The sequence below is a fragment of the Pseudomonas sp. FSL R10-2964 genome, assembly GCF_009600035.1.
Taxonomy (GTDB): Bacteria; Pseudomonadota; Gammaproteobacteria; order Pseudomonadales; family Pseudomonadaceae; genus Aquipseudomonas; species Aquipseudomonas bubulae.
In genome coordinates this window covers 1-55,960 of sequence record NZ_WIWH01000009.1, presented here as the reverse complement: position 1 = coordinate 55,960, position 55,960 = coordinate 1, and the positions used below count along the sequence as shown (strand labels likewise).

The window sequence follows — 55,960 nt, the reverse complement described above, 5'->3', positions numbered from 1 at the left end:
ATCACGCCTCTGACCATGCAGGCGTTGTCCGGGCACCCCGTTCATCTGGATTTGCTCGACCCTGCGGCTGAAGCGGCCATGGGGCATATCGAGCTGGCCAAGTGGGCCGACCTGGTACTGATTGCACCTGCAACCGCTGACCTGATTGCCCGCCTTGCCCAAGGCCTGGCCAATGACCTGCTGACCACCCTGGTGCTCGCCACGGATGCCACGGTTGCCATCGCTCCGGCGATGAACCAGGCCATGTGGCGCGACCCGGCCACCCAGGCCAATACCCGGTTGCTCGAAAGCCGCGGCCTGCGCGTGTTTGGCCCGGCCTCCGGAAGCCAGGCCTGTGGCGACGTGGGCTTTGGCCGCATGCTCGAGGCGGATGATCTGGTGAGCTGCGCCGCCGAGTGTTTTCAGCGTCAGGTGCTAACCGGCAAGCACGTGCTGATCACCGCAGGCCCTACCCAGGAAAACATCGACCCGGTGCGCTACATCACCAACCACAGCTCCGGAAAAATGGGCTTCGCCCTGGCTGAAGCAGCAGTGGAAGCCGGCGCCCGTGTGACCCTGATTACCGGCCCGGTACACCTGCCGACCCCGGATCGCGTGACCCGTATCGACGTGGTCAGTGCCCGTGACATGCTCGCAGCCTGTGAGGCGGCGATCCCCTGCGACGTGTTTATAGCGTCTGCTGCTGTTGCAGACTACCGCCCGGAAGTCATTGCCCCGCAAAAACTAAAGAAAGACCCTACCAAGGGTGACGGCCTGTTGCTGCAAATGGTGCGCAATCCAGACATTCTGGCCACTATCGCTTCACGCCCTGATCGCCCTTTCAGTGTCGGCTTTGCCGCAGAAACCGAGAACTTGCTCGATTACGCTGCGCGCAAGCTCAAAGACAAAAACCTCGACCTGATTGTCGCCAATGATGTGGCCAACCCCAGCATCGGTTTCAACAGCGAAGAGAACGCCTGCAGCGTGATCGATCGCAAACTGCACGCCACCGTATTTGCCCAGACCAGCAAGGGCAAGATTGCCCGCCAGCTGGTCACTTTTATCGCCGAACGTCTGAACCAGGTTTAACTCGTATGCACGCTTTGCAAGCCAAAATCCTCGACCCTCGCATTGGTAACGAATTCCCGCTGCCGCAGTACGCCACTCCTGGCTCTGCCGGCCTGGACCTGCGCGCCATGCTTAAAGAAGACACCGTTCTGGAGCCGGGCCAGACCCTGCTGATCCCCACCGGCCTGTCGGTGTACATCGGCGACCCGGGCCTTGCCGCCCTGATCCTGCCGCGCTCGGGCCTGGGCCATAAGCACGGTATCGTACTGGGGAACCTGGTCGGCCTTATCGACTCTGACTATCAAGGCGAACTGATGGTGTCGTGCTGGAACCGTGGCCAGACCGCCTTCAACATCACCATCGGCGAGCGTATCGCTCAACTGGTGCTGGTGCCGGTAGTGCAGGCGCACTTTGAGCTGGTCGAAGAGTTCGACGAAAGCCAGCGTGGCGCTGGCGGTTTTGGCCACTCCGGCAAGCTCTGATTTGTATTTCAAGGCCAGGCGTCCTGCCTGGCCTTTCACGCATCCCCGAACCCCTCTGAACATGGAGTCTCCCCCTACAATGAGTAGCTCAGCTTCGGTCGCACCGAAATTCCCTGACAGCATTTTTCGCGCCTACGATATTCGTGGCGTGGTGCCGGAAACCTTGACGGCTGAAACCGCGTACTGGATAGGCCGCGCCATTGGCGCCGAGAGCCTGGCCAAGGGTGAGCCCCATGTGTCGGTAGGTCGGGATGGGCGCTTGTCGGGCCCTGAGCTGGTCGAACGCCTGATCCAGGGTGTGGCGGACAGTGGCTGCCAGGTCAGTGATGTGGGGCTGGTGCCGACACCCGCCCTGTATTACGCGGCTAACGTATTGGCAGGCAAGTCGGGGGTCATGCTCACAGGCAGCCACAACCCGTCCAACTACAACGGTTTTAAAATCGTGATCGCGGGCGATACGCTGGCCAACGAACAAATTCAGGCATTGCATACACGCCTGAAAACCAACGATTTGACCTGGGGCGAAGGCAGCATTGAACGCGTTGACATCTTGTCGCGCTACGCCGAAGTGATTACCCGTGACATCAAGCTGGCCAAGCCCTTGAAGGTAGTGGTCGATTGCGGCAACGGCGCTGCTGGCGTGATTGCACCGCAACTGATTGAAGCGTTGGGTTGTGAAGTGATCCCGTTGTTCTGTGAGGTGGATGGCAACTTCCCCAACCATCACCCTGACCCGGGCAAGCCGGAAAACCTCGTGGACCTGATTGCCAAGGTCAAGGAAAGCAATGCCGATGTAGGCCTGGCCTTCGATGGTGATGGCGATCGCGTGGGCGTGGTGACCAACACCGGCACCATGGTGTTCCCGGACCGTTTGCTGATGTTGTTTGCCCAGGATGTCCTGGAGCGTAACCCGACAGCCGAGGTCATTTTCGACGTGAAGTGCACACGTCGACTGGCACCCTGGATTGAAGCCTGTGGCGGCCGCCCGCTGATGTGGAAAACCGGTCACTCCCTGATCAAAAAGAAAATGAAAGAAACCGGCGCCCTGCTGGCTGGCGAAATGAGCGGGCATATCTTTTTCAAAGAGCGCTGGTTCGGTTTTGACGACGGTATCTACAGCGCTGCGCGCCTGCTGGAGATCCTCAGCAAGCGTCAGGCAACCGCTGAAGAGCTGTTTGAGACCTTCCCGAACGATATTTCTACGCCTGAAATCAATATCGATGTGACGGACGAGAGCAAATTCAGCATCATTGAGGCTCTGCACGATGCTCAATGGGGCGAGGCCGCCGAGTTGACGTCCATTGATGGTGTGCGGGTTGACTACCCTCATGGCTGGGGCCTGGTTCGCGCCTCCAACACCACGCCGGTGCTGGTGCTGCGATTCGAGGCCGAAACAGAGGCCGAACTGCAACGCATCAAGGATGTCTTTCACGCTCAATTGAAGCGTGTGGCACCTGATCTCCAACTACCGTTTTGATCGACTTGTTCTACCGGAGCCCTGAATGACCCTCGAACGTGATGCCGCCTCCAACGTCGCCAAGGTTTTGTCCGAAGCGCTGCCCTACATTCGCCGTTACGTCGGCAAGACGCTGGTGATCAAGTACGGCGGCAACGCTATGGAGAACGATGACCTGAAAACCGGCTTTGCCCGTGACATCGTGCTGATGAAGGCCGTGGGTATCAACCCGGTCGTAGTCCACGGTGGCGGCCCGCAAATCGGTGATCTGCTCAAGCGTTTATCCATCGAGAGCCATTTTATCGACGGCATGCGCGTGACCGACTCGCAAACCATGGATGTGGTGGAAATGGTGCTGGGCGGCCATGTGAACAAGGAAATCGTCAACCTTATCAACCGCCACGGCGGCAGTGCCATCGGCCTGACCGGTAAGGACGCGACGCTGATTCGCGCCAAAAAGATGGTCGTGACCCGTCAGACGCCGGAAATGACCAAGCCGGAAATCATCGACTTCGGTCATGTGGGCGAGGTCATCGACATCAATACCGACCTGCTGCACATGCTGACCAAGGGTGATTTCATCCCGGTTATCGCGCCAATCGGTGTGGGCGCCAATGGCGAATCCTACAACATCAACGCCGACCTGGTGGCGGGCAAGGTTGCCGAAGCCCTCAAGGCCGAGAAACTGATGCTGCTGACCAACATCGCCGGCTTGATGGACAAGGAAGGCAAGGTGCTGACCGGCCTGACTACCGCTCAGGTGGATGACCTGATCGCCGACGGCACCATTTATGGTGGCATGCTGCCAAAAATCCGCTGCGCGCTGGAAGCCGTGCAAGGTGGCGTGACCACGGCGCATATCGTCGACGGTCGCGTGCCGAATGCCGTACTGCTGGAAATCTTCACCGATACCGGTGTGGGTACGCTGATTACCAACAGCAAACCGGCTTAAGCAGAACCAAAAAAAGCCCCGCCCGGAGTGATCCGGGCGGGGCTTTTTGATGGGCGAGGGGATTAAATCCCGTACTGCGCCCGGTACGCTTCAACGGCTGGCAGGTATTGCTTGAGGGTTTCGTCTTCGGCCAGGAACTGCAAAACCTGGTTCAACGAAACGATGCTGATCACCGGAATACCGAAGTCGCGCTCGACTTCCTGGATCGCCGACAGCTCGCCATTGCCGCGCTCCTGACGGTTGAGGGCAATCATCACGCCGGCCGCCTTGGCGCCCTGGGCCTGGATGATTTGCATCACTTCACGGATAGCGGTACCGGCCGTGATCACGTCGTCGATGATCAGGATATCGCCTTCAAGCGGCGAGCCAACCAGGCTACCGCCTTCGCCATGAGCCTTGGCTTCCTTGCGGTTGAAGCACCACGGCAGATCACGGTCGTGGTGCTCGGCAAGCGCTACGGCAGTGGTCGCCGCCAGGGGGATGCCCTTATAGGCCGGACCAAACAGCACGTCGAAGGAAATACCGCTGTCAACGATGGCGGCAGCATAGAAGCGCCCCAGCTGGGCCAGTGCAGAGCCGGTGTTGAACAGCCCGGCATTGAAGAAGTAAGGGCTGGTACGGCCCGACTTCAGGGTGAACTCACCGAAGCGCAAAACGCCACGATCGATGGCAAAGCGGATGAAATCGCGCTGATACGCTTGCATGAAAAAAGTCCCCAGATACCACGGATTTAGCTAATTAGTAAGACGGCGTGTATCATACACGCACGTGATTTTTGGGGCCATTTATGCGGATCATCAGTGTGAACGTCAATGGTATTCAGACGGCAGTCGAGCGCGGTTTGCTCAGTTGGCTGCAAGCTCAGAATGCCGACGTTATCTGCCTGCAGGACACCCGTGCCTCCGCCTTTGAACTGGACGATCCAGCCTACCAGCTCGATGGCTACTTTCTTTATGCCTGTGACGCCGAAGTCCCCGCCCAAGGTGGCGTGGCTTTGTACTCGCGGTTACAGCCGAAAGCAGTCATCACCGGGCTTGGCTTCGAGACGGCCGATCGCTACGGGCGCTACCTGCAAGCCGATTTCGATAAGGTCAGCATCGCGACCTTGCTGCTCCCTTCGGGGCAGAACGGCGATGAAGACTTGAATCAAAAATTCAAGCTAATGGACGACTTTGCCCGCTACCTTGATAAGCAGCGTCGCAAGCGTCGTGAGTACATCTACTGCGGCTCGCTGTATGTGGCGCAGCAGAAACTCGACATTAAAAACTGGCGCGACAGCCAGCAATCGCCCGGCTTCCTGGCGCCTGAACGGGCCTGGATGGATGAGATTGTCGGCAACATGGGATATGTCGATGCCCTGCGTGAAGTCAGTCGGGAAGGTGACCAGTACAGCTGGTGGCCGGATAACGAACAGGCCGAGATGCTGAATCTGGGCTGGCGTTTTGACTACCAGCTGCTGACACCGGGCTTGCGCCGCTTTGTACGAAGCGCTCGCATGCCGCGTCAGCCACGCTTCTCGCAGCACGCGCCATTGATCGTGGACTACGACTGGACACTGACTATCTAAGTGTTGATCGCAGATCCAGAAAAAGGCTCCCGCTCTGTTATCAAGGGCGGGGGCCTTTTTTGTATCCGAGGCACTTTCAGGCGAAACTGGGCGTTCGTTTATGCAAGGTGCGTATCCGGTACTGCAAAAGCACAGCGGCAATAAAAGTGACAACAGCCTGCAGTACGATGAATAGATAGATTGAAGGGCTATTAAAGTCATACAGGTAAATGACCGGGATAAACCCTGCAAGCATAAAGGTATTGATCAGTACTTGAGGGATCAGGGTGTCTCGCATTGCCCGCAAGTGGCTTGCCGTGAGCGAGAAGTAAAGCGAGCTCAATACCGACATGCATATCGCCACAAATCCTTCACTGGTAAACGTCAGCGAGCGGTCGCCAAAGATAAAAAACAAACCGCTTCCCAGCGCATAAAAACCCCCTGCAATCACGGCCATGAGCACGGCGGCGGCTAGTTGTCCGCGCGGGTAGATCTTGTCCGCATCCACGATATGCTGGCTGGTATAGACGCTATGAAGCTGAGCGAACGCTATGACCGGAATGCTGAGAAATCCGATAATAGACATACAGATCGAAAGATCGGCAACCAGGCTTTCATTCAGCGACAGCAGTTTTCCGTTAAGCAGGTAAAAGTACAATTTTTGCCCCGCTACCCCGGCGGCAATAGGAAAGCCCATTGAAACGACGTCTGCCAGTATTTTTGGCTTGACGAGGATGTGCCGGTATCCGAGCCGCATAGAGAGGCAGGCCAGGGAGATGAAGAGGGCTGTTTCGACAATCAAGAAGTAGCCAACAGCCAAGAAAACAAAGTCGTGCTTGCTGCAAAAAACAAAACAAAACATCAGGAATGCGCAGCCTGCACACGTGCACCACTTCTTTACGGTTGCACACGGCAAGGAGTGTCCAGAGGCTTCGTGGAAAAGATGGGTGAAGGTATTGATTACCAGCAAAGGGATGGCCGGAATATAAATAAGAGACAGGTAAAAAAGTTTATCCCTGTCAAGGCTGTCCAAAAAACGGATGGAGGGGAGGTAAGCGAATACGGCAAGGGCTGCGGCAAACGCAATGGCAGCGAATAAAACCGCTATCGACAGTCCGCTCTCAAAGATTGCCTGGGGAGTGAGCGCATTTTTTTGATGATGAACGATATTGCCAATGGCCGCCAGCGGCATGTAGAAAAGGGTAGATATAACTGAAAAGATCGCCAGGACATAGGCGAACACAGGAAGATCGGCAATATTCTTGTGCGCGAGCAGCGCCGCAGCGATGGAAATGCCAAAAAATGGAAAGAGTCGACTGACAATAAAATTCCATAAGTTTTCCTTTAGATTTTGCTCATAGGTCAACTTCACGCTCGACGTTCCCATAGGGTTATCATGTAATGCCCAAATATAGGCTAACAGGCATCCCTATAAGTTCGCATATCCAAGATAAGATGATGCCAGATTTCATCCACTTCCAGCGCGGGTGGCAGGACGGGATACATTGCCTGGTATTTTTATTGAGAAACAAAAGTTTTTATAATACTGGATCGCTATCTCAGCTTCTATCGGTGTCCACTGCCGGCAGAGCAATGGGGTGCAGCACCTTTTTGAGAATTCATCACGGCAGTTTTCATAATATCTTTATCCTTAAAGATAGTGGCGAAGACTGATCAAGCAGTCGACATAAAAACTAGACGAGTAAAAACAAATAGTCAACAGCATATTTTCAAGTGCCACTTGGCCTTTCTTTAAATTCGGTATTCACAGATGGCCATTGCACTAACATGGCGCGATAAATAACGGTGCGCTTTAAAATGAGGCTCTCTTAAAGGCATGGTTTATTTAGCGCGCATAAGTAAGTAGTTGTCGTTAAACGAATGCCTGGATAAACAAAGCATCGTACTGACGTCCACTCACCTGTTGTTTTGGCTCCCGCAATCAGCAAGCGTAGAAAAGCCCACCGAGGTGGGCTTTTCTACAAGGTGCCTGAGTTGCTGACTGAAACGTTACTTGATCGGCCGCCAGGTGAAGGGATAACGGTACACCACCCCGTCATTGGCCTTGACCCCTGCAATCACCACCAGCACTACCGCGCCAATCAGTACCAGGCCCAGCAGCGCAAAGCCGATCAGCACGAACATCAGCACATAGCAAATGGCCGAAGCAATCGCCACGGTGATCTGGAAGTTCAGTGCTTCCTTGCCCTGGTCGTCAATAAACGGGTCGCTCTCGCGCTTTACCTGCCACAGGATCAGCGGGCCGATCAGGCTGCCAAACGGAAACCACATCCCGAGGAACGCCGAAAAATGACAGAACATCGCCCATTTCCGGGCGTCGCGGCCCGGTTTGGGTGTTGAAAGATCCAGCTCACTCATCACGTTCTCCGGTTGGTCGTTTGAAGGCTTTGACAGTCAATCCGGCAATTTAGTCGGCCAATGCCGCTTGTTGCAGGGCAAAAATTTCATTCATGCCTTTTTGTGCCAGTGCCAGCATGGCGTTCAGCTCTTCAGGCTGGAACGGTGCGCCTTCGGCGGTGCCCTGAACTTCGATGAAACCGCCGCTGCTGGTCATCACCACGTTGAGGTCGGTTTCGGCTGCCGAATCTTCAGGATAGTCCAGGTCAAGTACCGGTACGCCCTGGTACATGCCCACCGATACCGCCGCGATCATCTGCTTGATCGGGTCACCGCCTTTGAGGCCGCCACGCTTCTTGATGATCTTCAGGGCGTCGACCAGAGCAACCATGGCGCCGGTGATCGAGGCAGTGCGGGTGCCGCCGTCAGCCTGGATTACGTCGCAGTCGACGTACAAAGTGATATCGCCCAGTTTGGACATATCCAGTGCAGCACGCAGGGAGCGGCCGATCAGGCGCTGGATTTCCAGGGTGCGCCCGCCTTGCTTGCCGCGGCTGGCTTCGCGCTGGTTACGGTCGCCGGTGGCGCGTGGCAGCATGCCGTATTCGGCAGTCAGCCAGCCCTGGCCCTGGCCTTTGAGGAACCGCGGTACGCCATTCTCGACGCTGACGGTGCAGATGACTTTGGTGTCACCGAACTCGACCAGTACAGAACCCTCTGCGTGTTTGGTGTAGTTGCGGGTGATGCGGATCGGGCGGAGCTGATCGGCAACGCGACCACTTGGACGTTTCATGTGGGATACCTGTACGGGACGGAAAACTGCCGAGCATTATAAAGGAAAGGCCATGGCTGCGCAGGGCGCGTCTGTGAACCCTGGCGGGGAACGAAGATTGGATGTATTTACGACCGACGCCATTTGGGGCAGTTGCCCGCACTGCGTTACAATCTGTCGTCTAACCTGCCGCCAGGCTTAACTCATCCAATCGCGAGGTACCGTCCATGGTGCACAGCATGACCGCCTTTGCCCGCGTCGAAAGCGCCGGCACTCAGGGCACCCTGAGTTGGGAGCTGCGTTCGGTCAACAGCCGCTACCTGGAGCCGCACCTGCGTCTGCCTGAATCTTTCCGTGACCTCGAGGGCGCGGTGCGTGAAGCGCTGCGCCAGGGCATCTCCCGGGGCAAGCTGGAATGCACTTTGCGTTTCACTGAAGAAACCACCGGCAAGCCGCTGCAGGTTGACCGCGAGCGTGCCGCCCAGCTGGTGGCCGCCGCCGAGACCATCGCCAGCCTGATCAAGCAGCCTGCCGCGCTCAACCCGCTGGAAGTCCTGGCCTGGCCCGGTGTTCTGGTAGCCGATGCCAGCGACCCGCAAGCCTTGAACACCCAGGCCCTGGCGCTGTTCAAGCAAGGCCTGCAAGAACTGAAAAACGGCCGTGAGCGCGAAGGCGCGGAACTGGCCCGCCTGATCAGCGATCGCTTGACCGCCATCGAAAGCGATGTCGAAACGCTGCGCGAGCTGGTACCGCAAATGCTCGCCACCCAGCGTCAAAAGGTCCTCGATCGCTTTGCCGACATGAAGGCCGAGCTTGACCCCCAGCGCCTTGAACAGGAAATGGTTCTGCTCGCGCAAAAAAGCGACGTGGCCGAAGAGCTGGACCGCCTGAGCACCCATATTCTTGAAGTACGCCGCGTACTCAAGTCGGGGGGTGCTGCCGGGCGACGCCTGGACTTCCTGATGCAAGAACTGAATCGCGAGGCCAATACCCTGGGCTCCAAGGCATTCGATCCACGCAGTACCCAAGCGGCGGTCAACCTCAAGGTGTTGATCGAGCAGATGCGTGAACAAGTACAGAATATTGAGTAAGGCACACCCTGACATGACCCACAGCACTGGCACCCTTTATATCGTTTCTGCTCCTTCGGGCGCAGGCAAGACCAGCCTGGTCAAGGCATTGATCGACGTTGAGCCGCAGATCCGGGTATCGGTCTCGCACACCACCCGTGCCATGCGCCCAGGTGAAGTGAATGGCGTGAACTATCATTTTGTCGAGCGCGAAGAGTTCGTGAAAATGATTGAGCACGGTGACTTCCTGGAACGTGCCGAAGTGTTCGGCAACCTTTACGGCACTTCGCAAAGCCACCTGCAGCAGACCCTGGATGAAGGCCACGACCTGATTCTGGAAATCGACTGGCAAGGTGCAGAGCAGGTGCGCAAGCTGATGCCGCAGGCGCGCTCGATCTTTATCCTGCCGCCAAGCCAGGAAGCCTTGCGTCAGCGTCTGGACAACCGCGGCCAGGACAGCGACGAAATCATTGACGCACGCATGCGCGAAGCCGTGAGTGAAATGAGCCACTATGTGGACTATGACTACCTGATCATCAACGACGATTTTGCCCTGGCACTTGAAGACTTGAAGGCCATTTTCCGTGCCAATCGCCTTCAGCAAAAACGCCAGCAACAGCGTTTTGGCAAATTACTGGCCGAACTGCTCGGTTAATGAACACTTCCCAAAACCCCTGTAAGGGCTTTACATTGGCGCTTACAGAGGTTTTAGGAGCAGTGACGGAAAAATCAGCGCTTCCCTAATGGCTGGTGATTTTTTAAACTGTTCAGTCCGCTCGCCCATCCGGGCAGCGCGCATATTGCATTTGCTACGAGGAAGACCATGGCCCGCGTAACCGTTGAAGACTGTCTAGAACACGTGGATAACCGCTTTGAGCTGGTCATGCTCTCTACCAAGCGTGCCCGTCAACTGGCCACCGGCGGTAAAGAGCCTCTGGTGCAGTGGGAAAACGACAAGCCTACCGTTGTTGCCCTGCGCGAAATCGCAGAAGGCCTGATGAGCTACGAGTTTATCGCCAACGCTGAAATCGTCGAAGACGAACCGCTGTTCGCAGCGTTCGAGGACGAGTCCAACGAGGCGAACTAAGCCTATGCCCGGTCGACGTAGCACGGCGAAGGGTAAAAAGTTTTGGCAGGAGGTTTCCTCATGCCGAGCATAGACGCCCTCGCCGATCGCTTGTCGGCGTACCTCGGCCCGGACCAGGTCAATCTGGTCCGCCGGGCGTACTTCTACGCAGAACAAGCCCACGACGGCCAACGCCGACGCAGCGGCGAGCCTTATGTCACGCACCCGCTGGCAGTGGCAAATATCCTTGCCGACATGCATATGGACCATCAGAGCCTGATGGCGGCCATGCTGCATGACGTGATTGAAGACACCGGTATTGCCAAGGAAGCGCTGGTAGCGCAGTTCGGCGAAACCGTGGCCGACCTGGTCGATGGAGTCAGCAAGCTGACTCAGATGAACTTCGAAACCAAGGCCGAAGCCCAGGCTGAAAACTTCCAGAAGATGGCCATGGCCATGGCACGCGATATCCGCGTGATCCTGGTGAAGCTGGCTGACCGTCTGCACAACATGCGCACCCTCGAAGTGCTGTCCGGCGAAAAACGCCGACGGATTGCCAAGGAAACCCTGGAAATCTACGCACCCATCGCCAATCGGCTGGGCATGCACAGCATTCGTATCGAATTCGAAGACCTCGGTTTCAAGGCGATGTACCCGATGCGCTCCGCGCGCATTTATCAGGCGGTCAAACGCGCCCGGGGCAATCGCAAGGAAATCGTCAACAAAATTGAAGAATCGCTCAGCCACTGCCTGGCCATCGATGGCATTCAGGGCGAAGTCAGCGGTCGTCAAAAGCATATCTACGGCATCTACAAGAAGATGCGCGGCAAACGCCGGGCCTTTAACGAGATCATGGATGTTTACGCATTCCGGATCATCGTCGACAAGGTCGACACCTGCTACCGCGTGCTGGGCGCTGTACATAATTTGTACAAGCCCCTGCCGGGCCGGTTCAAGGACTACATCGCCATTCCCAAGGCCAACGGCTACCAGTCGTTGCATACCACGCTGTTTGGCATGCATGGCGTACCGATCGAGATCCAGATCCGTACCCGTGAAATGGAAGAAATGGCCAACAACGGCATCGCCGCCCACTGGCTTTACAAGTCCAGTGGCGACGAGCAGCACACGGGCACCCACGCCCGGGCGCGGCAATGGGTCAAGGGCGTGCTGGAAATGCAGCAACGCGCCGGCAACTCCCTCGAATTTATCGAAAGCGTGAAGATCGACCTGTTCCCGGACGAGGTCTACGTGTTTACGCCCAAAGGACGGATCATGGAGCTGCCCAAAGGCTCCACGGCCGTCGACTTTGCCTACGCGGTGCACACCGATGTGGGCAATAGCTGCATCGCCTGTCGCATCAACCGGCGTCTCGCACCGCTGTCCGAGCCGCTGCAAAGCGGCTCCACGGTCGAGATCGTCAGCGCTCCCGGCGCCCGACCCAACCCGGCCTGGCTTAACTTTGTGGTCACCGGCAAGGCGCGTACCCATATTCGCCATGCGCTCAAGCTGCAACGTCGTTCCGAGTCGGTCAACCTGGGCGAACGCCTGCTCAACAAGGTGCTTAACGGCTTCAACAGCGCGCTGGACAAGATCCCGGCCGAGCGCGTTCAGGCCATGCTCCAGGAGTACCGCCTGGAGCAGATCGAAGACCTGCTGGAAGATATCGGCCTCGGCAATCGCATGGCCTATGTAGTGGCCCGACGCCTGCTGGGCGAAGGCGAAGCATTGCCGAGCCCGGAAGGCCCGCTGGCGATTCGCGGCACCGAAGGCCTGGTGCTCAGCTACGCCAAATGCTGTACGCCGATCCCGGGGGATCCGATCGTTGGCCATTTGTCCGCAGGCAAAGGCATGGTCGTGCACCTGGACAACTGCCGCAATATCAGTGAAATCCGCCACAACCCCGAAAAGTGCATTCAGCTGTCGTGGGCCAAGGACGTTACCGGCGAGTTCAACGTTGAATTGCGCGTCGAACTGGAACACCAGCGCGGCCTGATTGCGCTGCTGGCCAGCAGCGTCAACGCTGCCGACGGCAATATCGAAAAGATCAGCATGGACGAACGCGATGGTCGCATCAGCGTGGTCCAACTGGTGGTCAGCGTACACGACCGTGTACACCTGGCCCGCGTGATCAAAAAACTGCGCGCCCTTACCGGGGTTATCCGCATCACTCGCATGCGTGCGTAGCCATCTAATTACAAGGAGTCACCCATGTCCAAGACTGTTATCACCAGCGACAAGGCACCTGCTGCAATCGGTACTTATTCTCAGGCGATCAAAGCTGGCAATACTGTCTACATGTCCGGTCAAATCCCGCTGGACCCAAAAACCATGGAACTGGTTGAAGGCTTTGAAGCCCAGACCATCCAGGTTTTCGAAAACCTGAAGTCGGTCGCTGAAGCCGCAGGCGGTTCGTTCAAGGACATCGTCAAGCTGAACATCTTCCTGACTGACCTGAGCCACTTCGCCAAGGTCAACGAGATCATGGGCACCTACTTCGAACAACCCTATCCGGCCCGCGCCGCCATTGGCGTTGCTGCACTGCCAAAGGGCTCGCAGGTAGAAATGGACGCTATTCTGGTTATTGAGTAACGCCCTCGGCGCAGCGTCTTCATGCTGCGCCACCCCCCCGCTCTTCCCGGCTTCAAAAGGATTCCACCATGCGCAAAGCGCTAGTGTTGTCACTGCTCTCCATTGTTTTGGGTGGTTGTGCCAGCGAACCCGCCCCCCGTGATATCAGTGGCATCTGGATAAATCAGGCAGCAATAGATGAAGCGGCCAAGGGTGGCGGCCTGCTTGACGCCTTGTCGTCGTCAGGGCCAACCCTGGAATGGAGCATCGACGCCAAAAACGCCAAGGCCACCTGGCGAAGCAGCTTTGAGCGGGACGAGGGTACGCTGGTGCCTGATGGCAGCGCGTCGTGGAAGGTCAATTTCTATGGCGGTGAAAATACTGACCTGAAGCTCGAAGGCTCTGAATTAATACAGGCAGCGACTGAGTTCTTTCCGCGGCAGGCGTTCGTACGTCCAGCTCAAAGTGATGTCGGTGAAGTTTCCCGGGGCACAAATGCAGACTTGTTCAAATCGGTGCATTTTGAGCAGGCACTCAAGTCAGCCTATCTTGGGGGCGAATGGCGCGTACTGAGTGGTGCAGGTCAGGGTGCCAAGGTGACATTCTCGCCCAAGGGGCAAGTCAGTGGATTGCCTGGCATCAATGGCTATGAGCTGTGCCTGGGAGGTGACTGCGCCACTATGAGCGGCGGTTTGGACAGCCTCTGGCTTCAGCAGGGGGAAATGGGCGCAGCGCATATTTTTGTGCGCAAAGGCCGCACACTTGAAATCTTCGAGGCGGTGGACGTCTCAGCGCCCGACGAAATGCCCCAGTTCTACCCGGGCAAGCGTGAGTGGGCGCTGGAGAAGCTGTAAGCCAACCAAACGCCCGCTCCCACAAGATAACTCTCAGGCCTGCTCCCCCAAAATCGCAGCATAGCCCTCGCGATAATTCGAATAGCGCGGCTCCCAGCCCAGCGCCTTGGCGCGGGCATTGCTGCAGCGCTTGCTGCCTGCGCGGCGCACGCTCGCTTCGGCGGCCCATTCGGTAATGCCCAACCGCTCGCGCAACCAGTCCACCACTTCTGCCAGTGGCGCCGGTGCGTTATCCACACCTATATAGCAGTCATCCAGCACCTTGCCCTGACGATCAGCCTCCAGAAGAAAGGCCAGCAGCCCCGCAGCATCATCGGCATGGATACGGTTGCCATACAGCGGCGGCTCAACCGCCACGCGATAACCTTTGCGCACTTGCCCCAGCAGCCATTCACGACCCGGCCCGTAGATCCCGGTCAGGCGTACCGCGCTGGCAGCGATGCCACTCTCCAGCGCCACCCGCTCGGCATCCAGGATGATCCGGCCAGAGTAGTTGGTGCTCAGGGCGGGCGATGTTTCGTCGATCCACTCCCCGTCTTTCTGGGCGTAAACGCCACTGCTGGATACAAACAGCAGACGCTTGGGTCGCTGACCATGCTGCTCCAGCCAACTCAGGGTGTTTTTCAGGCCGTCTACATATGCCGCCTGATAGCCCGCTTCGTCATGCTCGGTCGCCGCCGCGCTGTACACCACGTAGTCAATTTGCCCGGTTGGCCATTGCGTCGGGCATTGCTCGCTGAACAAATCGCCCTCCACACCGATAACGCCCGTGGGTAAACGGTCAATGGAGCGGCGCAGGCCGTAGACCTGCCAATCCTGGTCGAGCAGTTGAGTCGCCAGACGGCTGCCGACATCACCGCATCCGACGATCAATACAGAGGCTTTGGGCATCGCAAAAATCCTAATGAAAAGTTACAAAAAGACGTAATTTGGCACGACCAAAGTCGTGACTTCCGAAAAAAACAGATGCTATTGCTTTTGTTAACAAGAATTACTTGCAATAATAACCCATCATTTTGCCCTTGGTCTTACAACGCGTTGTAGGGCATTACCTCATTACTTTTCTCAGGTCCGGCTAGCATGACACGCAATCATCCCACCGCTTCGCCAACCCAGCCTTCGAGCCCTGCACGCGTCTGGCGTGGGGTGGCGGCGCTGATGTTCAGCTTGATGTTGGCACCTGTTGCGGCATTTGCCGACGAGCCTGCTGCCCCGGCCGTGCACGCGGCCACTGAAGCAGCTGCCCCGGCACCTGTTGCTGCACCGGGTACGACTGATCCTACACTGGTTGAAGGCGCTGCTGCGCCAGCCGATAACGCGCCGCAAATAGTCGCAGAAGAAGACAACAGCCTGGGCATGGCCCATGACCTGTCGCCTTGGGGCATGTACAAAAACGCAGACATCATCGTCAAAATCGTAATGATCGGCCTGGCTATTGCTTCGATCATCACCTGGACGATCTGGATTGCCAAAGGCTTTGAAGTCCTGGGTGCCAAGCGTCGTCTGCGCAGTGAAATTGCCCAACTGAAAAAAGCTCGCACCTTGAAAGAAGCCAGCGAGACGGCTGGCAAAGAAGGCACCCTGGCCCACTTGCTGGTGCAGGACGCCCTTGAAGAAATGCGCCTGTCGGCCAACAGCCGTGAAAAAGAAGGCATCAAGGAGCGTGTAAGCTTCCGTCTTGAGCGTCTGGTTGCAGCGTGCGGTCGCAACATGAGCAGCGGCACTGGCGTACTCGCCACCATCGGTTCCACAGCACCGTTCGTCGGTCTGTTCGGTACCGTATGGGGCATCATGAACAGCTTTATCGGCATCGCCAAAACCCAGACCACCAACCTGGCAGTTGTTGCGCCGGGTATTGCCGAAGCCCTGCTGGCCACGGCACTGGGTCTGGTCGCAGCGATCCCTGCGGTAGTGATTTACAACGTCTTCGCCCGCTCCATCACCGGCTACAAGGCCCAGGTGGCGGATGCGTCTGCTGAAGTGTTGCTGTTGGTTAGCCGTGACCTCGATCACCTGCCGCCCGAGCGCAGCTCGCAACCGCACATGGTGAAAGTGGGGTAATCGGCCATGGGCCTGCATTTAAAAGAAGGCGATGACGATCTCGCCGAAAACCATGAAATCAACGTCACCCCCTTTATTGACGTGATGCTGGTACTGCTGATCATCTTTATGGTGGCAGCACCGCTGGCCACTGTGGATATCAAGGTTGACTTGCCTGCTTCCAGCGCCAAACCGGCGCCTCGCCCTGAGAAACCGGTGTTCCTCAGCGTCAAGGCTGATCAGCGCCTTTACCTGGGCGAAGAGCCGGTCACGGTTGAAGCCCTGGGCCCGACCCTGGATGCCAGGACCCACAACAACAAAGACACGACGATCTTCTTCCAGGCCGACAAGGGCGTGGACTACGGTGACCTGATGAGCGTGATGGATGCTTTGCGCGCAGCGGGTTATTTGAAGGTGGGTCTGGTCGGACTTGAGACGGCAGCCAAGAAATGACCATAGCGCGCCAAAAGATGACGCGTTACGCAATCAGCCTGGCCGCGGTGTTGGCCATCCATGCAGTGGCCGTGATTCTGGCCCTGCAATGGTCCAACCCGCGCGCTATCGAACTTCCGCCGCAAGCGATGATGGTTGACCTGGCGCCGTTGCCAGCACCACCGCCGCCTGCGCCGCCCAAAGTGGTGACACCGCCACAACCCCCGGCGCCAGTGGAAGAGTTGCCGATACCCAAGCTGGCCGAAGCGCCCAAACCGAAGATTTCTGTACCCAAACCGGTCAAGCCCAAGCAAAAGCCTCAACCGCCCAAGCCTGTGGAAAAACCGGACCCGGTCAAAGAGAAACCTTCAGAAGAGAAACCGAGCGACGCAACGCCGACCAAAAATACCAGCGAGAAATCCGCTGCACCGGCACCGGGGCCGTCGGCGCAACAACTGGCGGCCAAGGCCAGTTGGGAAGGCACTTTGCTCAGTCACCTGGGCAAGTACAAAAAGTACCCGCCTGCTGCGCAATCCCGTGGCAAGGAAGGCTTGAACCGTCTGCGCTTCGTGGTAGACGCCGAAGGCAAGGTACTGTCCTACGAACTGGTAGGGCGCTCTGGCAACGCCGATCTGGACCGGGCCACCCTGGAAATGATTCGCCGGGCACAACCCTTGCCCAAGCCGCCGCCTGAAATGCTGACCAATGGCAGCATCGAGATCGTGGCACCCTTCGTTTATTCCATCGATAAACGTCGGCGCTAACACCACAAAGGGCACCTCAGGGTGCCCTTTGTGCATCTGCGCTCTGGATAAAAAACCAGTCATACCTTGATTGGCTACTGTAGCTCTGAGGGTAATGTCTGATAACGTGCGTCTATCGATTGCAGCCGCTATGCTTGGCCCGCAACCACAGGGACGCACGCTATGACGCTTACAGAATTACGCTACATCGTTACCCTCGCCCAAGAGCAGCACTTCGGCCACGCCGCCGAGCGCTGCCATGTCAGCCAACCGACCCTGTCGGTGGGTGTGAAAAAACTGGAAGACGAACTCGGTGTGCTGATTTTCGAGCGCAGCAAAAGTGCCGTGCGTGTAACCCCCGTGGGCGAAGCCATCGTGGCCCAGGCGCAAAAGGTGCTGGAGCAGGCCCAGGGCATTCGCGAACTGGCTCAGGCCGGCAAGAACCAGCTGACCGCTCCGCTTAAAGTAGGCGCGATCTATACCGTGGGTCCGTACCTGTTCCCGCATCTGATCCCGCAACTGCACCGGGTTGCCCCGCAGATGCCGTTGTATATCGAAGAAAACTTCACCCATGTGCTGCGCGACAAACTGCGCAACGGCGAGCTGGATGCAATCATCATCGCCCTGCCGTTCCAGGAAGCCGACGTGCTGACCATGCCGCTGTATGACGAGCCGTTTTACGTGCTCATGCCCAGCGAGCACCCGTGGACCAAAAAAGACACCATCGACGCCAGCCTGCTCAACGACAAGAGCCTGCTGTTGCTGGGCGAAGGTCACTGCTTCCGCGATCAGGTGCTGGAAGCCTGCCCGACTGTGGCCAAAGGCAATGATGGCGCCATGCACACCACGGTCGAATCCAGCTCGCTGGAAACCATCCGCCACATGGTCGCTTCCGGCCTGGGTATCTCGATCCTGCCGTTGTCGGCTGTCGACAGTCATCACTATGCCCCGGGCATCCTGGCTGTGCGTCCGCTGACCCCGCCGGTACCGTTCCGCACCGTTGCCATCGCCTGGCGCGCCAGCTTCCCGCGGCCAAAGGCGATTGAAATCCTCGCAGACTCGATCCGCCTGTGCTCGGTGGCCAAGCCGCCTGCCGCGACCTAAGTGCCACTGCAATGACCGAGTTGTCGAAAGTGTCGGTCACCGCGCTCAAGGGCGTCGGTGAGGCCATGGCCGAAAAATTGGCCAAGGTCGGACTGGAAAACGTCCAGGACGTGCTGTTCCATTTGCCGTTGCGCTATCAGGACCGCACCCGCGTTGTCCCGATTGGCGCTTTGCGCCCCGGTCAGGATGCCGTTGTCGAGGGCCGGGTCATTGGCGCCGACGTGGTCATGGGCAAGCGCCGCAGCTTGCTGGTGCGCATCAACGATGGCACCGGCGGCCTGAGTCTGCGCTTCTACCACTTCAGCAATGCGCAGAAGGAAAGCCTCAAACGTGGCACCGAAGTGCGCTGCTATGGCGAAGCCCGCCCCGGCGCTTCGGGACTGGAGATCTACCATCCCGAATACCGCGCCATTACCGGCGACGAACCGCCACCTGTCGACACCACGCTGACGCCCATCTACCCCACCACCGAAGGCCTGACCCAACAGCGCCTGCGTCAGCTCAGCCAGCAAAGCCTGGCCATGCTCGGCCCGCGCAGCCTGCCCGACTGGTTGCCGCCGGAGCTGGCCAAGGACTATCAACTGGCCCCGCTGGATGAAGCCATTCGCTATCTGCATCAGCCGCCTGCCAATGCTGATGTTGAAGAACTCGCCCTGGGCCATCACTGGGCCCAGCACCGCCTGGCCTTTGAGGAGCTGCTGACTCACCAGCTGTCGCAACAGCGACTGCGCGAGAGCCTGCGTTCACAACAAGCCCCGGCGTTGCCCAAGGCGAAAAAACTGCCAGTGCAGTTCCTCGCCAATCTGGGTTTCCCGCCGACGGGCGCGCAGACCCGGGTTGGCAACGAGATTGCCTACGACCTCAGTCAGCCCGAACCCATGTTGCGCCTGATTCAGGGCGACGTGGGCTCCGGCAAGACCGTGGTTGCGGCCATGGCAGCGTTACAAGCACTTGAGGCGGGTTATCAGGTTGCCCTGATGGCCCCCACGGAAATCCTCGCCGAGCAGCACTTCATCAACTTCAAGCGCTGGCTCGAGCCTTTGGGCCTTGAAGTGGCGTGGCTGGCCGGCAAGCTCAAGGGCAAGGCCCGGGTCAGTGCGCTGGAGCAAATCGCCAGCGGCGTACCGATGGTGGTCGGTACCCATGCTCTGTTCCAGGACAACGTGCAGTTCAAAAACCTGGCGCTGGTGATCATCGACGAACAGCACCGCTTTGGCGTGCAGCAACGTCTGGCCCTGCGCAACAAGGGCGTGGGCGGGGTGATGTGCCCGCACCAGCTGATCATGACTGCCACGCCGATCCCGCGCACCCTGGCCATGAGCGCCTATGCCGACCTCGACACCTCGATCCTCGACGAGCTGCCGCCGGGCCGTACTCCGGTCAATACGGTGCTGGTGGTCGATACGCGGCGTCTCGAAGTGATCGAGCGGGTGCGCGCCGCCTGCGCTGAAGGGCGCCAGGCGTATTGGGTTTGCACCCTGATCGAAGAGTCTGAAGAAATGACCTGCCAGGCTGCCGAAACCACCTTTGAAGACCTCTCCAGCGCCTTGGGTGAGCTGCGCGTCGGGTTGATTCACGGGCGAATGAAGCCCGCTGAAAAAGCCGAAGTCATGGCGCGCTTCAAGGCTGGCGAGCTGCAATTGCTCGTGGCCACCACGGTGATTGAGGTGGGCGTCGACGTGCCCAACTCAAGCTTGATGATCATTGAAAACCCCGAGCGCCTCGGCCTGTCCCAGCTGCACCAGTTGCGCGGTCGCGTGGGCCGGGGCAGTGCCGTCAGCCACTGCGTGCTGCTGTATCACCCGCCGCTGTCACAAATCGGCCGTCAGCGCCTGGGCATCATGCGCGAGACCAACGATGGCTTTGTGATCGCCGAAAAAGACCTCGAACTGCGCGGCCCCGGCGAAATGCTCGGCACCCGCCAGACCGGTCTTCTGCAATTCAAGGTCGCCGACCTGATGCGCGATGCCGACCTGCTGCCCGCCGTGCGCGAGGCCGCCCAGGCGTTGATCGAACGCTGGCCGAGCCATGTCAGCCCCCTGCTTGATCGCTGGCTGCGCCACGGTCAGCAATATGGTCAGGTGTAAAAGACCATTCAGTAAATGGCCCGGCGGCCGATCAAGAGCTAATCAAAATCAAGTTGTACAGAACGGATGCAGACCATGACTGAAGTTGCCAGTGCCCTTGTTGCTGCGAGCACGCCGTCCGTTATCGGGCGCTTGCTCGGTGACCTGGCTGTTGCCTATCGCAAAGTCCCGGATCACCCGGGGCTCGACCCTGCGCGCAAGGTGCACGCCGTACTGCTCGACGATTCGATCGGTCCCCTGCTGGTGCTGTTCACCCAGAATCATTTACTTGACCTGAACCGTCTGGCCGACTTGACCGGGCGGCGCATGACCGCCGTTGCGCCGGAGCGCCTGCAGGTCTTGCTGGACAAGCATGGCCTGAGCCAGCTGCCAGGCTTGCCGGCGCTGGTCAACTCGCCCTGCCTGTACGAAGAACACTTGCTGCAACAACCCTCGCTGCTAATCAGCACGGGTGAACCGGGCCTGTGGCTGGAGATTGCCCAGCAAGACTTCAAGCCCCTGCTCAAAAACGCCAGCGCCGGCCGTTTTGGCGAGCCTTTGGGCGCCATCACACCTGATCTCGGCGGGGACGATGGCGAGGCCATCACCCGGGCAGTGCAGGCCTTCACGGCGCGGCGCATCCAGCAGCGGCTGGAGGCCACCATCGAACTGCCACCGCTGTCCGAGAGCGTGCGCAGAATCATGCGGCTGCGCTCCGACCCTGACGTGACCATCGATGAAATCACCAGCGTGGTGGAAACTGACCCAGCGCTGGCGGCGCAGGTCATGAGCTGGGCCTCGTCATCGTTTTACGCCTCGCAGAGCAAGATTCGCTCGGTCGAAGACGCCATTGTGCGCGTGCTGGGGGTTGATCTGGTGATCAACCTGGCACTCAGCCTGTCGCTGGGCAAAACCCTGAGCCTGCCCAAGGACCATCCGCAATCGAGCACTCCTTACTGGCAGCAGTCGATCTACACCGCGGCGGTGATTGAAGGGCTGACCCGGGCCATGCCCCGGGAGCAGCGCCCCGAAGTCGGCATGACTTACCTGGGCGGGTTGCTGCACAATTTTGGTTACCTGCTGCTGGCCCATGTGTTTCCGCCGCATTTTTCGCTGATCTGCCGGCATCTTGAGGTAAACCCCCATGTCAGCCACAGCCTGATCGAGCAGCACCTGTTGGGTATCAGCCGTGAACAGATGGGCGCCTGGCTGATGCGCTTTTGGGGGATGCCGGATGAGCTGGCGATTGCCGTACGCTATCAACACGACCCGGCTTATGTGGGGGTGGATGCGCAGTATCCGAACCTGGTGTGTGTGGCGCTGGGCTTGCTGCGCAGCCGCGGAGTCGGTCACGGTGCGTGTGCGCCGTTGCCGGATGCGTTGTTCGAGCGTCTTGGCGTGCCACGAGAAAAGGCTGAGGCGGTGGTGGGCAAAGTATTGGAGGCTGAAGTGTTGCTGCGCGAGATGGCAGCGCAGTTCGGTCAGGCTTGAATAGCTAAAAGCACAAGCCCCTCACCCCAACCCTCTCCCGGAGGGAAAGGCGCTGATTGTCGGTGTTCTTGAAATCGCGCGCGGTCAGTTCCCTCTCCCTCTGGGAGAGGGCTAGGGTGAGGGGCTCTTGATCTTAAGCCTTGGCCTTTTTACGCGGCTTGAGGTACTTGGTCAGGCCCTGGAACCAGATCACCAGCGCCGGGTTGCCCTTGATCTGAATCGACTTGTCCTGAATCCCTGTCATGAACGCCAGCTGCTTGTTCTTCGCCTGCAGCGTAGCGAAGCCGTAGGCGGCATCTTTAAAGGCGATGGCAAACGCCGGCTCGGGGTACAGGCCGCCGTGGCTGGTGATGCGCTGGTCTTTGACCTTGAAATGACGGGCCACTTTGCCGTCGAGGGTTTGCAGCTGGAACACCAGATCCTTGTCCACCAATTGTTGCTGGAAAGCAGGATTGTTGCGGCTGGCTTTGCCCATCAAAAAGCCCAGCATCCAGAGCAGAAAACGAAATTTCATGTACGCGGCCTCGGGGAAATAAAAAATGGCCGGCGCAGTGTAACGATTTGAGCGAAGAACGCCATATTTCTGCAGAGTTAGGCGTAGATGGGCTAGGTTTTGCCACTTATGGCCGCACAATCGCCCCGTGGTTTCTCAAGAACGGGCCGCTGGCAAGGCCAGCTTGCCCATTCTTCATGTAGCCCGTGCCTTAAGGATTCACGCTGTCCTTGAGAAATTTGCCCGGTTTGAACGCCACCGTGTTGCTGGCCTTGATGGTGACCGGCTGGCCGGTTTGCGGGTTTTGCCCCGTACGGGCACCGCGGTGGCGCTGGATAAAGGTGCCAAAGCCGACCAGCGTAACGCTGTCCTTGCGATGCAGGGCCTGGGTGATTTCTTCCAGCACCGCATTGAGAACGCGGTTGGCTTGTTCTTTGGTTAGGTCAGCCTTTTCAGCGATAGCTGCGGCGAGATCGGGTTTACGCATGATGAAGCCTCATTGACGGTTTTTTGTTGTTATGTCCGTGCTGCTCTCTACGGAACAGCGCCCAAGGCGCCGCAGGCTCTAAACTGCGGCAGACCCGTGTGAGAATGGCACGCGACCAAGGTCGGCGCCAGCCTCTGCACAGGCTTTGTTGAGTCAAGGCAATGGCATATGCGACAGAATGAGCCGCTTTTACGCCAAAAGTGCAGGCAGCTCTTTGTTTAGCGCGAGTTTTTCTCGAACAGCCTCACCCGTCAGCGCATAACCGAGCAACTTGCCGTCTGCGTCGCGGCACAGCGCCTTGATATCGGCGCCCTGACCTTCCACGGTCCACACACCCTCGTAGCCACGCGGCACAGGTGACACCACCAGCGGGCAAACCGGGGTTTTCACCGTAATGGGCATGGCTCCGTAACTGACCGCGGTCGGGTTGCCTGCCAGGGTTTGCGCCAGCGCCCGGGCGCAACTCATCAACGGCATCACATACAGCAGGTTAAGGCCGTCGACCTCGGCACAATCGCCCAGCGCGTAGATATGGGAGTGAGAGGTTTTAAGCTGACGATCCACCTCAACCCCGCGATTGACCTTGATCCCCGCAGCGGCGGCCATATCAATGCGAGGGCGCAAACCGATGGCGGACACCACCACATCGCACGGAACGACACTGCCATCCGACAAATGCGCCTCGAGGCCGCTGTCGGTACGTTGCAGGCGGGTCAACACCGGGCCCAGATGAAAGCGTGCGCCCAGGCTTTCGAGGCCAGCCTGCACCGCCGCTGCAGCAGCGGGGTGTAAAAGGGTTGGCATCACTTGCTCGCAGGGCGCGACCAGATCGACCTCATAACCGCCTGCGATCAGATCGTTGGCAAATTCGCAGCCGATCAGCCCGGCGCCCAGGATCAGGACGCGGCGTTTACCTGCGGCAGCTGCGCGAAAACGCGCGTAGTCTTCCAGGTCATTGATCGGGAAGATCGCATCCTGGGCGTCGCCCTCCACCGGGACCTGCACCGTTTGCGCACCCCAGGCCAGCACCAGGTCACGATAGGGCACCGCCTCTTCACCGATCCACAATTGCTTGTGGCCCGGGTCGATACCGCTGATGCGGGTATGGATACGCACCTGGGCCTTGAGCTGCTCGGCCATCGCCTCGGGCGTGGCCATGCTCAGGCCGTCAGCCTCTTTGTTTTTGCCAAAGCCGGTAGACAGCATTGGCTTGGAGTAAGAGCGCCCGTCATCGGAGGTGATCAACAGCAGCGGGGTTTCGCTGTCCAGCTTGCGAAACTCACGGGCCAGGTTATAGCCGGCCAGCCCGGTGCCAACGATCACGACAGGTGCGTTCATGCCAATCTCCAGAAGTTGAATCAGGTTTTAAAAGGGTTGATCAGTTGATTTCAATCATCTCGAAATCCATTTTACCGACGCCACAATCCGGGCACAGCCAGTCTTCAGGTACGTCCTGCCACAGGGTACCGGGGGCGATGCCATCATCCGGCCAGCCGTCGGCTTCGTTATAAATCAGTCCACATACAATGCATTGCCACTTCTTCATCTGGGTATTTCCTAAAGGTTCAGGCTTGGACAAGGCCACGGACTTATCAACAGGCGCCGTGTTACTCGTCAAATTCAGGGCGTTTTGTACTGATGACCACCCGCAGATGCAAGCACCAATACGGGCAAAAGTCCCTTGGACGCTCATTCGAGGATCCGCGTGATAAGCTCGCCGACCTCAATGGCTGCCAATTATGACCCACCGTGCCGCACATAACTTCTCCGCTTATCCCCCCTGTCTGGCTTGAACAAGGCCAACTTCCTGCGCTGCCTGACACACAGACCCTGGACTGGCTATTTGACGAGGGCTCTCTGACTCGGCGTCTCACTGCAATTTCAGATAATGCCTTCAGCGTGCTTCCACTTTATGAAGGTTGGCAAGTACTGCGCCCGGATGAATGCGCTGCGCTGGACCTGCCTGAAGGCGTTCAGGGCTGGGTGCGCGAAGTGTATTTGCGTGGGCACGGTGAGCCTTGGGTGTTTGCACGCAGTGTCGCGGGTAAAAGCTCACTGCAAGAGGGTGGCCTGAACATGGACGAACTGGGCAACCGCTCGCTGGGGGAGTTGCTGTTCAGCGACCAGGCCTTTGAGCGCGGAGCCCTGCAGGTGTGCCACTACCCGCGTAACTGGTTGCCGCAGGCTGATCAGGTCGATCACCTGTGGGCACGCCGCTCGCGCTTTGTGCGTGGCAAACTGAGCGTGCTGGTGGCCGAAGTGTTTTTACCCAAACTGTGGGCCGCCCTCGGTGCCCGGTCGGAGAACAATTGATGTACACGCGCCTGCTCAAATCACTCAACCGTTTCAACCCCCGTGCCTGGGACTTTATCCAGCTGACCCGCATGGACAAGCCCATCGGCATCTACCTGCTGCTGTGGCCGACCTTGTGGGCATTGTGGGTGGCCGCCAAAGGCGTACCCTCGCTGGGTAACCTGCTGATTTTTGTCTTAGGCGTGGTATTGACCCGTGCTGCCGGCTGCGTAATCAACGACTTTGCCGACCGCAAGGTGGATGGTCATGTCAAACGAACAGAACAACGGCCTATGGCCAGTGGCAAAATCAGCAGCAAAGAAGCCCTGGTGTTCTTTGCGCTGTTGATGGGGGTCAGCTTCCTGCTGGTGCTGTGCACCAATGCTCCGACCATCTGGCTTTCATTTGGCGCGCTGGCACTGGCGGCCACTTACCCGTTCATGAAGCGCTACACCTACTACCCGCAAGTGGTGCTGGGCGCAGCGTTCTCGTGGGGCATACCGATGGCCTTTACGGCCGAGACCGGCAGCCTGCCGGCTGCGGCCTGGCTGCTGTACATCGCCAACCTGCTGTGGACAGTGGCCTACGACACCTACTACGCCATGACCGACCGCGAAGATGATCTCAAGATCGGGGTTAAATCCACCGCCATCCTGTTTGGCGATGCCGACCGCGTGATCATCCTCAGCCTGCAGGGTCTGGCCCTGGGTTGCCTGCTGCTGGCAGGGTCGCACTTTGAGCTGGGCGGCTGGTTCCACCTTGGCCTGCTGGCGGCGGCGGGCTGTTTTGTGTGGGAATTCTGGTACACCCGCGACCGTGATCCGCAGCGCTGCTTCAAGGCCTTCCTGCACAACCACTGGGCAGGGTTGGCGATTTTTGTGGGGATCGTGCTCAATTATGCGGTGGCTTGAGCCCCTGCCCCGCGAGTTTTTTCAACGCTGACCCAACCCCTGTGGGAGCGGGCTTGCTCGCGATGCGGACAGCGCGGTGGCGCTGCAAGACCGCGACGATCCAGTCGCGAGCAAGCCCGCTCCCACATCGGCCTTACCCCGCTGGCACCAGCCGCAAGGTGCTGCGGGTATTGAGCTGGATTTCGTTTTCGTCCATATGCGGTTTGTCGTAATCACCCTCGATGTAGGACTCGGCCTGGTCGCGGTAGTGCTTGTCGAACGGCACGCCACTTTGCCCGACCGGGTTGATGGTCAGCCCGTGGGACGGCTCGGCAAAGTCGATCAGGCGCCGGGTAGACGGGCCGTAGCTCACTGGCCACGGGGCATTGCCCAGTTTGGCGCTGAGGTTGTTGGGCACTTCGTGGCCGCCGGGGGCGGCGAAGGGGCCGACGTTGAGCAGCCAGTCCAGGGGCTTTTGCCGCCCCAGCGGGTGTTCATGGGTCAGGGTGTGGGCCACGCCCCAGCGCCATTGCCCGGGGTCGTCACCCAGGGTGGCCTTCAAATGGGCGATGCTGGCCTGCCACGCCACCTTGACCGTATCGGCGCGGGTTTCTGTGCGCGCGGTGCTGCGGTTGTCCCACCACAGTGAATCCGGGCTGGCCGCAAGGCGCGGCAAGGCAGCATCGATCACACGCGTAGTCAGCATGGCATCAAAAAAACTGTCGCCCAGTTTGTCGCGCATGGTGGCCTCTGTGAGGCTGTACAAAAACTGGTTGAACAAGGTCGCCGCAGTTGAGTCCAGCGGATAATCGCCCTTCCACTGTGCCAGTTGCTCCACCAGTTTGCGTTCGCCCGGGTCCGTGACCACTTCGCGCAGCACCGGCAACAGGGGCTTGAGCACACGCTGCGCGTAGCCCGTGGCAGTCCCCAACTGCAAGGCCTGGCTGTTTTTCAGGTTCCACCTCACGCTGGCATCGCTGAGCTGACGATCAAGCTGCTGGCCGCGATCGGCCAGGTTGTAATAACCGGGGATCTCGATGCCGACAGGCGACAATGGCTGGAAGTTGGCTGACACGATATAACCCCGCGCCGGATTTTCTTCCTGGGGGTTGGCGCTGAACGGGTAAAAACCGTCTTTGTCGGCCTGTGCTGTGCCGCCGTCGAGGATAAACGCCGGATTGACTCCGGCCGGGCGCTTGGGCAGTTGCGCCGCTGCCCACCAGCCGATATCACCTTTGGCGTTTGCCCACACCAGATTCAGACCGGGCGCCTGAATATAGGTCGCAGCGGTACGCGCCTTGCTCAGGCTGTCAGCACGGTTGAGCTGGTAGAAGCCTTCGAGGATCGGGTTCTTGCTCTCCAGGAAGCCCCACCACATGGCAATCGGCGTGTTGCCCGCGGTAGCGCCCAACACGTCATTGATAATCGGCCCGTGGGGCGACTGGCGCAGAGTGAGGGTCACCGGCGCCTCGCCCTTGACGGCAATCTGCTGTTCGCTGCGGGTCATGTCGACCCATTGGCCGTGATACCAGACCTGATTGGGGTTATCGGGGTTGGTCTTCTCGGCGATCAGGTCCAGATCGTCGTTCTGGAACATGGTCAGGCTCCAGCCAAAATCGGGGTTGTTGCCCAGAAAAGCGAACGGCACCAGCGCCTGATGGTAGCCATACAGGTCGAAATCCGGTGCCGACAGCTGCGCTTCGTACCACACAGACGGTGCCGCAAAACGGATATGCGGGTCACCCGCCAGCAGTGGCTTGCCACTTTGTGTGCGTTTGCCTGACACCACCCAGGCGTTGCTGCCTTCAAACTGCGGCAAGCCCGCCTGGCTCAGGGCCTGATCGCTCAGTTGGGCCAGCGCCCCCAGGGTTTCCCAGTCGCTGGCCGCCAGTGCAGGAGACAATACGCCCTGGGGCTGCCAGTCGAGGTCGAAGATTTTCAGGTAATCGCTGCCCAGTTGGTCACGTATATAGGTCAGCAGCGGTTCGGTACGAAAGCCGGCGGCAAAGCTGTAAGCCATGTAGCCGGCGACACTGATGGTATCTTCGCCGGTAAAGGGCCGGGGGGCGATGCCCAGCAGGTCGAACTCCACGGGTTTGGGGTTGTTGGCCTGGTATTGATTGATCCCGTCCAGGTACGCCTGCAAGGCCAGAAATGACGGGGACTGGTGATCCAGCTCAGTCAAGTAACTCGCAGCCCGCTCACGGATGCGCAGGCTGCGAAACAGCTTGTCGGTATCGACCAGCTTGGGGCCCAGCACCTCGGCCAGTTCGCCCCGGGCGAGGCGGCGCATGATCTCCATCTGAAACAGCCGGTCTTGTGCCTGAACGTAGCCCAGGGCCCGGTACATATCCGCCTGGTTGCCTGCACGAATATGCGGCACACCGCGCTCGTCATAACGCACCGTGACCGGCCCCTGCAACGCTGCAAGCGCCACCTGCCCCTGGCGTACGGGCAGTTTGCTCTGCACGTACCAGGCCCCGCCGCCTGCAAGGACGACAATGGCAACGGCGATAACGGTCAGGCTGCGATTCATGAAGCAACTCCTTGTTCTGGTCGTACGCGCCGGGGCGATATCAGTGGGCGGCGCTTTTATCTTGCCAGGAGCAGTAACAGCCCACCGCCATGGTATGGGTGGCCTTGACCGGGCGACCTTCGCTCAGGGCTTGCAGGATGGGTTCTATGAAACTGTTGCTGGCGTTGCAGGTGGCCCCTTCGCTGTAGGGGCCAAAGTAGGCCAGTTGGCCACTGCGGTCCCAGATGGCCACGGCCGGGCTGGCACTCACATGCTCGGCGCCGGGCAGGCTGGCCAGCGCCTTGATCGCGCCCAGGGTGGCGGGTAATTGACCGTGAGTGCCGGGCTTTTGCAGTGAGTAGAATTCGACGCCTTGGGGCGCATAATGAGCCAGCAGCTCGCTGAGGTGCTGCTGGTTGCCGACGTTGCAGGGGCACGCCGGGTCCGAGAAGTGCACCACGCGAATGGCACCCGGACCCGACAGTTCGGCGGGCAGGCTCAGTACATCCCCGGAGAACAAAGCGGCCTGATCACTGAAGGCACGGATATAGCGGCCCTGGAACCAGTCGTAGGCCGTCCACAACCCCACCGCGCAGATCAGCGTCAGCAGGCAGGCCAACAGGGTTTTGAACGGGGGCACCGGCATTGGAAAGCTCCTTGAAGGCCGCGTAGCTTGCCATGCTTGACCTGACAGATGAATATTGAAGGTCTATAAAGCCTGTTTTGCGCGCCTGCGCCCTGTCTGGAAGCCTCTATGCCTGCCCTGTTTTCTCCCGATTCCTTGCGCGCCAGCCTGCAGCCGCTGGCGGCGGGCCAGCCGTTATCGAGTGAAGCCCTGGCGTATCAGCGTTATTACGGTCTGGATTTTCCCCATCGTCAGGCGCCAGTCAAACGTCAGTTGGGGCGCTTCACTGCGGGGGGTTACGAGATCGTCAGTCAGGTGTGGTGGCCAGCCTCGTCACCCGTGGCGACCTTGTTTGTGATTCACGGGTTTTACGATCATATGGGGCTTTATCGGCATGTGATCGAATGGGGGCTGGACCACGGATTTGTAGTGATCGCCTGTGATCTGCCGGGGCACGGGCTGTCCAGTGGCGAGCGGGCCAGTATCGACGATTTCGCGCGGTACCAGGCGGTGCTGCAAGGCCTGTTTATCGAAGCGCAATCATTGCAGTTGCCGCAGCCCTGGCATCTGTGCGGGCAAAGCACGGGGGGAGCGATTGTGCTCGATCACCTGTTGCACTACGGCGCGCAAAGCCCGGCACAGGGCCAGGCGATACTGCTTTCGCCCCTGGTGCGACCCAAGGACTGGGGCTGGTCAAAATTCAGCTATTACCTGCTGCGCCCATTCGTCAAAGGCATTGCCCGGCGTTTTAGCGAAAACTCCAACGACCCGGCTTTTTTGCCGTTTCTGCAAGCCGACCCTCTGCAACCGGTGCGTTTGCCGACAGCCTGGGTGGGTGCGCTGGCGCGCTGGATCCCGCGAATTGAAGGCGCGGCACCGAGTGCGCGGCAGCCGCTGGTGATTCAGGGCCAGGACGATAAAACGGTGGATTGGCAGCATAACCTTGAGGTGCTCAAGGCCAAGTTCAATCAGCCGCAGACACTGCTGTTGCCTGAAGCTCGACACCATCTGGCGAATGAAACGCCCGAGATACGTGCGCGATATTTCGCTTTTCTGGACAAGTATTTCTGAGACCCTGAAGGGCGCTGTAAACCTATGGATTCAGGTTGGCAGTGCTTTGCCCCACTGCCAGCCCGGCGCGAACCGCTGCCAGGGCTGCTTGATAATAGGTCTTGCCTTCAGGCGATTGCGCAAAGGTAACGAACTCTTCCAGCTCCGGGTCAGACAGATCGCGATACACGTAGAGCAAGGTGTTATCCAGCTCGCCGCCGATCTGATCCATCAACCGCTGGCGCTGCCCGTTCAACATGCTCTGCGCTTGCCCGCCACCCAATAGCCCCGGGATCATCGAACTCAAGCTGTCCGCGGCAACACCGGCAATCGCCAGGCTGACTTCGGCCCCGGCTTCACGGGCAGGCAGTGCGCGAGACAAATGATTGATCAGCAACTGGCGGGTAGCGTCGGCGTCCATGCGCGGCAGGCCCTGCGCATGCATGGCCAATTGATCGCGGCGCGTGGCCAACAGCTCGGCGGCGACAATTTTGCCGCCCAATGGCGAGCGGAAAAACACCAGCGCCGGCTTCGGATCAGGCAAGTTGCTACGCATCTGTTCCTTGGCCCGCTTATCCATCGCCGCAGGTGCAAAACGCTGGCTACTGTTGTTGACCAACGCCTGGTAGACCGCTGGCGGCAAATTGTTGCGATAACGCTCCTGAGCAGCGCCCAGCGCATCATTGAAGTGCTCACGTTGTTGCGGCCAGCCGGCGACCGTAAACAGATCATCAAGGTTGTCTGCCCATGCGGGTAACGTACAAAACATCATTAACAGTAAAAACAAGCGGCGCATGAGGGGCTCCTGTCTGCAGGGCGCTATTGTCCGGGTGTGGCGTAGGACTTGTCGAGAATTCGTCTCGCTCATATGGGCATTAAAGCGTGCAGGTGATTTATTTCGACATTGCCAGCCAGACGGAGCTGTCAGATTTTGAGGCGGCTCGATACTATGCGCGCCATGCAAATACCCTCTGATCACCCGCTGTTGCTACGCATCGTCGACGACCTGTATACGCAGGGATGGTCACAGCAAAATATTTTCCTGCCCGAGGCTCTGACCCTCGAACTGGCGGCTGAGTGCCATAAACGTTCAGCTGAAGGCGAACTGACCCCGGCAGCGGTCGGCCGCGGTGTGACTCAGGAGGTACGCGAGGGAATACGCGGTGACCATATCCAATGGCTGGAGCCGGGAGAGGCGCTGGCTTGCGACAGTTACCTGGGGTTAATGGAAAGCCTGCGAATCGCCATGAATCGCAGGCTTTTTTTGGGCCTGGAGGACTTTGAAAGCCACTTTGCGCTCTACCCGCCCGGTGCGTTTTACCTCAAGCATCTGGACCGCTTTCGGGATGATGACCGGCGCATGGTTTCGGCCGTGGTCTATCTCAACCAGGGCTGGCTGCCCGAGCATGGTGGGCATTTGCGCATGTACCTGGACGGCGATATCGACTATGACGTGTTGCCGACCGGCGGGTGTCTGGTGGTCTTTCTCTCGGGCGAAATCCCCCATGAAGTCATGCCTGCGACCCGTGACCGTCTGTCGTTGACCGGTTGGTTTCGCCGCCGTGCCACCGAGGTGTTTGTATGAGCCCCAAAGTACTGGTCAGTCGCTGCCTGCTGGGGCATCGCGTACGCTACGACGGCGGCGCCAGCGGCCCCTATGCACTACTGGCGCAATGGCAGGCCGAAGGCCGGGTGATTGCCTTGTGCCCGGAAGTGGCGGGCGGCTTGCCCACGCCACGCGCTGCAGCAGAGATCCCCGGCGGCCAAGGGGTCGAGGTGCTCGCGGGCAAGGCTGCAGTCATTACCACTGAAGGCGAAGACGTAACCGAGGCGTTTGTGTCCGGCGCGCGTCAGGCACTGGCGCTGGTTGAGCGCCACGGCATCCGCATTGCCATTCTCAAGGCCAATAGCCCGTCCTGCGGCAATCGACTGACCTATGACGGCAGCTTTAGGGGTGTCAAAGTCGAGGGGCAGGGCGTGACTGCAGCCTTGCTGACCCGTGCAGGGGTGCAGGTTTTCAGTGAGCTGGAGCTCGAAGAAGCGGCCAAAGCACTGGGTGTTTTGACGCAGAAATGAGTTCAGGTAATATCCGCCATCACATTGCCCAGGGATACAACGATGACTGACAAGCCTAAATCGCAGCCCTCGGCCGCAGCTGAAAGTGCCGATTCAGCACTGCACCATATCGTTGATGGTTTTTTGCACTTTCATCACGAAATCTTCCCTGAACAAGAAGCCTTTTTCAAAAAGCTGGCCACGGCGCAAAACCCCCGTGCGATGTTTATTGCCTGTGCCGATTCGCGCATCGTGCCGGAGCTGATCACCCAGAGCGCACCGGGCGATCTGTTCGTGACCCGTAACGTCGGCAACGTTGTACCGCCTTACGGTCAGATGAACGGTGGTGTTTCCACGGCGATCGAGTACGCGGTACTGGCACTGGGCGTGCAGCACATCATCATTTGCGGGCATTCCGATTGTGGCGCGATGCGCGCCGTGCTCAACCCCGCCAGCCTGAAAAAAATGCCGACGGTAAAGGCCTGGTTGCACCACGTGGAAGTGGCCAAGACCATGGTGCAGGACAACTGCAACTGCGCCAATGAATCTGAAAGCATGCACGTGCTGACCGAAGAAAACGTGATTGCCCAGCTGCAGCACTTGCGCACGCACCCGTCGGTAGCGTCGCGTATGGCCAATGGGCATCTGTTTATCCATGGCTGGGTCTACGACATCGAAACCAGCGCAATCAAGGCCTACGACGCCGACAAGGGCGAATTCCTGCCACTGGACGGCACCAGCCCGATCCCGAGCGCGACGCCCAAAGCGCGGTTTTAAACGCGCATGAGCGGTGGGAGCGGGCTTGCTCGCGATTGCATCAGCGCGGTATGTCAGTTAAACCGCAGCGTCTGCATCGCAGGCAAGCCAGCTCCCACAAAAAGCCTGCAAAAATCTTACAACGCCAGGCCAACGCCCAATTGCTTGGACAGGCACGGCCAGCGCTTCCAGGCTGCGCCCGTTTCAGGGCTGGTCAGGCGCTCGCGATAGGCTTCGACCGACTCCAGGGCAAAGCTCTCTTCGTTGAGCATCAGGTCAACCGCATGATGCACGGCGGCATCCAGCTGGTTGGCAAAGTCTTCGCCAATCAACTGGTGGGCAATCAGGTTGGCCACGGTCATGTCCAGCGGAATCAACGGCTGCTGGAAGTGCTTGATATAGAGGTCGTTGACCTCTTCGACCAGGCGGTGCGCCAGGTACGCTTCGTCCAGCAAACCCTCCAGCCCTTCGTGGCCAACGAGCAGCGGCAATGGCTGGGCAAAGAATTGCTCGGCGATTTTCAGGATCGGCTTGATCTGCGACTCGATACCGGCCTCGCGAGCGACTTCATTGGCCGCATCGAGCAAGTCGGGCACCTGGTCGATATAGGCGCTGACGAAACGCGTCATCACCACATTACGGTCGACTTCAGGCAATTGGATGGCGGTGTGAAGGTGTGGCAATTGAGCGGCCAGATGCTTGGCGAGCAGACCCGTTTCAGCCTCATGGTCTTGGGCACGCGAGATCTGCACGCGGATGGCGGCGGTGTTCATGGGAACTCCAGGGGGGTGCTAGACAGGGGGGTACTTTTAAAAAAGTAGCCCTCTCAGGTCAAGGAGAGAGGTTTTTCAGGGGGAGTATTGTCATTCATTTTGTGACCGGGCAGTGAGTGCCATTTGTCGATGGCCCCTTATTTCATTGTTTTGGCCCCTCATATTGCGGGGCCGGGCCCTGTGTCTATACTCGTTTTTGTAACCGTTATTCGATGACGCCCGACTGCTTGAGCAGACGAGGCTCGGCGGTAAGGAACAGCTGGTTGGAACACCGCCCCCTTGTAGCGCTGCCCGTGTACAGATGCAGACCGGCGCAATAACAAGAAAAATAAAGGGGAACACCGCGATGCGACATCCACAGTTATGGATGGGCCTGCTGTTGTGGTCAGTGTTCAGCCAGGCACAAGCGGCCTGGACCGTGAATATGACGCCAGGTGCAACCGAAGTCAGTCATGCGGTCTTCGACCTGCACATGACCATCTTCTGGATCTGTGTGGTGATCGGCATCATCGTCTTCGGGGCCATGTTCTGGTCGATGATCGTTCACCGTCGCTCCACCGGCCAGCAACCGGCCAGGTTTCATGAGAGCACCAAAGTCGAAATCCTGTGGACAGTCATCCCCCTGCTGATCCTGATCGCCATGGCGGTGCCAGCGACCCGCACCCTGATCCATATCTATGACAGCAGTGAATCGGATGTGGATATCCAGGTCACTGGCTATCAGTGGAAATGGCATTACAAATACCTGGGCCAGGACGTCGAGTTTTTCAGCAACCTGGCCACCCCCGCCGACCAGATCCACAACCAGTCCCCCAAGGGCGAGCATTACCTGCTCGAGGTCGATGAACCGCTGGTTTTGCCCATAGGCGCCAAGGTGCGGTTTTTGGTGACCTCGGCCGATGTCATCCATTCCTGGTGGGTGCCGGCCTTTGCAGTCAAACGTGACGCCATTCCGGGGTTTATCAACGAGGCCTGGACCCGCGTCGAGAAGCCTGGCCTTTACCGCGGCCAGTGCGCCGAACTGTGTGGCAAGGACCACGGCTTTATGCCGATTGTGGTTGATGTCAAAACCAGGGCCGATTACGACGCCTGGTTGACCGAACGCAAGGCCCAGGCCGCGCAACTCAAGGAGTTGACCAGTAAAGAGTGGACCCTCGACGAGTTGGTGGCGCGTGGCGACAAGGTCTATCACACCGCCTGCGTGGCCTGTCACCAGGCTCAGGGCCAGGGCCTGCCGCCGATGTTCCCGGCACTCAAGGGTTCACCTGTTGCCACCGGCCCTGCCGCCGACCACCTGCACCGCGTGTTCTTCGGCAAACCGGGGACCGCCATGGCCGCTTTCGGCAAGCAACTGTCGGAAGTCGACATCGCTGCGGTGGTGACTTACGAGCGCAACGCCTGGGGCAACAACAAGGGCGACATGGTGACACCAAAAGACGTGCTGGCGCTCAAGCAGGAACAAGGCAAATGAGCCGCCCGGGGATGTGTGCACGTAACGGTCGGGGGCAATCTGCCACTGGCTTCTTGGTCCAGCTGTTTGCAGGAGTCAGGACATGAGTGCTGTTATCGATGACCACGGCCATGCAGACGGTCAGGCCCATGGCCCGGCCAAAGGCCTGATGCGCTGGGTGCTGACCACCAACCACAAGGACATCGGCACCTTGTACCTGTGGTTCAGCTTCTGCATGTTTCTGCTTGGCGGCTCGTTTGCCATGGTGATTCGCGCCGAGCTGTTCCAGCCCGGCCTGCAGATCGTGGCCCCGGCCTTTTTCAACCAGATGACCACCATGCACGGTCTGATCATGGTCTTCGGCGCAGTGATGCCAGCGTTTGTCGGCCTGGCCAACTGGATGATCCCGCTGATGATCGGCGCACCGGACATGGCCTTGCCACGGATGAACAACTTCAGCTTCTGGCTGTTGCCCGCCGCATTTTTACTGCTGATTTCGACGCTATTCACCGCCGGGGGTGGGCCCAACTTCGGCTGGACGTTCTACGCGCCGCTGTCCACGACCTACGCACCCGAAAGCGTGACCTTTTTCATTTTTGCAATCCATTTGATGGGCATCAGCTCGATCATGGGCGCGATAAACGTGATCGCCACCATCCTCAACCTGCGCGCCCCCGGCATGACCCTGATGAAAATGCCCCTGTTTGTCTGGACCTGGTTAATCACCGCCTTTCTGCTGATTGCGGTAATGCCGGTGCTCGCGGGCGTGGTGACGATGATGCTGATGGATATCCACTTCGGCACCAGCTTTTTCAGCGCCGCAGGTGGCGGTGACCCTGTGCTGTTCCAGCATGTGTTCTGGTTTTTCGGCCATCCCGAGGTGTACATCATGATCCTGCCGGCCTTCGGTGCCGTCAGCGCGATCATTCCAACCTTCTCGCGCAAGCCGCTGTTTGGCTACACCTCGATGGTCTACGCCACGGCCAGCATCGCCTTCCTGTCGTTTATCGTATGGGCGCACCATATGTTTGTGGTGGGCATTCCGCTGGTGGGCGAGCTGTTCTTCATGTACGCCACGCTGCTGATCGCGGTGCCCACCGGGGTCAAGGTGTTCAACTGGGCCAGCACCATGTGGCAAGGCTCACTGACCTTTGAAACGCCGATGCTGTTTGCCGTGGCCTTTGTGATTCTGTTCACCATCGGCGGGTTTTCCGGGTTGATGCTGGCCATTGCCCCGGCGGACTTTCAGTACCACGACACCTATTTTGTGGTGGCGCATTTCCACTATGTGCTGGTGCCGGGGGCAATCTTTGGCATCTTCGCTTCGACCTACTACTGGCTGCCGAAATGGACCGGCCACATGTACGACGAAACCCTGGGCAAGCTGCACTTCTGGCTGTCCTTTGTGGGCATGAACCTGACGTTCTTCCCGATGCACTTTGTCGGACTGGCGGGTATGCCGCGGCGGATTCCGGACTACAACCTGCAATTTGCCGATTTCAACATGGTGTCGTCGATTGGTGGGTTCATGTTTGGAGCGACGCAGTTTTTGTTCCTGTTTATTGTCATCAAATGCATCCGCGGTGGGCCGCCAGCACCGGCCAAGCCGTGGGACGGCGCCGAAGGTCTGGAATGGAGCGTGCCTTCGCCCGCGCCGTACCACACCTTTACCACGCCGCCGGAAATCAAGTGAAAGGTCAAAGTCCCCTCTCCCTTTGGGAGAGGGGCTTTTGCTCCAAGGAGATCAAGCGTGAACAACTCAACCCCCATCAAACGCCTGGTCCTGCGCCTGTCGCTGCTGGTGGTGGTGATGTTTGCCTTTGGCTTTGCCCTGGTGCCGATTTACGACGTGATGTGCAAGGCCTTCGGCATCAATGGCAAGACCGCCGGGCAGTACGAAGGGGAGCAAGTGGTCGACCCGAGCCGTCAGGTACGGGTGCAATTCCTGTCTACCAATGCCATCGACATGGTGTGGGAGTTCTACCCCAAGGGCGATCAACTGGTGGTCAATCCGGGCGCGGTCAACGAGATGGTCTTTGTTGCCTACAACCCTACCGGTCAACCGATGTCGGCGCAGGCAGTGCCGAGCATTTCGCCCGCCGAAGCGGCCCGGTACTTCCACAAGACCGAGTGCTTTTGCTTTACCCAACAGGTGCTGCAACCGGGTGAGCGGATCGAAATGCCCATGCGCTTTTTCGTCGATCAGGCCATGCCCAAGGATGTGAAACACCTGACGCTGGCTTACACGCTGTTCGATATCACCGCTCGCCATCCGCCCGTCGCCGCCATCGCCGGCAAGGCCGCTGACCAGCCTTCCCGATAAGGAGAACGCCCCATGGCAACTCACGATCAGTACTACGTCCCGGCGCAAAGCAAGTGGCCGATCATTGCCACCATTGGCTTGCTGGTCACGGTGTATGGACTGGGGACATGGTTCAACGATCTGAAGGCTGCGCGGCCTGAATCCCACGGGCCGCTGATCTTTTTCGTCGGCGGTCTGATCGTTGCCTACATGATGTTCGGCTGGTTTGGCGCGGTGATCAAAGAGAGTCGCGCCGGGCTTTACAGCTCGCAGCTCGACCGCTCCTTTCGCTGGGGCATGACCTGGTTTATTTTTTCCGAGGTGATGTTCTTTCTCGCCTTTTTTGGTGCGCTGTTTTATGTACGCCACTTTGCCGGCCCGTGGCTGGGGGGCGAAGGCAGCAAGGCGGTGGCACATATGCTGTGGCCCGACTTTCAGTTCACCTGGCCACTGCTGCACACCCCCGACCCTGCCCTGTACCCGCCGCCCAAAGGGACCATCAGCCCGTGGGGCTTGCCGCTGCTCAACACCGTATTGCTGGTCAGTTCCAGCGTTACCCTGACCATTGCCCACCATGCACTGAACAAGGGCCATCGCGGCGCGCTGAAGTTCTGGCTGGGGCTGACGGTGTTGCTGGGTGCAGGCTTCCTGGGGTTCCAGGCCGAGGAATATGTCCACGCCTACAAAGAGCTGGGGTTGACTCTGGGCTCAGGCATCTACGGTGCGACCTTCTTTATGCTCACCGGTTTTCACGGTGCCCACGTGACCATCGGCGCGCTGATTTTGCTGATCATGCTGATCCGTATTGTGCGCGGTCACTTCAATGCCGAGCACCAGTTCGGATTCCAGGCCGCAACCTGGTACTGGCATTTTGTTGATGTTGTGTGGCTCGGCCTGTTCTTGTTTGTTTACGTGCTATGACGCGCTTTCGCCCTGGTTTTGCCCCCACGCTGGTGGTGTTGGCGGTGCTGCCGCTGCTGGTGTTTCTGGGCTTCTGGCAGCTTGACCGGGGCGAGCAAAAGCGTGAGTTGCTCAACCACTACGCCGAGCGTCAGGTGGCTGCACCGGTGACCGTCGGGCAATTGCTCACCTTCGATGATCCGGCCTTTCGCCGCGTGCAGTTGCGCGGCCATTTCGACGGTCAACACAGCCTGCTCCTGGACAACCGTATGCGCGATGGCAAGGTCGGTGTGGAGTTGCTGCAGCCCTTTCAGGATCAGGCCAGCGGCCAGTGGCTGTGGCTTAATCGCGGCTGGTTGCCATGGCCGAGCCGCCTTAAGCCACCCGAGTTCAGCACCCCGGAGCAGATACTGGATATTCAGGCCTGGGTCTACGAATCACCGGGAGCGCCCTTCCAGCTGCACCCCGACCCGCTGGGCGCGCCCTGGCCACGGCTGGTGACGGCTGTGATGCCAGCCAAACTGTGGGCCGAACTGGGCCGTGAAGGCTTTGCCGATGAACTGCGCATCGCTCCGGGGCCCGCAGCGTATCTGGCCGACTGGCCACTGATCTCCACGGGCATGGGCCCGGAAAAACACACCGCCTATGCCGTGCAATGGTTCGCCATGGCACTGGTGTTACTCGGTCTTTATCTGTATCTCGGTTGGCACACTGCTCAGGAGAAACGCCATGGGAACGGCCATCAATCCGCCTGAAAGCACACGCACCCTGCCCCCGACCACACGACGGCGCGGGCGCTTGCAACTGATCCTTATCCTGCTGCTCACTATCGGCCCCATGGTGCTGGCCACGTGCATGTACCAACTCAAATTCTGGCTGCCCGAAAGCCGCAGCTACCACGGCGAGCTAATCGGCAACGGGCAAAGCCGCGCTGCCCTTGGGGTGACGGCCGATGAACAACGCTGGCAGCTGCTGGTGACCGCGCCTCAGGGTTGCGCTACGGATTGCCAGCAACTGGTGTACCTGGCCCGCCAGCTGCAGATCGGCCTGGGTCGCGATGCCTCCCGCGCAACCCACGCACTGGCAGCGGCACACCCCGTAGATGCGGCCTACGCGGCCAAGCTGCAACTCGAATACCCGCAACTGCAGCGCTACGCCCTGGACCTGCCAACTTATACGCAGGGTGCCGAGGGCAACGGTGCAGCGCAACTGTGGATCATCGACCCCCACGGCAATCTGGTGCTGCGCTACGCCTACGGGGTGATCGGCAAGGACGTGCTCAACGACCTGCGCCTGCTGCTGAAGCTGTCCAATATCGGATAGAGGGCTACGCCATGGCCAAAGCCGGATTTCGTCTCGCCTTGCTTGCCACCTTGCTGGCGCTGGTGGTGGTGCTGCTCGGCGCCTACACCCGCCTGACCCATGCAGGGCTGGGCTGCCCTGACTGGCCGGGCTGCTACGGTTTTATCAGCGTGCCCAAGACCGAGGCGCAACTGGCCCATGCCGAGCTGCATTTTCCCGATGCCCCGGTGGAGGCCGATAAAGGGTGGAGCGAGATGACCCATCGTTACTTCGCGGGCACCCTGGGCCTGTTGATCGCACTCCTGGCGGCCCGGGCCTGGCGGCAGCGGCACTTGCCCGATCAGCCGCTCAAGCTGCCGCTGTTTATTCTGCTAGTGGTGATCGCCCAGGCGGCCTTTGGCATGTGGACGGTGACGCTCAAACTATGGCCGCAGGTTGTCACCGGGCATCTGCTCGGCGGCTTTGCCACCTTGAGTTTGCTGTTTTTGCTGACCTTGCGCCTCTCTGGCGTATTGCCCGCGCTGGCGGTACCGCGGCGTTTGCAACGTTGGGCCAGCGCCGGGCTGATGCTGGCAATCCTGCAGATCGCATTGGGGGGATGGGTCAGCTCCAACTATGCCGCCGTGGCGTGTGTTGATGTGCCGACCTGCCATGGCCAATGGTGGCCTGAAGCCGATTTCGCCAATGGTTTTCATCTGACTCAGCACATTGGCCCCAACTATCTGGGTGGGCAACTGGACAGCGAAGCCCGTACAGCGATTCACCTCACCCATCGTTTGGGCGCCATGCTGCTGACCGGCGTGCTGCTGGGTCTGGCCTGGCAATTGCGCAAGGTCGGCATGAGCCGTCTTGCGGGGTTACTGCTGGTGGCGCTGGCGGCACAGATCGGCCTGGGCCTGAGCAATGTGCTGTTTGGCTTGCCGCTGGCAGTGGCGGTGGCCCACAACGCCGGGGGTGCGGCTTTGCTGCTGACCCTGGTGCTGGTCAATTACCACGCACGCGCAGTGCTGGTACGGGCCCGGGCGCCACGATTTTCCCGCTGGACCTACAGCCTCAAAGGAGAACAACCGTGGCGACCTTGATGGGCGAGCAGGCACAGCGGGCGTTGTGGCGCGATTATCTGGAGCTGACCAAGCCCAAGGTGCTGGTCTTGATGCTGATTACGTCGCTGGTGGGCATGTTCCTGGCGACCCGCGCCGGCGTGCCCTGGCCGGTGCTGATCTTCGGCAATCTGGGCATCAGCCTGTGTGCCGGTGCTGCGGCCGCAGTCAATCATGTAGTGGACCGGCGCATTGACGCCGTCATGGCCCGCACCCACAAGCGCCCGCTGGCACAGGGGCGAGTGTCGCCGGTTGCTGCGCTGACCTTCGCTCTGTTGCTGGCGCTGGCGGGCATGGGATTGCTGCTGGTGTTTACCAATCCGCTGACAGCCTGGCTGACGCTGGCGTCGTTGCTCGGCTATGCGGTGATCTACACCGGTTTTTTGAAACGGGCCACACCGCAAAATATCGTTATCGGGGGGCTCGCCGGGGCTGCCCCACCGCTGCTGGGCTGGGTGGCGGTTACCGGGCAGGTCACCGCCGAGCCGTTGCTGCTGGTGTTGATCATCTTCGCCTGGACCCCGCCGCATTTCTGGGCCCTGGCCATTCATCGCAAGGAAGAATACGCCAAGGCCGATATCCCGATGCTGCCGGTCACTCACGGCGAACACTACACCAAGGTGCATATCCTGCTGTACACCTGTGCCCTGCTGGCAGTGAGTCTGCTGCCGTTTGTGATCCATATGAGCGGCTTGCTCTATCTGGGCTGTGCGCTAGGGTTGGGCGCACGCTTTCTGCATTGGGCGTGGGTGCTGTACCGTGGCACCCAGCCGCACGCGGCGATCAACACGTTCAAGTACTCTATCTACTACCTGTTCCTGCTGTTTATCGCGCTGCTTGTCGACCACTATCTGATGTTGAACCTATGACTAAAATTCAAAAGACCGTCTTTATTCTCGTTGCGCTGGTGGCCTTGGTCATGGGCCTGACGTTTAACAAAATGATGTCGGGTAAAAACCAGGGCGATAACACGTCGCTGATCGATGCCGGGATCATTTTGCTGCCGCAAAGCCGCCAACTGCCGGACGTGACGATGACCAACCAGGACGGTCAGCCGGTGGTGATGAATGAACTGAAAGGCAAGTGGAGCATGCTGTTTTTTGGCTACACCTTCTGCCCGGACATTTGCCCGACCACCCTCGCCCAACTGCGCCAGATCAAAAGCGAGCTGCCCAAAGAGGTACAGGACAAGCTGCAGATCGTGCTGGTCAGCGTTGATCCCCATCGCGACACGCCGCAGCAGCTCAAGCAATACCTGGGCTACTTTGACCCGCAGTTTGTGGGGCTGACGCCGGGCTCCATTGAAGAGCTGCAGACACTCGCCAACGCGGTGAGCATCCCGTTTATTCCCGCCGATACCAGCAAGGCGAACTACACGGTGGATCACAGTGGCAATCTTGCGCTGATCGGGCCGGACGGCACTCAGCGAGGGTTTATCCGCGCACCGTTCAACAACCAGAAGATGGTTGCCCAGTTGCCGGGATTGGTTGAACGCAAGTAAGGAGGGGGGCTGCAGGTTACTGGGTGGGCGCTGGCTTGCCTGCGATGCAGGCGACACGGTCTTTCAGACAAACCGCAATGATGCCATCGCGAGCAAGCCCGCTCCCACAGAGGGGCGGGATTGCTCCGACAGTGGGTGTCAGAACGCCGGAACGATGGCGCCTTTGTACTTCTCAAGAATGAACGCTTTCACTTCCGGGCTGTGCAGGGCTGCAACCAGCTTTTGCATGTCAGCCGAGTCCTTGTCATCCGGGCGAGCCACCAGAATATTCACGTAAGGCGAGTCGCTGCCTTCGATGACCAGTGCGTCTGTTTCCGGGTTCAGCTTGGCTTCCAGCGCGTAGTTGGTGTTGATCAGCGCCAGATCAACCTGGGTCAGCACCCGTGGAATGGTGGCTGCTTCCAACTCGCGGAACTTCAGCTTCTTGGGGTTGGCGGTAATGTCTTTGGGGGTCGACAGGATGTTGGTCTTGTCCTTGAGCGTAATCAGCCCGGCCTTATCCAGCAACAACAGCGCACGGCCGCCGTTGGTGGCGTCATTCGGGATCACCACGGTAGAACCGTCTTTGATTTCATCCAGCTTTTTGTACTTGCTCGAGTAAGCGCCCAGCGGCTCCAGGTGAACGGCTGCAACGTTGATCAGGTGGGTGCCCTTGGCCTTGTTGAACTCATCCAGGTACGGTTGGTGCTGGAAGAAGTTGGCGTCCAGGCGCTTTTCGGCCACCTGCACGTTTGGCTGGATGTAGTCGGTGAACACCTTGACCTTGAGGTTTACACCCTCTTTGGCCAGTGCAGGTTTCACGAACTCCAGGATTTCGGCGTGAGGCACTGGGGTGGCCGCAACCGACAGATCGCCCGCGTGGGCCGAGAACGCCGCAACAGCGGCCACAGCAGCAAATAACTTCTTCATGCAGCAACTCCTTGGGAATACCTGAAATCAGGTATCTGCCAGCCACAGGCTGGCGGTTACGTTTATTAATCCGGGGCGTACTTACTTGCGCGAAAAATGCACCACCAGCCTGTCGCCAACGGTTTGCAGAATCTGCACCAGAATCAGCAGCAGCACCACCGTGACGATCATCACGTCGGTCTGGAAGCGCTGATAACCGAAGCGGATCGCCAGATCGCCCAGACCACCTGCGCCCACCACACCGGCCATCGCGGTGTAGCTCACCAGGGTAATGGCGGTCACGGTGATCGCCGCAAAGATACCAGGGCGCGCCTCAGGCAACAGGGCGCTGGTGATGATCTGCCGCGTGCTGGCGCCCATGGCCTGGGTCGCCTCGATGATGCCGCGGTCCACTTCACGCAAGGCAGTCTCCACCAGACGGGCGAAGAACGGCGTGGCGCCGACCACCAGTGGTGGGATGGCGCCGGCAACGCCCAGCGAGGTGCCGGTAATCAGTACCGTGAAGGGGATCATCACAATCAGCAGGATGATGAACGGCAGCGACCGCAAAATGTTCACTGCCAGCGAAAGAAAGGCGTACACGGCCTTTTGCTCAAACAGTTGGCGCGGGCTGCACAAAAACAGCAGCACGCCCAGCGGCAGGCCCAACACGATGGTAAACAGCAGCGAACCGCCGAGCATCATCAGGGTGTCGCCGGTAGCCAGCCAGATTTCCAGCCAGTCGATATTGGAGAAAAAACTCAAGAAAGCGTCCATTAGCGCAGCACCTCCATATGAACGTCAGCGGCAACGAAGCGGGCGAACGCCGCTTTCATATCGCCACCGGTGATGGCGAGGGTCAATTGCCCATAAGGGGTGTCTTTGATGCGGTCAATACGACCGGCCAGGATGCTGTAGTCCACACCTGTTTCGCGGGCGATGGTGCCCAGCAGCGGTGCGTAGGTAGCTTCGCCCTGGAAGGTCAGGCGTACGATGCGACCAGGTACATGAGCGAAATCGTCGCGCTGCTCACTCTCGTCGATCTGCTCGTCTTCCTGCACAAAACGTTTGGTGGTCGGGTGCTTGGGGTGCAGGAATACATCGGCCACCGGGCCTTGCTCAACGATCACCCCCGCGTCCATCACTGCCACTTCGTCACACACGCGACGGATAACATCCATCTCATGGGTGATCAGCACGATGGTCAACTTCAGCTCACGGTTGATCTCGGCCAGCAATTGCAGCACCGAGGCGGTGGTTTGCGGGTCGAGGGCGCTGGTGGCTTCGTCGCACAGCAACACTTTTGGCTTGGTGGCCAGCGCACGGGCAATGCCCACACGCTGTTTTTGGCCGCCTGAAAGTTGGGCCGGGTATTTTTTGGCGTGATCAGACAGGCCCACGCGCTCGAGCAACTCTGCAACGCGCTTATCAATGGCACTGCGGGACAATTCACCGGCCAGTGTCAGAGGCATCGCGACGTTATCGGCCACGGTCTTGGAAGCCAGCAGGTTGAAGTGCTGGAAAATCATGCCGACCTGCTGACGGAAACGGCGCAGGCCGTTGGCGTCCATCGCGGTTACGTCTTCGTTATCGACGATGATTTTGCCGCCGCTCGGCGTTTCGAGGCGGTTGATCAGGCGCAGCAATGTACTTTTACCCGCACCGGAGTGGCCTATCAGGCCGAACACCTGGCCGCTCTCAACACGCAAAGTGGTGGAGTGCAGCGCGGGGATGTCCTTACCGGCAACCCGGTAAGTTTTATGAACGTTATGAAACTCAATCACGTAGCGAACCTTGTGGGCGCGTAAATAGAAGTTCAGCGGTAAGCCGGGCGCGCATTTTAGCCTGTCCGTATAGATGCACTTAGCATTTATTTGCGCACAAACCTTTGATTTGGCAATAAGACGACTAAAGGTCAGAAAAAAGGAACGACGGTAACGGCCAGACGTCAGTACTTAAGCAACTCGCATCCGCTTGGGCGGTATTTGTCTACAAAGCCCTTACCACAGGGCTTTCGCATACAAGGAGTTTAGTCTGATGAGCAGCAAAAAACCGTCTTCCAACAAGAGCCAGATGGCCGGCACCGACACCCTGGATCGTGGTAACACCAACGTCAAACTGGAAAGCCTTGAAACCTTTCGCGACGACGCCACCGATCAGGCCTTACGAACCAACCAAGGGGTGAAGATTGCTGACAATCAGAACACCCTCAAGGCCGGTTCGCGCGGGCCGTCGCTGCTCGAAGACTTCATCATGCGCGAGAAGATCACGCATTTTGACCATGAGCGTATTCCCGAGCGCATCGTGCATGCGCGAGGCACTGGTGCTCATGGTTATTTTCAGGCGTACAAGTCCCACAGCGCACTGACCAAAGCAGGATTCTTGCAGGACCCCGGCAAGCAAACCCCCGTATTCGTGCGCTTCTCCACCGTGCAAGGCCCGCGGGGCTCCGGGGATACGGTGCGTGATGTTCGCGGTTTCGCGGTCAAGTTTTTCACCGACGAAGGTAACTTCGATCTGGTCGGGAACAATATGCCGGTATTTTTCATACAGGATGCGGTGAAGTTTCCAGACTTTGTACATGCTGTAAAACCTGAACCACACAATGAAATCCCTACTGGCGGCTCGGCCCATGACACCTTCTGGGACTTTGTCTCACTGGTGCCGGAATCCGCTCACATGGTCATTTGGGCCATGTCCGACCGGGCCATTCCGAAAAGCCTGAGAAGCATGCAGGGCTTTGGCGTGCACACCTTTCGTTTCATCAACGCGCAAGGCCAGTCTAACTTCGTCAAATTTCACTGGCGCCCAAGTGTAGGCACTTGCTCGTTGGTGTGGGACGAAGCGCAGAAGCTCGCAGGCAAAGACACGGACTTCCATCGCCGTGACCTGTGGGACGCCATTGAGACGGGCGATTACCCGGAGTGGGAGTTCGGTGTCCAGATCATCCCGGAGGAAGATGAGCATAAGTTTGATTTCGATATCCTTGACCCGACCAAGCTGATCCCGGAAGAACTGATACCGATTACGCCATTGGGAAAAATGGTCCTCAACCGCAACCCGGACAATTTTTTCGCAGAAACCGAACAAGTCGCCTTCTGCCCTGGCCACATTGTTCCAGGGATCGACTTTTCCAATGACCCGTTGCTGCAAGGGCGCCTGTTTTCCTATACGGATACGCAGATCAGTCGCCTTGGCGGGCCGAATTTTCATGAGATCCCGATCAACCGTCCGGTGGCGCCATTCCACAACAACCAGCGTGATGCCCAACACCGCAGCACCCTCCACAAGGGGCGTGCAGCTTACGAACCCAACTCGATCGATGGCGGCTGGCCAAAAGAAACCCCACCGGCGGCCAGTGACGGCGGTTTTGAGAGTTACCCGGAACGCATCGACGCCAACAAAATCCGTCAGCGCAGCGAATCATTCGGTGACCATTTCTCCCAGGCGCGGCTGTTCTTCAACAGCATGAGCAACCATGAGCAAGAGCACATCATTGCTGCCTACAGCTTTGAGCTGGGTAAAGTTGAGCGCGAGTCTATCCGTGCGCGGCAGGTGAATGAGATTCTGGCCAATATTGATTTGGGCCTGGCCAGGCGCGTCGCCGAAAATCTGGGCTTGCCCGCACCCAAGGCCGGTACGGTAGCTGAGCGCAAGACTCGCTTTACCCAGTCGCCGGCCCTGAGCCAGGCCAATCTGCTGGCGGGGAATATCAAAACCCGAAAAGTGGCGATCCTGGCGGCCAACGGGGTGGATGGTAAAGCGATCGATGCGCTGAAACAGGCGCTTGCAGCAGAGGGTGCCCACGCCAAATTGCTGGGCCCGACGTCAGCCCCGGTGAAAACCGCTGACGGCACATTGCTGGCTGTGGATGCATCTATGGAAGGCTTGCCTTCGGTGGCGTTCGACGCGGTGTACGTACCGGGTGGCGCGGCGTCGATCAAGGCACTGAGCGGCGACGGAGTGGCCTTGCACTACCTGCTGGAAGCGTACAAGCACCTCAAGGCCATCGCCTTGCAGGGTGATGCCAGACAACTGCTGGACGTGCTGCACCTACAGGCAGATGAAGGGTTGCTGGCGATCAAGGATGCCCAGGATCTAAAAGCCTTTTTTGCAGCCATCGGGCAACACCGCGTGTGGTCACGGGAGGCCAGGGCCAAGGCAATACCGGCCTAGCCGAAAACAAAAAACCCGTAGCAGCCTTTGGCTGCTACGGGTTTTTCATGCCCGGATGTTTTATTCCGGTTTGCTGGGGATCAGCACCATTTGTGCGGGTACGTGGCGAATGACTTGACGGTTCAGCTTGAGGTCAAACTCGGGGTCGATCTTTTTAACCCGCTTGCTGATCAGTGTGGCCAGCCATGGATAATCCGCCGTACGCGGAACCTGCAGGCTGACGGCGCACTGGTAATTGACGATATCTTGCGCGATCAAATCCAGTTGATGGCGAAGTTTGGCAATATCGTTGATGTTCAGTGCAACGGTGGTGCTTTCGGCCGCCGGGTCGATCACCTTGGCCGGTGGTCGGGCCTCGGCAGCCTTGAGGGCGGCTTCAGCCTTGTCCAGCTCGGCCTTGCGGGCCTGGGCAATGGCGCTATTGACCCCACCGGTCAGTGCAGGGGCCTTGGGCATCAGGGCGCGGGCACGGCTCAGGGCGGTAGCTGCCGCGTTGACATCACCCTTTTGCAGGACGATCTGGCTGCGTTGCAGGTAGGCCTCGGCCAGTTGGCGCTGGTACTGCACCAACTGCGGATCATCCGGGGTTTGCGCCTGCAAGGCGCTCAATTGGTCTTCAGCGGTCGCGAGTTCACTGCTGGCCAGGTTTTGCTCCAGCTGTGCGATGGCCGTAGCGCGTGCGGCGGCGGCAGTAGTGTCGGCCGACGGCGTGCTTTGGCAGGCGCCCAGCAGCAGGGAAAATGCGGCCAGGAGCAAGTAACGGGAGTTGAACAGCTTCATTCCTGCGGCTCTCTAAGTGCGCAAAAAACAAGCAAGTCTACACCCCTCGACGGGGTAGAACAAAACTCAACAAAAACAGTGCTGCGGCACACACCACAATCGACGGGCCTGCTGGCGTGTCCTTAAACCATGACAGTGCAAGGCCACCCACTACGGCCAGTATGCCCAGCGCGCTGGCGCCCAGTGCCATTTGCTCCGGCGAGCGAGCATGACGCTGGGCCGCGGCCGCCGGAATAATCAGCAAGGAGGTAATCAGCAACACGCCGACGATTTTCATCGCCACGGCAATCACCACCGCAATCAACAGCATCAGGGCCAATCGTAACGCCGCCACGGGCAGGCCTTCAACCATGGCCAGCTCTTCATGCACGGTGATCGCCAGCAATGGTCGCCACAGTGCAACCAGCAAGGCCAGAACCGTCGCGCTGCCACCCAGGATCCACATCAGGTCGGTTGGGCTGATGGCCAGCAGGTCACCAAACAAATACGCCATCAGGTCGATCCGCACTTCGTGCATGAAGCTTAGTACGACCAGCCCGAGGGACAAGGTGCTGGGGGCGAGAATTCCGAGCAGTGTGTCGGATGCCAGCGACTGTCGCTGCTGCAGCGTGACCAACAGCACCGCCAGCAACAGGCAGCCCACGGTCACGGCAATGGTCGGGCTGATATCCAGCAGGAACCCCAGGGCTACGCCCAACAGGGCTGCGTGCGATAACGTGTCGCCGAAGTAGGCCATGCGCCGCCACACCACGAATGACCCCAAAGGGCCTGCAACTATTGCCAAAGCCAGACCTGCCAGCAGGGCGTAAAGCAGAAAATCAGCCATGCTTGCAGCCTTCTCCATGAACGTGGGCGGATGCCGCCGGGTTATTTTCGCTAACCACTGAGCCATGCAAGTCATGAGCATGGTCGTGATGGTGGTGATAAATCGCCAGGCTTTGTGCGTTTTTGCCAAATAGCTCAACGAAAGCCGGGTCACCACTCACCTGCTCGGGATGGCCCGAACAACAGACGTGGCGGTTGAGGCATACCACCTGATCGGTGGTGCTCATCACCAGATGCAAATCGTGGGAGACCATCAGCACGCCGCAGCCGTGGCGGTCGCGCAGGCGGGTGATGAGGGCATACAGCTCCGATTGACCGGCCACGTCCACGCCTTGCACCGGCTCGTCGAGCACCAGCAATTCGGGCTTGCGCAGCAGGGCGCGGGCCAGCAGCACGCGCTGCATTTCACCACCGGACACGCTTTGCACCGGGCTATCGATGACCTTTTCAGCACCGACTTCCTTTAGCGCCTCAAGGGCCTGGGCACGGTCTACACCGGGCACCAGGCGCAAAAAGCGCAACACGGACAATGGCAGTGTCGGGTCAACGTGAAGCTTTTGCGGCATATAGCCCACGCGCAGCTTGGGCTTGCGCCATACGCTGCCGCTGGTGGGCTTGAGCAGGCCGAGCACGGCTTTGACCAGCGTGGTCTTGCCGGCGCCGTTGGGGCCGATCAGAGTCACGATCTGGCCCGGTTCAACGCTCAGCTCGATATTGTCGAGTACGTTTTGCCCGGCATAGGTCACAGTGACATGTTGCAGGCGAATCAGTGCAGCGCTCATCAGGCCTCCCGGCAACCCGAACACAAACCGACCACTTCGACAGTCTGGCCTTCGACAGTAAAGCCGACATCCCGGGCGCTATTGATAATTGCGTCGCTGATGGACTTTTGCTCAAGCTCGATGGCGGCGTGGCAGTTGCGGCAAATCAGGAACTGGCCCTGGTGCGGGTGCTCGGGGTGGCTGCAGCCAACAAAAGCGTTGAGTGAGGAAATGCGGTGCACCAGGCCATTGTCGAGCAGAAAGTCCAAAGCCCGATAAACGGTAGGCGGCGCAGCGCGACGGCCATCCTGCTCGCTCAGTACTGCAAGAATGTCGTAGGCACCCAGCGGCTTGTGGCTTTGCCACACCAGCTCAAGCACCCGTCGACGCAAGGCGGTCAGGCGCAGGCCCTTTTGCGCACACAAGGCATCGGCCTCGGTCAGGGCGCTATGGACACAATGAGAATGGTCGTGGGGACGGCTGGCAAGCGGTGTTATAGGCATGGGCGGCGACGATTATTGAGAGAGACGTTATTATGTTACCTGTTTCAGCCATCATGAGTGCTTATCGTGCCCCGTCTTTTTTCCCTTTTTCTTGCTCTAAGCGCCAGTTTGCTTGTGATCAGCCCGGCCCGGGCCGAGGTCAACGTGCTGACCAGCATCAAGCCCCTGCAACTGATTGCCGCTGCCGTGCAGGACGGCGTGGGGCATCCGGAGGTGCTTTTACCGCCCAATGCCTCACCGCATAACTATGCGCTGCGCCCATCCGACGTACGGCGCGTGCAGTCGGCGGATCTTTTGTACTGGATCGGTCCGGACATGGAAGGGTTTCTGCCACGAGTGATCAAGGGCCGCACCCTGCCATCGGTTACGGTACAAACCCTGCCGGGCTTGAAATTGCGTCATTTCGCCGAAGATAGCCATTCGCACGAAGAAGATGCCGCCGAACATGATCACGATCATCGTCCCGGCACCCTGGATGCACACTTGTGGCTGGCTCCGGACAATGCGCGGGTGATCGCCGCGAAAATGGCGGCGGACCTGAGTGAAAAAGACCCTGCCAATGCCGGCAAATACCAGAGTAACCTCAAGGCTTTCAACGAACGCCTGGACGGGCTGGATGCGCGCCTCAAGCAGCGTATGGCCGGGATTGCCGACAAACCGTTCTTCGTCTTCCACGAAGGCTACGACTATTTTGAAAGCGCTTACGGCATCAAGCACACGGGAACCTTCAGTGTGGCTTCGGAAGTTCAGCCGGGCGCCCAGCACGTAGCCGCCATGCGTAAGCGTCTGCAGGAAGTGGGCAAGACCTGTGTATTCAGCGATCCGCCGCTGCGTCCGCGCCTGGCGGACACCCTGACAGCCGGGTTACCGGTCAAGTTGGCGGAGCTGGATGCCCTGGGTGGCTACACCCCGGCGACGGCGCAGGGGTATGAGCAGTTGCTGGAAAAACTCGGCAATGACCTGGCGGGGTGTCTGGAAAGCTTGTAAGCCGACTCCCACAGATTGTGTGACATTCACAAAAGTTGCGGCTTGCCAGAACCTCTGTGGGAGCGGGCTTGCTCGCGATTGGATCGACGCGGTTGTTCAGATACACCGCGTCGCTACAATCGCGAGCAAGCCCGCTCCCACAATTGATTTCAGTGTTTGTTACAACGCGAACGGCAGCTGTACGGTCACCGTCTGACGCAAAGCCAGGCGTTTTTCAAACTCGCCCGGATCATGAATCAGCACGTCCTGACCGGCAAAGGTCTGGGCTGCGATCAGGCGCGACAGCCAGAACCGCACGCAAGCAACGCGCAACAGGGTTGGCCACAACTCGGCCTCGGCGGCAGTGAACGGACGCAGGGCGGCATAGGCGCCCAGCAGCGCACGGGCGCGGGGAGCATCGATCTGACCGTCTTCGTCTGCACACCAGTCATTCAGGGCAATGGCCACGTCGTACAGCATCGGGCCCGAGCAGGCGTTGTAAAAATCGATCAGCCCGGTCAGATGAGTGCCTTCAAACATCGCGTTATCACGAAACAGGTCGCCATGCAGGTTCGCCCGGGGCAGTGCCAGAATCTGCGCCTTGCGCTCAGTAATTTCCTGCAGCGCCTTTTGCAGCAAATCTGCTGAATCAGGCGACAAACCAGCCATCAAGGCAGGACCTTCAGCCAGCATCCAGTCCAGGCCGCGGTCTGTCTTGCGTTCCAGTACGTTGTTGCGGGTCGCGGTATGCAAGTGGCCGAGCAGTTCCCCAACCTGGGCGCAATGCTGGGCGTTGGCCTCACGAATATGCTTGCCCGCCAGGCGCGGCTGCAGCAGCGCCGGCTTGCCCTTGAGTTCGCGCAGGGCCTGGCCGTCAACGGTGCGCAAGGCGAATGGCACCGGCAGGTCGGCGTCATGCAGCACATCCAGCAGCTCGATAAAGAACGGCATCTCTTTGACCGGCCCACGCTCAACCAGGGTCAGGACAAATTCACCGCGCTCCAGGCTGATGAAGTAGTTGGTATTTTCGCTGCCCGCAGCAATCCCCTGGAAATCGAGCAAACGGCCGAGTTCATAAGGCGCAAGGAAGGTTTCCAACTCGCTGCGAGTCAGTGGGGTGAATACAGACATGATTTAAATTGCCAGTACGGGCGCCGCGCAAGGCGGCGCCAATTAAAGTTAAGACGCTACTTCCATTCGAAGATTTTCCACGAAGGAATCAGCATATCCGGCTGGTCGGAACGGATGTAATTGGCATCAGTACCATCAGCCCGTACCAGGAAGTACGGTTTGCCCCCTTTTGGGGTGACCTTGATGGCGTACAGGAAACCGTTTTGACGGTACTCCTGAATGGTTTTATCGCCTTCCGTGCGAATGGTTACATCTGGATCGGCGGTGACTGCTTCATCTGCTGCGAAGGTTACCAGCGGAGTGAATGCAAACAAACCGGTCAGCAACAGGCGATTGAGTGTGCGCATGATAACCTTGTCCCTTTGTCGTCATTGGTCCGGACATTCTAGCGCCGGACTCGCCGAAAAGGTTGATCCTGCTCATGAGCCAAGCTCCCCTCGTCCTGGTGGACGGTTCTTCATATCTGTACCGCGCCTTCCACGCGCTGCCGCCGCTGACTACGTCCAAAGGGCTGCCGACAGGCGCCGTGAAGGGCGTATTGAACATGCTCAAAAGCCTGCGCAAGCAGTATCCGGACAGCCCGTTCGCGGTGGTTTTCGATGCCAAGGGCGGGACATTTCGCGATGACATGTACGCCGAGTACAAGGCCAACCGCCCGAGCATGCCCGATGACATGCGGGTGCAAATCGAGCCATTGCACGCCAGTGTGATTGCGCTGGGTTTCCCCTTGCTGTGCGTTGAAGGCGTGGAGGCCGATGATGTCATCGGCACGCTGGCCCGCAGCAGCGCCGCGGCAGACCGACCAGTGGTCATCTCCACCGGTGACAAGGACATGGCCCAGCTGGTTGATGGCCACATCACGCTGGTTAACACCATGACCGGCAGCGTGATGGACATTGAGGGCGTTAAAGAGAAATTTGGCGTATCGCCCGAGCAGATCATCGACTACCTCGCGCTGATGGGCGATTCGTCTGACAACATTCCAGGCGTACCTGGTATTGGTCCCAAGACAGCGTCCGGCTTGCTGGTGGGTGTAGGCGGTGGTTTGGTCGATCTGTACGAAAAGCTCGATATCGTGCCGACCCTGCCCATTCGCGGCGCCAAAAACTTGCCTGCCAAACTCGAAGAACATCGCGAAATGGCGTTTTTGTCCTATCAATTGGCGACGATCAAGATCGATGTGCCGCTGGATATCGGCCTGGAAGACTTGCACCTCAAGGCGCCTGACTGCGAAAAGTTGATTGAGCTGTACACCGAACTTGAGTTCAAAAGCTGGATTGCCGAAGTTGAGCGCGAGGCCAAGCGTGCCGGGCAGGTGATTGTGCATGAGGCTCCTGAAGCGCCCGCCGAAGCGGAGCAACAGTACGAGACCATCCTCGATCAGGCTCGCTTTGATGTGTGGCTAAAAAAACTCAACGACGCCAAATTGATTGCCTTTGATACCGAAACCACCGGCCTGGACGCGCAGCAAGCGCAGCTGGTGGGCCTGTCGTTCGCGGTCAAGCCTGGCGAAGCGGCTTACATTCCATTGACCCATTCCTACATGGGCGTACCCGAGCAACTGGATCGCGACACGGTATTGCGTGCCCTCAAGCCGCTGCTGGAAGACCCGAGCAAAGCCAAGGTCGGACAACACGCCAAGTACGACATGAATATTCTGGCCAACTGCGCCATCGGTGGCGATCAATCCTGCGGGATCATGGTTCAGGGCGTTGCCTTCGACACCATGCTTGAGTCCTATGTGCTCGACTCCACGGGCAGCCGCCACGATATGGACAGCCTGGCCCTCAAATACCTGGGCCACACCACCACCAGCTTCCAGGACATTGCCGGCAAGGGCGTCAAGCAACTGACCTTCGACCAGATTTCCCTGGAGCAGGCCGGCCCGTATGCGGCCGAAGATGCCGACGTGACCTTGCGCCTGCACCATGTACTGCACGAAAAACTCGCAGCGATCCCTAGCCTCAACAGCGTATTGACGGACATCGAGATGCCGCTGGTGCCGGTACTGGCGCGTATTGAACGCCAGGGCGCGCTGGTGGATGCCAACCTGCTGGGTATCCAGAGTGTTGAGCTGGGTGACAAGCTGGTTGCGCTGGAGCGTGAGGCTTTTGCCATTGCCGGCGAGGAGTTCAACCTGAGCTCACCCAAGCAACTGGGTGTGATCCTGTATGAAAAACTCGGTCTGCCAATCATCAGCAAAACGGCCAAAGGCCAGCCTTCGACTGCCGAAGCCGTGCTGGCAGAACTGGCCGAGCAGGACTTCCCGCTGCCCAAGGTGCTGATGCAGTACCGCTCCATGAGCAAGCTGAAAAGCACCTACACCGATCGCCTGCCTGAGCAGATCAACCCGCGTACGGGCCGTATCCACACCTCCTACCACCAGGCCGTCACGGCGACCGGTCGTTTGTCTTCAAGTGATCCAAACTTGCAGAACATTCCGATCCGTACCGCCGAAGGTCGTCGGATCCGTCAGGCCTTTGTGGCCCCTAAAGGCTACAAACTGCTGGCGGCCGACTACTCGCAAATCGAGCTGCGGATCATGGCCCACCTGGCCAAGGACGAAGGTTTGCTGCATGCCTTCCGCAACAATCTGGACGTGCACAGCGCCACCGCTGCCGAGGTGTTCGGGGTTGATCTGGCGGACGTCACCACCGACCAGCGCCGCAGTGCCAAGGCCATCAACTTCGGCCTGATCTACGGCATGAGCGCCTTTGGCCTGGCCAAACAGATCGGCGTCGACCGCAAACAGTCGCAAGCCTATATCGACCGTTATTTCGCACGTTACCCGGGCGTGCTGGACTACATGGAGCGCACGCGCACCCAGGCTGCCGAGCAAGGCTATGTCGAGACCATTTTCGGTCGTCGCTTGTACCTGCCGGAAATCAACGCGAAAAACCCGGCGCTGCGCAAAGGCGCCGAACGCACGGCAATCAACGCACCGATGCAGGGCACGGCAGCCGATATCATCAAAAAAGCCATGGTGTCTGTGGATAACTGGCTCAGCGCCTCAGGCCTCGATGCCCGCGTCATCCTGCAGGTACACGATGAACTGGTGCTCGAAGTGCGCGAAGACCTGGTGGACCAGGTGCGTGATGAAGTGCGGATACACATGAGCGAAGCGGCGAAGCTGGATGTGCCGCTAGTGGTTGAAGTAGGCGTGGGCAACAACTGGGATGAAGCGCATTAATGAGGGAATGTGGGAGCGGGCTTGCTCGCGATGCAGGCGACGCGGTCTGTCGCAATGACCGCGTTGATGCCATCGCGAGCAAGCCCGCTCCCACACTAAAAATTTATTGCTGCTGCAGAGACCGGGCTTATTCCAAAGAGTTTTTAAGCTCCCGGAACTAAATCTGCCAACACCACTCAGATTTATTGAATGAGTGGTG

At 59.0% G+C, this 55,960-nt stretch carries 56 protein-coding genes and 1 pseudogene (1 of these 57 cut by a window edge); 35 read left to right on the top strand and 22 right to left on the bottom strand.

Annotated features, from left to right (window positions below):
• From coaBC to argB, 4 genes and pseudogenes are all read left to right on the top strand, one after another.
• A protein-coding gene (gene coaBC, locus GHN92_RS07125; protein ID WP_095024854.1) for a bifunctional phosphopantothenoylcysteine decarboxylase/phosphopantothenate--cysteine ligase CoaBC crosses the window boundary here: on the top strand, positions 1-1,068 show its 3' portion. The gene continues 141 nt to the left of window position 1, outside the view; only the last 1,068 of its 1,209 coding nucleotides appear in the window; the start codon falls outside the window, past its left edge; it ends in the stop codon at positions 1,066-1,068.
• A gap of 5 nt (positions 1,069-1,073) precedes the next feature.
• Complete coding sequence (gene dut, locus GHN92_RS07120) at positions 1,074-1,529, top strand: dUTP diphosphatase (protein ID WP_016782694.1); 456 nt, start codon at positions 1,074-1,076, stop codon at positions 1,527-1,529.
• A gap of 55 nt (positions 1,530-1,584) precedes the next feature.
• Positions 1,585-3,006, top strand: a pseudogene (locus GHN92_RS07115) (phosphomannomutase/phosphoglucomutase); the annotation flags it as partial.
• Between the two features lie 25 nt (positions 3,007-3,031).
• Positions 3,032-3,937 carry an acetylglutamate kinase gene (argB, locus tag GHN92_RS07110; RefSeq protein WP_016782696.1) on the top strand — a complete coding sequence of 302 codons (906 nt, stop codon included), beginning with the start codon at positions 3,032-3,034 and terminating at the stop codon, positions 3,935-3,937.
• A 62-nt stretch (positions 3,938-3,999) separates the two neighbouring features.
• Here argB and pyrE read toward each other — a convergent pair whose 3' ends face one another.
• Complete coding sequence (gene pyrE / locus GHN92_RS07105) at positions 4,000-4,641, bottom strand: orotate phosphoribosyltransferase (RefSeq protein ID WP_094999720.1); 642 nt, start codon at positions 4,639-4,641, stop codon at positions 4,000-4,002.
• 83 nt (positions 4,642-4,724) lie between these two features.
• On the opposite strand from pyrE, the gene GHN92_RS07100 reads away from it, so the two are divergent.
• Positions 4,725-5,504, top strand: coding sequence for an exodeoxyribonuclease III (locus GHN92_RS07100; protein WP_016782698.1), 780 nt, complete (start codon positions 4,725-4,727; stop codon positions 5,502-5,504).
• A gap of 76 nt (positions 5,505-5,580) precedes the next feature.
• Here the strand turns inward: GHN92_RS07100 and GHN92_RS07095 are convergent, their stop codons facing one another.
• The 3 genes from GHN92_RS07095 to rph form a co-directional block, all read right to left on the bottom strand.
• On the bottom strand, positions 5,581-6,855 hold the full coding sequence (locus tag GHN92_RS07095; RefSeq protein ID WP_130872188.1) for a hypothetical protein: 1,275 nt from the start codon (positions 6,853-6,855) through the stop codon (positions 5,581-5,583).
• A 638-nt stretch (positions 6,856-7,493) separates the two neighbouring features.
• Entirely contained in the window at positions 7,494-7,862 is a 369-nt protein-coding gene (locus GHN92_RS07090; protein WP_094999718.1) for a DUF4870 domain-containing protein, read from the bottom strand.
• 49 nt (positions 7,863-7,911) lie between these two features.
• Positions 7,912-8,634, bottom strand: a complete 723-nt coding sequence (gene rph, locus GHN92_RS07085; RefSeq protein WP_016782701.1) for a ribonuclease PH — start codon at positions 8,632-8,634, stop codon at positions 7,912-7,914.
• A 206-nt stretch (positions 8,635-8,840) separates the two neighbouring features.
• On the opposite strand from rph, the gene GHN92_RS07080 reads away from it, so the two are divergent.
• The 6 genes from GHN92_RS07080 (at position 8,841) to GHN92_RS07055 (ending at position 14,174) form a co-directional block, all read left to right on the top strand.
• The gene (locus tag GHN92_RS07080) at positions 8,841-9,704 is read left to right on the top strand and encodes a YicC/YloC family endoribonuclease (protein ID WP_095017870.1); all 864 of its coding nucleotides are present in this window, start codon (positions 8,841-8,843) and stop codon (positions 9,702-9,704) included.
• A 13-nt stretch (positions 9,705-9,717) separates the two neighbouring features.
• Positions 9,718-10,338, top strand: a complete 621-nt coding sequence (gene gmk, locus GHN92_RS07075; RefSeq protein WP_016782706.1) for a guanylate kinase — start codon at positions 9,718-9,720, stop codon at positions 10,336-10,338.
• 168 nt (positions 10,339-10,506) lie between these two features.
• A complete protein-coding gene (gene rpoZ, locus GHN92_RS07070; protein ID WP_016782707.1) occupies positions 10,507-10,770 on the top strand; it encodes a DNA-directed RNA polymerase subunit omega in 264 nt (87 codons plus the stop codon).
• 60 nt (positions 10,771-10,830) lie between these two features.
• Positions 10,831-12,936, top strand: coding sequence for a bifunctional GTP diphosphokinase/guanosine-3',5'-bis pyrophosphate 3'-pyrophosphohydrolase (gene spoT / locus GHN92_RS07065; RefSeq protein WP_016782708.1), 2,106 nt, complete (start codon positions 10,831-10,833; stop codon positions 12,934-12,936).
• 24 nt (positions 12,937-12,960) lie between these two features.
• Positions 12,961-13,341 carry a RidA family protein gene (locus GHN92_RS07060; RefSeq protein ID WP_016782709.1) on the top strand — a complete coding sequence of 127 codons (381 nt, stop codon included), beginning with the start codon at positions 12,961-12,963 and terminating at the stop codon, positions 13,339-13,341.
• A 68-nt stretch (positions 13,342-13,409) separates the two neighbouring features.
• Entirely contained in the window at positions 13,410-14,174 is a 765-nt protein-coding gene (locus GHN92_RS07055; RefSeq protein WP_095020515.1) for a hypothetical protein, read from the top strand.
• A gap of 33 nt (positions 14,175-14,207) precedes the next feature.
• On the opposite strand, the gene GHN92_RS07050 is transcribed toward GHN92_RS07055, so the two are convergent.
• Positions 14,208-15,065, bottom strand: coding sequence for an NAD-dependent epimerase/dehydratase family protein (locus tag GHN92_RS07050; RefSeq protein WP_153379765.1), 858 nt, complete (start codon positions 15,063-15,065; stop codon positions 14,208-14,210).
• A 189-nt stretch (positions 15,066-15,254) separates the two neighbouring features.
• On the opposite strand from GHN92_RS07050, the gene exbB reads away from it, so the two are divergent.
• The 6 genes from exbB (at position 15,255) to GHN92_RS07020 (ending at position 22,050) form a co-directional block, all read left to right on the top strand.
• A complete protein-coding gene (gene exbB, locus GHN92_RS07045; RefSeq protein ID WP_094999713.1) occupies positions 15,255-16,235 on the top strand; it encodes a tonB-system energizer ExbB in 981 nt (326 codons plus the stop codon).
• Between the two features lie 6 nt (positions 16,236-16,241).
• Entirely contained in the window at positions 16,242-16,667 is a 426-nt protein-coding gene (gene exbD / locus GHN92_RS07040) for a TonB system transport protein ExbD (RefSeq protein ID WP_016782713.1), read from the top strand.
• Positions 16,664-17,410, top strand: a complete 747-nt coding sequence (locus GHN92_RS07035; RefSeq protein WP_094999712.1) for an energy transducer TonB — start codon at positions 16,664-16,666, stop codon at positions 17,408-17,410. The genes exbD and GHN92_RS07035 overlap by 4 nt, the downstream gene beginning before the upstream one ends.
• Before the next feature lie 162 nt (positions 17,411-17,572).
• Positions 17,573-18,493, top strand: a complete 921-nt coding sequence (locus GHN92_RS07030) for a hydrogen peroxide-inducible genes activator (protein ID WP_094999711.1) — start codon at positions 17,573-17,575, stop codon at positions 18,491-18,493.
• Between the two features lie 11 nt (positions 18,494-18,504).
• Complete coding sequence (gene recG / locus GHN92_RS07025) at positions 18,505-20,580, top strand: ATP-dependent DNA helicase RecG (protein WP_094999710.1); 2,076 nt, start codon at positions 18,505-18,507, stop codon at positions 20,578-20,580.
• 75 nt (positions 20,581-20,655) lie between these two features.
• On the top strand, positions 20,656-22,050 hold the full coding sequence (locus GHN92_RS07020) for an aminoacyl-tRNA deacylase and HDOD domain-containing protein (RefSeq protein ID WP_169916456.1): 1,395 nt from the start codon (positions 20,656-20,658) through the stop codon (positions 22,048-22,050).
• 133 nt (positions 22,051-22,183) lie between these two features.
• Here GHN92_RS07020 and GHN92_RS07015 read toward each other — a convergent pair whose 3' ends face one another.
• The 4 genes from GHN92_RS07015 to GHN92_RS07000 form a co-directional block, all read right to left on the bottom strand.
• A complete protein-coding gene (locus tag GHN92_RS07015) occupies positions 22,184-22,564 on the bottom strand; it encodes a helicase (protein WP_094999708.1) in 381 nt (126 codons plus the stop codon).
• Positions 22,565-22,754: 190 nt separating this feature from the next.
• Positions 22,755-23,030 (bottom strand): HU family DNA-binding protein, encoded by a 276-nt coding sequence (locus GHN92_RS07010; RefSeq protein ID WP_016782719.1) that lies wholly within the window; start codon positions 23,028-23,030, stop codon positions 22,755-22,757.
• 189 nt (positions 23,031-23,219) lie between these two features.
• A complete protein-coding gene (locus tag GHN92_RS07005; RefSeq protein WP_094999707.1) occupies positions 23,220-24,368 on the bottom strand; it encodes an NAD(P)/FAD-dependent oxidoreductase in 1,149 nt (382 codons plus the stop codon).
• A gap of 40 nt (positions 24,369-24,408) precedes the next feature.
• Positions 24,409-24,576, bottom strand: coding sequence for a rubredoxin (locus GHN92_RS07000; protein ID WP_003437744.1), 168 nt, complete (start codon positions 24,574-24,576; stop codon positions 24,409-24,411).
• A gap of 203 nt (positions 24,577-24,779) precedes the next feature.
• Between GHN92_RS07000 and GHN92_RS06995 the strand changes: the two genes are divergently transcribed.
• Together GHN92_RS06995 and ubiA are read left to right on the top strand one after the other, a co-directional pair.
• A complete protein-coding gene (locus tag GHN92_RS06995) occupies positions 24,780-25,343 on the top strand; it encodes a chorismate lyase (protein ID WP_094999706.1) in 564 nt (187 codons plus the stop codon).
• Positions 25,343-26,233: a 4-hydroxybenzoate octaprenyltransferase gene (gene ubiA / locus GHN92_RS06990; protein ID WP_095017874.1), complete on the top strand. Its 891-nt coding sequence runs from the start codon at positions 25,343-25,345 to the stop codon at positions 26,231-26,233. The genes GHN92_RS06995 and ubiA overlap by 1 nt, the downstream gene beginning before the upstream one ends.
• A 133-nt stretch (positions 26,234-26,366) precedes the next feature.
• On the opposite strand, the gene GHN92_RS06985 is transcribed toward ubiA, so the two are convergent.
• Positions 26,367-28,748 (bottom strand): penicillin acylase family protein, encoded by a 2,382-nt coding sequence (locus GHN92_RS06985; protein ID WP_153379763.1) that lies wholly within the window; start codon positions 28,746-28,748, stop codon positions 26,367-26,369.
• A 40-nt stretch (positions 28,749-28,788) separates the two neighbouring features.
• Positions 28,789-29,373: a DUF6436 domain-containing protein gene (locus GHN92_RS06980; RefSeq protein WP_153379761.1), complete on the bottom strand. Its 585-nt coding sequence runs from the start codon at positions 29,371-29,373 to the stop codon at positions 28,789-28,791.
• Positions 29,374-29,481: 108 nt separating this feature from the next.
• Here GHN92_RS06980 and GHN92_RS06975 point away from each other — a divergent pair, with 108 nt between their 5' ends.
• Entirely contained in the window at positions 29,482-30,423 is a 942-nt protein-coding gene (locus tag GHN92_RS06975) for an alpha/beta hydrolase (protein ID WP_153379759.1), read from the top strand.
• 22 nt (positions 30,424-30,445) lie between these two features.
• Here GHN92_RS06975 and GHN92_RS06970 read toward each other — a convergent pair whose 3' ends face one another.
• On the bottom strand, positions 30,446-31,198 hold the full coding sequence (locus GHN92_RS06970; protein ID WP_094999700.1) for a hypothetical protein: 753 nt from the start codon (positions 31,196-31,198) through the stop codon (positions 30,446-30,448).
• A 153-nt stretch (positions 31,199-31,351) separates the two neighbouring features.
• Here GHN92_RS06970 and GHN92_RS06965 point away from each other — a divergent pair, with 153 nt between their 5' ends.
• From GHN92_RS06965 to GHN92_RS06955, 3 genes are read left to right on the top strand one after another with little or no spacing between them, the layout of a single operon-like run.
• Positions 31,352-31,987 carry a 2OG-Fe(II) oxygenase gene (locus tag GHN92_RS06965; protein ID WP_094999699.1) on the top strand — a complete coding sequence of 212 codons (636 nt, stop codon included), beginning with the start codon at positions 31,352-31,354 and terminating at the stop codon, positions 31,985-31,987.
• The gene (locus GHN92_RS06960) at positions 31,984-32,478 is read left to right on the top strand and encodes a DUF523 domain-containing protein (RefSeq protein ID WP_094999698.1); all 495 of its coding nucleotides are present in this window, start codon (positions 31,984-31,986) and stop codon (positions 32,476-32,478) included. Before GHN92_RS06965 ends, GHN92_RS06960 begins: the two co-directional genes overlap by 4 nt.
• 42 nt (positions 32,479-32,520) lie before the next feature.
• Complete coding sequence (locus tag GHN92_RS06955; protein WP_094999697.1) at positions 32,521-33,234, top strand: carbonic anhydrase; 714 nt, start codon at positions 32,521-32,523, stop codon at positions 33,232-33,234.
• A 116-nt stretch (positions 33,235-33,350) separates the two neighbouring features.
• Here GHN92_RS06955 and GHN92_RS06950 read toward each other — a convergent pair whose 3' ends face one another.
• Positions 33,351-33,986: a hypothetical protein gene (locus GHN92_RS06950; RefSeq protein WP_094999696.1), complete on the bottom strand. Its 636-nt coding sequence runs from the start codon at positions 33,984-33,986 to the stop codon at positions 33,351-33,353.
• 346 nt (positions 33,987-34,332) lie between these two features.
• On the opposite strand from GHN92_RS06950, the gene coxB reads away from it, so the two are divergent.
• The 9 genes from coxB to GHN92_RS06905 all read left to right on the top strand — a co-directional run bounded on the left by coxB (position 34,333) and on the right by GHN92_RS06905 (position 42,541).
• Entirely contained in the window at positions 34,333-35,457 is a 1,125-nt protein-coding gene (coxB, locus tag GHN92_RS06945; RefSeq protein ID WP_153379757.1) for a cytochrome c oxidase subunit II, read from the top strand.
• 82 nt (positions 35,458-35,539) lie between these two features.
• Positions 35,540-37,129 (top strand): cytochrome c oxidase subunit I, encoded by a 1,590-nt coding sequence (ctaD, locus tag GHN92_RS06940; RefSeq protein WP_094999694.1) that lies wholly within the window; start codon positions 35,540-35,542, stop codon positions 37,127-37,129.
• 57 nt (positions 37,130-37,186) lie between these two features.
• Complete coding sequence (locus tag GHN92_RS06935; protein WP_178102608.1) at positions 37,187-37,759, top strand: cytochrome c oxidase assembly protein; 573 nt, start codon at positions 37,187-37,189, stop codon at positions 37,757-37,759.
• Positions 37,760-37,771: 12 nt separating this feature from the next.
• Entirely contained in the window at positions 37,772-38,659 is an 888-nt protein-coding gene (locus GHN92_RS06930) for a cytochrome c oxidase subunit 3 (protein WP_094999692.1), read from the top strand.
• Positions 38,656-39,393, top strand: a complete 738-nt coding sequence (locus GHN92_RS06925) for an SURF1 family protein (protein WP_153379754.1) — start codon at positions 38,656-38,658, stop codon at positions 39,391-39,393. The genes GHN92_RS06930 and GHN92_RS06925 overlap by 4 nt, the downstream gene beginning before the upstream one ends.
• Entirely contained in the window at positions 39,368-39,961 is a 594-nt protein-coding gene (locus GHN92_RS06920) for a hypothetical protein (protein ID WP_094999690.1), read from the top strand. Before GHN92_RS06925 ends, GHN92_RS06920 begins: the two co-directional genes overlap by 26 nt.
• A gap of 11 nt (positions 39,962-39,972) precedes the next feature.
• Positions 39,973-41,022, top strand: coding sequence for a heme A synthase (locus GHN92_RS06915; RefSeq protein WP_094999689.1), 1,050 nt, complete (start codon positions 39,973-39,975; stop codon positions 41,020-41,022).
• On the top strand, positions 41,022-41,909 hold the full coding sequence (gene cyoE, locus GHN92_RS06910) for a heme o synthase (RefSeq protein WP_153326762.1): 888 nt from the start codon (positions 41,022-41,024) through the stop codon (positions 41,907-41,909). The genes GHN92_RS06915 and cyoE overlap by 1 nt, the downstream gene beginning before the upstream one ends.
• Positions 41,906-42,541, top strand: a complete 636-nt coding sequence (locus tag GHN92_RS06905; protein WP_094999687.1) for an SCO family protein — start codon at positions 41,906-41,908, stop codon at positions 42,539-42,541. Before cyoE ends, GHN92_RS06905 begins: the two co-directional genes overlap by 4 nt.
• Before the next feature lie 138 nt (positions 42,542-42,679).
• Here GHN92_RS06905 and GHN92_RS06900 read toward each other — a convergent pair whose 3' ends face one another.
• From GHN92_RS06900 to GHN92_RS06890, 3 genes are all read right to left on the bottom strand, one after another.
• Positions 42,680-43,450, bottom strand: coding sequence for a MetQ/NlpA family ABC transporter substrate-binding protein (locus tag GHN92_RS06900; protein WP_094999686.1), 771 nt, complete (start codon positions 43,448-43,450; stop codon positions 42,680-42,682).
• Positions 43,451-43,531: 81 nt separating this feature from the next.
• The gene (locus tag GHN92_RS06895; protein ID WP_094999685.1) at positions 43,532-44,206 is read right to left on the bottom strand and encodes a methionine ABC transporter permease; all 675 of its coding nucleotides are present in this window, start codon (positions 44,204-44,206) and stop codon (positions 43,532-43,534) included.
• Positions 44,206-45,213 carry a methionine ABC transporter ATP-binding protein gene (locus GHN92_RS06890; RefSeq protein ID WP_094999684.1) on the bottom strand — a complete coding sequence of 336 codons (1,008 nt, stop codon included), beginning with the start codon at positions 45,211-45,213 and terminating at the stop codon, positions 44,206-44,208. Before GHN92_RS06890 ends, GHN92_RS06895 begins: the two co-directional genes overlap by 1 nt.
• Before the next feature lie 199 nt (positions 45,214-45,412).
• On the opposite strand from GHN92_RS06890, the gene katE reads away from it, so the two are divergent.
• Positions 45,413-47,605, top strand: coding sequence for a catalase HPII (gene katE / locus GHN92_RS06885; RefSeq protein ID WP_254925214.1), 2,193 nt, complete (start codon positions 45,413-45,415; stop codon positions 47,603-47,605).
• 60 nt (positions 47,606-47,665) lie between these two features.
• Here the strand turns inward: katE and GHN92_RS06880 are convergent, their stop codons facing one another.
• The 4 genes from GHN92_RS06880 to GHN92_RS06865 are packed head-to-tail and all read right to left on the bottom strand — an operon-like array spanning position 47,666 to position 50,474.
• Positions 47,666-48,385 (bottom strand): PA5502 family lipoprotein, encoded by a 720-nt coding sequence (locus GHN92_RS06880; protein ID WP_153379752.1) that lies wholly within the window; start codon positions 48,383-48,385, stop codon positions 47,666-47,668.
• A gap of 37 nt (positions 48,386-48,422) precedes the next feature.
• On the bottom strand, positions 48,423-49,211 hold the full coding sequence (gene znuB, locus GHN92_RS06875; RefSeq protein ID WP_094999681.1) for a zinc ABC transporter permease subunit ZnuB: 789 nt from the start codon (positions 49,209-49,211) through the stop codon (positions 48,423-48,425).
• On the bottom strand, positions 49,204-49,992 hold the full coding sequence (gene znuC / locus GHN92_RS06870; RefSeq protein ID WP_094999680.1) for a zinc ABC transporter ATP-binding protein ZnuC: 789 nt from the start codon (positions 49,990-49,992) through the stop codon (positions 49,204-49,206). The genes znuB and znuC overlap by 8 nt, the downstream gene beginning before the upstream one ends.
• A complete protein-coding gene (locus GHN92_RS06865) occupies positions 49,992-50,474 on the bottom strand; it encodes a Fur family transcriptional regulator (protein ID WP_094999679.1) in 483 nt (160 codons plus the stop codon). The genes znuC and GHN92_RS06865 overlap by 1 nt, the downstream gene beginning before the upstream one ends.
• Before the next feature lie 66 nt (positions 50,475-50,540).
• On the opposite strand from GHN92_RS06865, the gene GHN92_RS06860 reads away from it, so the two are divergent.
• Positions 50,541-51,461 (top strand): zinc ABC transporter substrate-binding protein ZnuA, encoded by a 921-nt coding sequence (locus tag GHN92_RS06860; RefSeq protein ID WP_094999678.1) that lies wholly within the window; start codon positions 50,541-50,543, stop codon positions 51,459-51,461.
• Positions 51,462-51,620: 159 nt separating this feature from the next.
• Here GHN92_RS06860 and GHN92_RS06855 read toward each other — a convergent pair whose 3' ends face one another.
• Both GHN92_RS06855 and GHN92_RS06850 read right to left on the bottom strand, forming a co-directional pair.
• Positions 51,621-52,571, bottom strand: a complete 951-nt coding sequence (locus GHN92_RS06855; RefSeq protein WP_095020623.1) for a homoserine kinase — start codon at positions 52,569-52,571, stop codon at positions 51,621-51,623.
• Positions 52,572-52,627: 56 nt separating this feature from the next.
• Positions 52,628-52,918 (bottom strand): DUF2782 domain-containing protein, encoded by a 291-nt coding sequence (locus GHN92_RS06850; protein ID WP_019828138.1) that lies wholly within the window; start codon positions 52,916-52,918, stop codon positions 52,628-52,630.
• 74 nt (positions 52,919-52,992) lie between these two features.
• Here GHN92_RS06850 and polA point away from each other — a divergent pair, with 74 nt between their 5' ends.
• Positions 52,993-55,761 (top strand): DNA polymerase I, encoded by a 2,769-nt coding sequence (polA, locus tag GHN92_RS06845; protein WP_094999676.1) that lies wholly within the window; start codon positions 52,993-52,995, stop codon positions 55,759-55,761.
• Positions 55,762-55,960: the final 199 nt, after the last annotated feature.

Excerpts from the sequence above, each read along its gene's own strand:
- dut (WP_016782694.1), top strand. The coding sequence starts at position 1,074 with ATGCACGCTTTGCAAGCCAAAATCCTCGACCCTCGCATTGGTAACGAA.
- argB (WP_016782696.1), top strand. The coding sequence starts at position 3,032 with ATGACCCTCGAACGTGATGCCGCCTCCAACGTCGCCAAGGTTTTGTCC.
- pyrE (WP_094999720.1), bottom strand. The coding sequence starts at position 4,641 with ATGCAAGCGTATCAGCGCGATTTCATCCGCTTTGCCATCGATCGTGGC.
- GHN92_RS07100 (WP_016782698.1), top strand. The coding sequence starts at position 4,725 with ATGCGGATCATCAGTGTGAACGTCAATGGTATTCAGACGGCAGTCGAG.
- GHN92_RS07090 (WP_094999718.1), bottom strand. The coding sequence starts at position 7,862 with ATGAGTGAGCTGGATCTTTCAACACCCAAACCGGGCCGCGACGCCCGG.
- rph (WP_016782701.1), bottom strand. The coding sequence starts at position 8,634 with ATGAAACGTCCAAGTGGTCGCGTTGCCGATCAGCTCCGCCCGATCCGC.
- GHN92_RS07080 (WP_095017870.1), top strand. The coding sequence starts at position 8,841 with ATGGTGCACAGCATGACCGCCTTTGCCCGCGTCGAAAGCGCCGGCACT.
- gmk (WP_016782706.1), top strand. The coding sequence starts at position 9,718 with ATGACCCACAGCACTGGCACCCTTTATATCGTTTCTGCTCCTTCGGGC.
- rpoZ (WP_016782707.1), top strand. The coding sequence starts at position 10,507 with ATGGCCCGCGTAACCGTTGAAGACTGTCTAGAACACGTGGATAACCGC.
- spoT (WP_016782708.1), top strand. The coding sequence starts at position 10,831 with ATGCCGAGCATAGACGCCCTCGCCGATCGCTTGTCGGCGTACCTCGGC.
- GHN92_RS07060 (WP_016782709.1), top strand. The coding sequence starts at position 12,961 with ATGTCCAAGACTGTTATCACCAGCGACAAGGCACCTGCTGCAATCGGT.
- GHN92_RS07055 (WP_095020515.1), top strand. The coding sequence starts at position 13,410 with ATGCGCAAAGCGCTAGTGTTGTCACTGCTCTCCATTGTTTTGGGTGGT.
- GHN92_RS07050 (WP_153379765.1), bottom strand. The coding sequence starts at position 15,065 with ATGCCCAAAGCCTCTGTATTGATCGTCGGATGCGGTGATGTCGGCAGC.
- exbB (WP_094999713.1), top strand. The coding sequence starts at position 15,255 with ATGACACGCAATCATCCCACCGCTTCGCCAACCCAGCCTTCGAGCCCT.
- exbD (WP_016782713.1), top strand. The coding sequence starts at position 16,242 with ATGGGCCTGCATTTAAAAGAAGGCGATGACGATCTCGCCGAAAACCAT.
- GHN92_RS07035 (WP_094999712.1), top strand. The coding sequence starts at position 16,664 with ATGACCATAGCGCGCCAAAAGATGACGCGTTACGCAATCAGCCTGGCC.
- GHN92_RS07030 (WP_094999711.1), top strand. The coding sequence starts at position 17,573 with ATGACGCTTACAGAATTACGCTACATCGTTACCCTCGCCCAAGAGCAG.
- recG (WP_094999710.1), top strand. The coding sequence starts at position 18,505 with ATGACCGAGTTGTCGAAAGTGTCGGTCACCGCGCTCAAGGGCGTCGGT.
- GHN92_RS07020 (WP_169916456.1), top strand. The coding sequence starts at position 20,656 with ATGACTGAAGTTGCCAGTGCCCTTGTTGCTGCGAGCACGCCGTCCGTT.
- GHN92_RS07015 (WP_094999708.1), bottom strand. The coding sequence starts at position 22,564 with ATGAAATTTCGTTTTCTGCTCTGGATGCTGGGCTTTTTGATGGGCAAA.
- GHN92_RS07010 (WP_016782719.1), bottom strand. The coding sequence starts at position 23,030 with ATGCGTAAACCCGATCTCGCCGCAGCTATCGCTGAAAAGGCTGACCTA.
- GHN92_RS07005 (WP_094999707.1), bottom strand. The coding sequence starts at position 24,368 with ATGAACGCACCTGTCGTGATCGTTGGCACCGGGCTGGCCGGCTATAAC.
- GHN92_RS07000 (WP_003437744.1), bottom strand. The coding sequence starts at position 24,576 with ATGAAGAAGTGGCAATGCATTGTATGTGGACTGATTTATAACGAAGCC.
- ubiA (WP_095017874.1), top strand. The coding sequence starts at position 25,343 with ATGTACACGCGCCTGCTCAAATCACTCAACCGTTTCAACCCCCGTGCC.
- GHN92_RS06985 (WP_153379763.1), bottom strand. The coding sequence starts at position 28,748 with ATGAATCGCAGCCTGACCGTTATCGCCGTTGCCATTGTCGTCCTTGCA.
- GHN92_RS06980 (WP_153379761.1), bottom strand. The coding sequence starts at position 29,373 with ATGCCGGTGCCCCCGTTCAAAACCCTGTTGGCCTGCCTGCTGACGCTG.
- GHN92_RS06975 (WP_153379759.1), top strand. The coding sequence starts at position 29,482 with ATGCCTGCCCTGTTTTCTCCCGATTCCTTGCGCGCCAGCCTGCAGCCG.
- GHN92_RS06970 (WP_094999700.1), bottom strand. The coding sequence starts at position 31,198 with ATGCGCCGCTTGTTTTTACTGTTAATGATGTTTTGTACGTTACCCGCA.
- GHN92_RS06965 (WP_094999699.1), top strand. The coding sequence starts at position 31,352 with ATGCGCGCCATGCAAATACCCTCTGATCACCCGCTGTTGCTACGCATC.
- GHN92_RS06960 (WP_094999698.1), top strand. The coding sequence starts at position 31,984 with ATGAGCCCCAAAGTACTGGTCAGTCGCTGCCTGCTGGGGCATCGCGTA.
- GHN92_RS06955 (WP_094999697.1), top strand. The coding sequence starts at position 32,521 with ATGACTGACAAGCCTAAATCGCAGCCCTCGGCCGCAGCTGAAAGTGCC.
- GHN92_RS06950 (WP_094999696.1), bottom strand. The coding sequence starts at position 33,986 with ATGAACACCGCCGCCATCCGCGTGCAGATCTCGCGTGCCCAAGACCAT.
- coxB (WP_153379757.1), top strand. The coding sequence starts at position 34,333 with ATGCGACATCCACAGTTATGGATGGGCCTGCTGTTGTGGTCAGTGTTC.
- ctaD (WP_094999694.1), top strand. The coding sequence starts at position 35,540 with ATGAGTGCTGTTATCGATGACCACGGCCATGCAGACGGTCAGGCCCAT.
- GHN92_RS06930 (WP_094999692.1), top strand. The coding sequence starts at position 37,772 with ATGGCAACTCACGATCAGTACTACGTCCCGGCGCAAAGCAAGTGGCCG.
- GHN92_RS06925 (WP_153379754.1), top strand. The coding sequence starts at position 38,656 with ATGACGCGCTTTCGCCCTGGTTTTGCCCCCACGCTGGTGGTGTTGGCG.
- GHN92_RS06920 (WP_094999690.1), top strand. The coding sequence starts at position 39,368 with ATGGGAACGGCCATCAATCCGCCTGAAAGCACACGCACCCTGCCCCCG.
- GHN92_RS06915 (WP_094999689.1), top strand. The coding sequence starts at position 39,973 with ATGGCCAAAGCCGGATTTCGTCTCGCCTTGCTTGCCACCTTGCTGGCG.
- cyoE (WP_153326762.1), top strand. The coding sequence starts at position 41,022 with ATGGGCGAGCAGGCACAGCGGGCGTTGTGGCGCGATTATCTGGAGCTG.
- GHN92_RS06905 (WP_094999687.1), top strand. The coding sequence starts at position 41,906 with ATGACTAAAATTCAAAAGACCGTCTTTATTCTCGTTGCGCTGGTGGCC.
- GHN92_RS06900 (WP_094999686.1), bottom strand. The coding sequence starts at position 43,450 with ATGAAGAAGTTATTTGCTGCTGTGGCCGCTGTTGCGGCGTTCTCGGCC.
- GHN92_RS06895 (WP_094999685.1), bottom strand. The coding sequence starts at position 44,206 with ATGGACGCTTTCTTGAGTTTTTTCTCCAATATCGACTGGCTGGAAATC.
- GHN92_RS06880 (WP_153379752.1), bottom strand. The coding sequence starts at position 48,385 with ATGAAGCTGTTCAACTCCCGTTACTTGCTCCTGGCCGCATTTTCCCTG.
- znuB (WP_094999681.1), bottom strand. The coding sequence starts at position 49,211 with ATGGCTGATTTTCTGCTTTACGCCCTGCTGGCAGGTCTGGCTTTGGCA.
- znuC (WP_094999680.1), bottom strand. The coding sequence starts at position 49,992 with ATGAGCGCTGCACTGATTCGCCTGCAACATGTCACTGTGACCTATGCC.
- GHN92_RS06865 (WP_094999679.1), bottom strand. The coding sequence starts at position 50,474 with ATGCCTATAACACCGCTTGCCAGCCGTCCCCACGACCATTCTCATTGT.
- GHN92_RS06855 (WP_095020623.1), bottom strand. The coding sequence starts at position 52,571 with ATGTCTGTATTCACCCCACTGACTCGCAGCGAGTTGGAAACCTTCCTT.
- GHN92_RS06850 (WP_019828138.1), bottom strand. The coding sequence starts at position 52,918 with ATGCGCACACTCAATCGCCTGTTGCTGACCGGTTTGTTTGCATTCACT.
- polA (WP_094999676.1), top strand. The coding sequence starts at position 52,993 with ATGAGCCAAGCTCCCCTCGTCCTGGTGGACGGTTCTTCATATCTGTAC.